Raw genomic sequence first — 57671 nt, 5'->3', positions numbered from 1 at the left:
CCCGAGGTTGGGAAGAAGCAGCATATGGCCATCCATTTTCTAAACGTATTATTGGCAATACGCTAATTGGCTATTGGCTTTGTCAGGGCTGGGGCAATGCGCCTGAAAAATTTACCGACCTTAATAACGACGTTGAACAATACTTTACTACTGATGGCTATCAGCGGCAAGACGAGTTGATTGATAAAATTTTAGTTTGGGACCAATGGCATTACAGTTTAGCAACCACGCCTAAAATTATCGTGCTAGATACCCGTACCCAGCGTTGGCGTTCAGAAAGTAATGCAGGTAAACCGTCAGGGCTGATGGATTGGGAAGCGTTGTCGGAGTTACAACAAGAGCTAATTAATCAGCCTGAAGTGATATTAGTTTCACCTGCGCCGATTTATGGCGTAAAAGTAATCGAAACTATTCAGCGAATATTTACTTTTTTTGGTTTTCCATTAGTTGTTGATGCAGAAAACTGGATGGCACATTCAGGTACTGCTAATGTCATGTTAAATATTTTCCGACATTATAAAACGCCACCACACTTTATTATTCTCTCGGGTGATGTTCATTACTCCTTTTTTTATGAAGTGACTCATCGATTTAGACGCAATAGTTCGCGTATTTTCCAAATAACCGCAAGTGGCATTAAAAACCAATTTCCTAGTGGACTGTTAAGACTGCTAGAGCGCCTAAATCGCTATTTATATGCCAGCTACTCGCCACTGAATTGGTTTACTAAGCGCCGCCGCATGAAAGTAAAAGTGCGTAAGCCAGACCCTGAACAGCGAAATACCTTAGTCAACCAAAGTGGCATTGGCTTAATTACGCTAACAGCTGATGAACAAGTGGTAAAAGCAGAATTACTGACGGCAAACAATGAGAAAGTGTTATTTCATCCACTGAAAATTAATGAGCAGGATAAGTAATAGTTATTTTCAAGTAAGGTAAAAAATAAAAAAGGAGAAAGCACTTAACGTGCGTTCTCCTTTATTTTTACTGTTTAATAATACTTTGAAATTATGATTGTTGTTGTTTTATCCAATCCATCGTTAACTCTTCAAGCAATGCCATCGGTAAGCTGCCGTTTTTCAGCATTTGGTCATGAAAGGCTCTAATGTCGAACTTGTTACCTAATGCTTTTTCAGCCTGAGCGCGTAATTGACGAATTTTAATTTCTCCAATTTTGTATGATAACGCTTGTGCTGGCCAGCTGATATAACGGTCGATTTGGCCGATAACATCTGCCATGCTTAAAGCGGTGTTTTCTGCTAAATAACCAATCGCTTGCTGTCGAGTCCAGCCTTTTGCATGAATACCTGTATCAACTACTAAGCGACAGGCACGCCATGCTTCATAGGTTAAACGACCAAAATCACTGTAAGGGTTTTGGTAAAAGCCAATTTCCTTACCTAAGCGTTCTGAATATAAACCCCAGCCTTCACCGTAAGCGGCGTGATATAAGGTTTTACGAAATTCAGCCATATCAACTTCTTGGGCAATTGCACTTTGAAAATGATGACCAGGTTCTGCCTCATGGAAAGTAAGCGCTTCAAGCGTATATAATGGCTGACTTGTTAAGTCCTTAGTATCTAAAAAGTAAGTGCCTGGTGTCGTACCGCTGCCGTCTGAAGCTACGTAGTAAGCGCCGCCATTAGGGCTTGATTTAATATCAAAGGTTTGGCGAGGTAATACTGAAAACCATTTAGGCAGTTGTGCTGCCATTTTACGCGTGATGTAGCTGGCTTTTTCAAGCATATCTAACGCACTATCGGTATAAAATTGTTCATCGGTACGCAAAAATTGAATAAAGTCCTTAAATTCACCTTTAAAACCAACTTCTTTGATTATTTGCTGCATTTCTTTACGAATACGGGCTACTTCATCTAAACCAGTTTGATGTATTTCGTCAGCTGACAAGTTGGTGGTGGTGTAATACTCAATTAGGTACTGGTAGTAGTCATCACCACCTTTAACACTGCTAATACCTGCGGTTGTGCGGCAGTTAGCCATATATTCTTTAGTAAAGAAGTCGTAGAAGGCTTGGTATTCAGGTAAAACGGTATCTTGAATGAGTGTTTTTACCTGTTGGCGATATTTTGATTGCTTGGCAACTGAAATGGCTTTTGGCATATTCAACAAAGGTGCATAGAAAACACTGTCTTCAACATTATCAACTAAGTGCTTACTAATTGACTTTTCGTAACCTTTAAAACTTTCGCAGTAGTGGGTGTGACCTAAAGCAATTGCTTGCTTCATATCAACAATATGTTCTTGGTTATATCGTGGGTAGTCAGCCAAGCTAACTAAATAATTACTGTAGTCTTTCTCCGTTAAAAACGACATATTCGCTGGTGCGCCAGCAAAATAACTGTGAAATCCTGAATAATAAGTTAGTGGGTATAAGTGGTCTTGAAACTGATAACTTTTAGCTTCTGCTTCACGTTCGTATTTAAATAATCGATACGTTACCTGATTAGCGGCAGATAATTTATTTACATCAATGTTGTCAATACGTGTTAATAATTCACTATTGTATTTTAACCGTCGTTCACGACCATTTGCCGACATTTCGGGCAACTTACCATTCATACGGAATGCATCAGGGTCTTTACGGAAGAATATTTGCTCTTTATTCGCTGTTTGCCAATGTTCGTTTAGCAGTTGCGTAAATTGCTCACCTGCTTGATTGGCAACAGCATTTGATGCGCAGAACAAGCCACTGAGCATTAACATGCCAGCACTTAATTGTTTTAGTTTCATATGAAAAGCCTTGCTTTAAGTTTGATATTTTTATAATTGGATACAATATGCGTGCTTACTAGTGTAAAGCTAAGTACAATTAAGCTCAATTATTTCGTATGATGATCATCAGTTTAAAAGCTTAGCGTTGTGTCATGATTAAATTATCAAAAACCGGTTGGAATAATGTCATTATCTTTGCGGTAATGGGCTTTATTCTGCTTATTAATGTTGTTAATAAAAAAGTTTATTCACCTGAAGGGGAAAGCTCTGATAGCAGTGCTAGCCAAGCACTTGCTATTATTGACCCACAGCAAGTGATATTGACGTTGACGATAGAAAATGTGGTTTTAGTCGAGCGAATAGGTCGTACTTGGCGTGCAAATCCAGCGAATATTTCGGGCCAAGCGTTAGAGCAAATGATGATGTCATGGCAGCAAAGCACTGGTGAAGTGATGGCACAAGCACCAGAAATTGATCGACAATTTTCCCTCGACGTTAAGCTTGATATTGCAGGTCTTGCAGAGCCATTACAATTAAATGTTTATGCAACCGAGCAACAATTACTGGTTTTTAACCCACAGCAACAACAATGGCTAGCGTTGCCAATAGAAATTTACGGGCAGTTATTTCCACAAGAAATTTTTGCTAATTAACTCACCCTTGTTTGTGTTCGTTCACAGCTACATCGCAGAGAAAATGAAATATTATGAGAAAATGTGCAATTTTATCAATGGACAGTTTGGTTGACTTTGAAGCGTATGATGACTTAATTGATCAGCCAATGTTGGCATTAGGTTGGCAAACGGAAGTAGTTTCATGGCGCAATAGTTCAGTGAACTGGTCAGATTATGAAGTGGTGGTTATTCGCAGTCCTTGGGATTATCAAGATGATATGGAAAGCTTCGTGAAAGTGCTGACCAACATTGAGCAATCAAGTGCTCGTTTAGAAAATAGTTTAAACGTAGTGCAGTGGAATATTAATAAAATTTACCTAACTCACTTAGAAGCTGACGATGTCACTATTGTACCAACACTATGGCCAGATGCTTTTAATGCTGATGATCTTGCTGGATATTTTACGCATTTTTCCACGGCGCAAATAGTTTTAAAGCCAAGAGTTAGTGCTAACGCTGATAATACTTTCTGGTTAACGCAAGATAACTACCAAAGTAAAATTGTCGAATTAAGCGCAGCGTTTGCTAGTCGAGAAATGATGGTACAACCTTTTATGGCTGATATTTGCCAAGAAGGTGAGTTCTCTTTGTTCTATTTCAACGGTGAATTTAGTCACGCGATATTAAAAACGCCAGCTAAAGGTGATTTTCGTGTACAAGAAGAGCATGGTGGCGGACTATTATCAGTAACTCCTGAGCCTGCACTTGAAGCTGCAGCCAATAAAACTATGCAAGCCATTAGCAAGTTGCACGGTGAGTTACTTTACGCCCGTATTGATTTTGTTCGTCATCAAGATACCTTTGCTTTGATGGAAGCTGAATTAATTGAGCCGTCACTATATTTCAATATGGATGCTGCTTCTCCACAACGTTTTGCTGATGCGCTAGTTGCCCGCATGGCGACTGCAGAAACTAAATAAAACTAGGACTGATTGTAGATGCCAGAGTTACCAGAAGTTGAAGTATGCCGTTTAGGCATTACCCCACACATTGCCGGCAAACAAGTTGAAGATGTTGTGGTGCGCAATGCCAAACTTCGTTGGCCTATTCCAGAAGAAGTGCATAGTGTTGTCGGTAAAACCTTAGAAAAAATAGAGCGTCGTTCTAAGTATTTATTACTGCGGTTCTCTAATGGTACTTTGTTACTGCATTTAGGTATGTCAGGCTCAGTGCGAATTTTAGAGCAAGACACACCAGCCGTTAAGCACGACCATTTTGAAATGCTGTTTGATAATGAAAAAATATTGCGCTTAAATGATCCGCGCCGTTTTGGCGCAGTATTGTGGTTTCCAGAACACTTAGATCAACAAGGGTTATTAACAAAGCTCGGACCTGAGCCGCTAACCGATGATTTTAGCTATGGGCATTTATTTGCCAAAGCGGGTAATCGTAAAGTGCCGATTAAAACCTTTTTGATGGATAACCATGTCGTGGTTGGCGTCGGTAACATTTATGCCAATGAAGCATTGTTTATTGCCAGTATTCACCCTGCGACGTTAGTGAATAGCGTTAGTGAAGAAAAGTTTAATGAGCTAACGGATATTATTAAACAAGTTTTAGCGGCCGCTATTGAACAAGGTGGCACTACTTTAAAAGATTTTACTCAAGCCGACGGTAAACCGGGTTATTTCGCGCAAAAGCTTTTTGTGTATGGCCGCGCGGGTGAAAAATGCGATGGTTGTCAAAGTGTGTTAGAAGAGATTCGTCAATCAAATCGCAGCTCTGTTTTTTGCCCACAATGCCAAGTTTTACCCAAACAAACCGTAAAACAAGCAACAAAATCTAAAGCTAAGCGGAAAGTGCCTAGTAAGAAAAAAGCAGCGAAGAAGCCAAAAAATTAAATCACTAAAGAGCTAAATTACTAAATAACAAAGCAAAGTGTTGGTTGCTATGGCTTAGAATAATTTTTTTGCGCCTGATCAACTACTTATTTACATCACTGGTATACAATTATTCGTATACTGCACATATATACTTGGCTTTGGGAATTACACACGCTATGAGATGGATTTATTTTATTGTACTGCAAGCAATCCTTGCTTTAGTGATAGCAGGGATTGTCTATAAACATAGCGACAAAGCCGTTATTATTAAAACACCACCAACAGCATTAGCGCAATGGTATAAGCCTGAGAACAAGCGTCAGGTTTGGTTGCATAATATGTTTAAACTGCGCCGTGAAATTCAGGCTGTAGAGTTTTACGCCCAAGAGAAAGACCAAAAACATCTTAATAAGTGGGCGGCAGCATTAAATGAGCATTACTTTAAAATTAGCGAAATGGTGCCTAGTTGGGATAAAAAACTTGCAACATCAACACTTGAAAACTTAAAAAACCACGTTGCTCAGCAAAATTATACCGGCGTATTAATTGCAGTGGATAATTTGCAAAAAAACTGTGACTCTTGTCATAGTGATTATCGAGAAATTACTGCCTTGACGTATCGAGCGCCTGACTTTTCAGCAGTTGAAGTTGAACCTTTACTGCCATTTAACACCCATATGCAAAGCTTAATTACGCAAGTTAATCAGATCAAGATAGCCTCAGAAGATGGTATGACGGAGCTTGCTTTATCCTCGCTAACTGATCTTAAAAAGGGCATGCATAAATTAGGTGAGGTATGTAGCGATTGCCATAAACAAGACAAACAAAGCTATCCAAGTGAAGAAATGAATAATACCTTGTTAAGTTTAGAGAATAGTTTGAAAACAGGAACGCTTAAAGATCAAGGGATGGATTTAGGTACGCTAGCCGTGCAAGCATGTGCCCGATGTCATGGTACTCACAGACTAATTTCTGGCGCTAAGAATTTATTATTAAAAGAGCAAAGCTTGGCTGAGCTATTGAAGCATTAGTTTCAGTGTTTTCAAACGTACTGAGCAAGATAAATTAAAAGCCGATTGATATTATAAAGCAGCTCTTGGAGCTGCTTTTTTATTGCTAAAAACTGGAGTGAGTTTTTTACTTTTTCTTATCTTGTAGTAAAGACTGCTCAAGTGCTTGCTTAACCACTGGATGAACAAATTGGCTAACATCACCATTATGTATGGCAACTTCCTTTACTAACGTAGAAGATATAAAAGAATTTTCTTCCGCAGGTGTTAAGAACACTGACTCTAAATCTGGCGACAAGCGACGGTTCATATTGGCTAGTTGGAATTCGTATTCAAAATCTGAAACTGCGCGTAAACCACGAATCAGTACATTAGCCTGATGATCTTTAGCAAAATCGACTAATAAGCCAGTAAAGCCGACAACACTGACATTGGGTAAATGACTTGTTACTGCTTCAAGTAAAGCAACACGCTGTGCTAAATCAAAGCGCGGCTTTTTACTCGGACTAGCGGCGATGCCAACAATTACTTCACTAAATAAACGACTGGCTCGTTCGATTAAATCGGCATGGCCGTTAGTCACAGGATCAAATGTTCCTGGATAAATTGCTTTTACTGGCATAGTTTTAAGGTTTTTAATGGTATAAAAACCTTATTGTAAATGGCAAACTGCCGAATTTCAAAGCTATCTTTATTACTGATTTTATTGCGCTGCTTGTTGCTGTAGTTTGGCTAGCATGGCCGTCATCTGGTCATTAATCATATTTAGTGCTTTGAATGGCCTGATCATCACTTTGAACTCAGTAATTTGTTGGTCATCATTCCAGGTGATCATATCAATGCCATTCACTTCTATGCCATTAAGCGTTAGTTGAAATTCAAGAACAGCGGTTTGACCGTTAATGAACTCTTTAACGTAGCGAAAATCATCAGTGAGAAAGGTATGAAAAGCCGCTTGTAGATACATCGAAACCATTTTTTTACCTTGAATCGGTGTATGAATAACAGGTGAATGTAATACTGCATTTTCACTTAGCATTGAGCCTAATTTTGAAATATCTCTTTGATTAATAGTTTCATGCCAATTACTTATCATTTTATTTCCTTATTGTTGATTAAAAAAACTACCATGCACTCAAATCTAACAGGTGTCAACATAGGGTTAGCTTAAAGTATTTACTCGAAATACTTTAATTTTGGCTAATTTTGATAGTATGATAGAAAAATCTATGTCACCAAATACAAGAAGTAGTATTCATGAAAACTCGGGATAAAATAATTCAAGCCAGCATTGTATTATTTAATGAACAAGGTGAACGTAACGTTACCACAAATCATATTGCTGCCGATCTTGGTATTAGCCCTGGTAATCTCTATTACCACTTCCGTAATAAAGAGGACATTATTCTCTCAATTTACGAAGAGTACGCGCGTAGCTTGTTGATAGAAACTATGCCTGAAGTTAGTCCTGACGTAGAGCCGCTAGATGCCATTATTTTGTATATGGATGTGGTGTTTCAAGCAATGATGAAATTTCGTTTTTTCTATAGTAATTTACCTGTACTGCTTGCTAAAAACCCACTACTTCATGATAAATATGTTGAGGTACAAAGTTTTATTTCACAACGAGTTAGTGAGTTATTGATTTCATTGCGTGATGCGAAAATGATGGAATTTTTAGATGAAGATTTACCTGATATTGTTAGTATTTTACGTTTAGTGAATACCTTTTGGTTAAGCTTTTATCAAACCCAAAATAATGACACTGAAATTAACGATGCGGTATTTTATCAAGGCGTTTTGAAAATTTTAGTTATCATTCAACCGTACATTAGTGAATCAGCACAAGACGAGTTTTTGAAAGCTCGTGCTATGTACCGCCAACGCTGCCAAGACAGTTTAGACGCTGCCTAAACTGCGATATTTAAGTTAAGACTGGTAACCTTTCATCAAGGCTTGCCAGTTCTCTTCTTGCCATTGAAAGTTAACCACTCGATGACATTCTTTTCTAAATGAGCGTAATAACCTAGCCATATTATCTTCAGGCCATTTTTCTAACGTTTTTCGCTGCTCGCCACGATCAAAATCTATCAGAAAAACCTGATTTTTATCATCAACTAAAATGTTGTGAGCATTTAAATCATGATGATAAATACCCTGTTGATGGAATGCTTTGATCACTTTGCCAATTGTAAACCACAGCGCATGATCAATTTTTTTATGACTCAATACGCCGACTAAATCGCTGGCATTTTCAATGCGTGATGACAGCAAGTCAGCGCGATAGAAAAGTCCGTGTTTTATAACGCGAAAAGCAACAGGTTTTGGTGCGGGTAAACCTTTTGAACGCATGGTTTTTAATAATGCAAACTCACGGGCAGCGCGTGTTTTTTCTAAACCGCCGTATAAATATTGATCGTTAATGATTTTTCCAATTAGCCCGCCACGATAATAATGGCGCAACACCCAATTTTGCATAATGTGTGCAGAGTTTTTAGTGGCAATAAACCAAGTCGTACCACGGCCTTGAGCACTACCAACAATAGAATTCTTTGCTTGCCAATATTCACTGTCGAGCATTTCGGGGGCAAAAGCTTCAATTTCAACATTGTCGTAACGGCAGTAAACATTGCCTTGTTGAAAAAATTTTTCCTGACAGGGTTTTACAATTGCGGGCTGGTTCAAGATAATAGGCCTATATTATATTTCTGCTCCTATTGTGGTGATTCCTTTATGCTGGGTCAATTATCTGTGCCAAAAAATTTATGTTTATTACGTTTATCAGCTATCGGTGACGTTTGTCATGCTGTTGCAATGGTGCAAAATATTCAGCGCCAGTGGCCAGAGTCCAAAATCACTTGGGTGATTGGTAAAATTGAAGCAAGTTTGCTGCAAGGTATGGAAGGTGTTGAATTTGTTATTTTCGACAAGCGAGCTGGCTTGCAAGGTTATCGTGATTTACGAGCAAAATTAAAAGGCAGGAAATTTGATGTTTTGCTGCATATGCAAGTGGCATTGCGCGCAAGCCTTGCTAGTTTATGTATTCCGGCGAAAGTTAAAATAGGCTTTGATAACCAACGGGCAAAAGAAGCACAGTGGCTATTTACTAACGAAAAAATCGCAGCACAAGCTGAACCGCATGTATTAGATGGTTTTATGGGCTTTGCAGAGGCGTTGGGTGTAGAAGCTAGCGCGCCGATATGGCGTATGCCGATTACAGATGAAGAGCAACTGTGGGCGAATGAAAAGCTCAATGATAATAATAAAGCAGATAAGCCTATTGCTATTATTTGCCCAGCAGCTAGCAAGGCTGAACGCAATTGGCACGCAGAAGGTTATTCTCAAGCCGCAAAGCACTTAAATGCTCGCGGTTTTAAGGTGGTTATTTGTGGTGGCCCAACAACCATGGAAAAACTGCTTGCTGAAGCGATTATTAGCCGCAGTGAATTTAGCACAGGTGAAAATGAGATCCTTAACTTAGTTGGCCAAACTAGTTTAAAGCAACTTCTCGCGGTATTAAAAGCGGCGCACTTGGTCATAGCACCTGATACTGGCCCTGCTCATATGGCAGTGACCGTTGGTACTCCTGTGGTCGGTTTATACGCACACAGTAATCCAAAGCGTACTGGGCCGTATTTATATCCACAATATGTGGTAAGTGCCTATGAAGCGGCAATACAATTACAGTATGGTAAAAGTGTTAAGCAACTGCCTTGGGGAGTTCGCGCTAAAGGCAAAGATCTAATGATGCAAATTAGCATCGCACAAGTGAATCAAACTATCGACCGATTGATAGCTGATAACTATGCAGAATTGCTTTAGATAAGTACAGGGAAGCAGATGAAAGTCATTTATAGCTTTACGGATAAATATATTGAACAAGTCTATTGGCTTCATAAACAAGCTTGGTGGAGCAGTGGCCGTACAGTTGAGGAAACTAAACGTTGCCTTGAAGGCTCGCAAGTTTGTATTGGTATATTGGATGAAGATGAAAATCTAATAGCATTTACTCGCGTGATCACCGATTTCATTTTTAAGGCCATTATATTTGATGTAATTGTTGATAAATCACATCAAGGAGCCGGGTTAGGTCAACGACTAATGAGTTTAGTTAAGCAGCATAAAGATTTACATAGCGTTAAACACTTTGAATTATATTGTTTGCCTGAAATGGTAGCGTTTTACGAAAGCTTTGGCTTCTCAACAGATATAGACGGTATAAGCTTGATGCGGTGTGTAAATAGCTAATGAAAGTTGTAGTGAAAAAATATGTTACCGGATTTTTGTTTTCCCAAGACTCAAGCCACGTGGTGCTAATTAAGAAAATAAACCCAGCATGGCAGCGAGGTTTGTTTAATGGTGTTGGTGGAAAAGTTGAAGTCAATGAATTATCCGTTGCTGCTATGGTAAGGGAGTTTTTTGAAGAAACGGGTGTAGTCACTCGAGATGAAGATTGGACCTACTTTGCAAATGTATTTCGCGCTAGTTGTTATGATGTTGATATGTACTTTGCTCAATCTGAGCTCGCCTTTAGTGCTAAAACCATTGAAGCGGAAGAAATTCATATTTTAAAGGTCGCTGAACTACCAAAAAATATTATCCCCAATTTACGATGGCTAATTCCATTAGCATTGGATACTCAAGCAGATTTTTCAACACCAGTGCGAATAAAAGAAGTTGCAGAAGAACGTGTTAACGCCTAGTTGTTCCGCGGTATAAAAACCTAAAGCTCCACGCTAAATTACATCAATAGAAGAAAATATAACGTGATAAAAAGTAGAAAACTGCATAAAATTATTGGCCTAATTTTGGTTTTACCCATGTTGGGCTGGACAATTACCGGCATCATATTTTTTATCAAGCCGGGGTATCAAGGTGCTTATGAGCAACTTTCAGTTAAAACCTATCCGCTTAATGAGTCTATAGCGCTTCAACCAAAGCGCGATTGGCAAGAAGTGAAATTAGTCAGCACTATTTTGGGTGATCATTTATTAGTAAAATCCAATAATCAAACCGAGCATTTAGACCCTGACTCGTTGTTGCTCAAACCGACACCTTCTGAAGCAGAATTTAAAGCCTTATTGCTTGATGCCTTTACTGGTAATAGTGAACGTTATGGCAAAGTGATTAAACTAGATGGCTTATCAGCTCAAACCAATACCGGCGTTGAGATAAAGCTAGATTGGAATAACTTACGCTTAATCCAAAAGGGGAAAGATACTCAGTTAATTAACTGGTTGTACAAGGTGCATTATTTACAGTGGACTTCACATAAAAGCTTAGATCAAGTGTTAGGAATTTTTGGTTTAATCTTATTGATTTTAATTACTATTTTAGGTGTAAGGCTTTACCTTAAAAAATAAACCTGTAGTGTAAAGCCAACTTTATGGCTCAATGAATGAGTCAATATCTAATGCTTATTATTTTCACTCATTTATAAGGATTTAATGTGAATAAACTTCTCATTGCAGGCATTTTATTAATGCTGCCGCTATTCGGTAATACCGCTGGACTTATTGCAGACGAAAGCGTTCTCGCAGAAAGGAACTGCTTTGGAGGTAACTTTGCTAGTTATGACACCTGGCGATTGTTTATTAGAAATAAGCTCGAGAAGAAAATAAAAAATGTTGATATGCGTGCTAAGAGGTTAGCAGCCTTTGATCGTAAATTCACAGCTGCTGACTTTAATCGTTTTAAAGAAGGACTTTCCTGTCGAAATTTTCAATATATGGTTGACGGTAATAAAGTTAAAGGTTTTATTATCCAGCCAAAAAATATTACTGAAAAATTACCGGTAGTAATTTATAACCGTGGTGGTAATGGTAATTATGGTGGTGTTGTATTTGCTTCAATGGTGCGTAATTTGTTTCCGATTGCTGAACAAGGCTTTGTCATTATTGGTAGCCAGTATCGCGGCACATTTAGCAAAGATAAAGGGGGCGATGATGAGTTTGGTGGTAAAGATGTTAATGACGTCACAGCCTTGTTTAAGCTGATCCCGAGTATTGCTAGCGCGAATAAAAACAGAATAGGTATGTTTGGTATCAGCCGTGGTGGCATGCAAACGTACTTAAGCCTAAAGCAAACCAATCAAGCTAAAGCAGTAGCGGTTATTTCTGGTGTTTCTGATCTAAGCATTGGTTTAGCGGAGCGGCCAGCAATGGAAAAGGTTTATAAAAAACGTATTCCTAATTATAACGATAACAAACAAACAGAGCTTGAAAAGCGCTCAGTGCTGAAATGGCTCGATCAAATACCTCAGGATGTTCCTATTTTATTATTGCATGGGACCGCGGATAAGCGCGTTGCTGTTGAACAATCGATAACTTTGGCCGCCGCTTTAAATAAAGCTAAGATGCCGAATAAATTAGTGCTTTACCCTGAAGACAATCATGGCCTTGTTCGCAATAAAGAACAAGCCACACAAGAAATAGTGGCCTGGTTTAAAAAGTACCTATAACCAGTCGTCGTAGGGTTAGTTAATGAGTTTTTGTAAGGCAGTTAGTGAGCGCTGAGTTGCTCCTTGGTTTTCCTGTACCACTTGATAAGCATTTTCTCCTAGCAATTGTGCTGCAGTGCTATCTGATAATAATCGTAGCACTTCAGTTGCTACCGTTTGTGGCATAGCGTCATTTTCGGAAATTTGTACTATAGCTTGAGCTGAGATGAGTTGGAGTAATATCTCCTTAAAGTTACTCATATTTGGGCCAACGATAACGGGTTTGTGAAACAATGCTGGTTCTAATGGGTTGTGACCACCAATTTCGTTAAAACTTCCACCCATAGTTACCACATCAGCTAATGCGCAAACCGCTAACAATTCACCTAAGGTATCAATAATCCACACATTGGTACTGAGTGTTACTGCTTGTTTTTTGCTACGTTTAAGCACTTGGTTATCAGCCTCTTCTGCTAATTTAGCCACTTGCTCAAATCGTTCAGGGTGGCGCGGCACAATAATCAACAATGCTGAGTTATCTTGTTGTTTTACTAGCTCAAAAGCTTTTAGCGCTAATGCTTCGTCACCGGGGTGAGTACTGGCAATCAACCAAATATTACGCTTTTCTGTTATTAGGTTTGCTAGCTCTGTTTGTTTGGCTGCAACATCAGCATTCAAAGAAATATCAAACTTTAAATTACCTGATAACTGACATCGCTCTGTGTTTGCTCCCATCGCTAAGTAATTACCTTGATTAACTTGGCTTTGGGTTAATATGCTGTCAAAACGCTGAATGGCTGGCGTGATCAACCAATTAAGCTTTTGATAACTGCGCATCGATTTATCTGATAAACGCCCGTTGACCAGCATCAGCTTGATGTTTTTAGCTTGGCATTGCGCGATCAAGTTAGGCCACAATTCTGTTTCCATAAAAACAATAGCTTGAGGCTTTAAGCGTTGTAAAAATAACTGCGTTGAAATTATATTATCGAGTGGCAAGTAATTGTGCTGTACTTGCTTACCAAAAAGTTTGATGACTTGTGCTGACCCCGTAGGAGTGAAGGTAGTCACTGTAATTGCAGTATTTGGATATTGGGTAATTAACTGAGTAATAAAAGGTTTAAGAGCTATTACTTCGCCAACACTCGCGGCATGAACAACAATACCACCAGTTTTTAGTTTTTTTGATAGTAAGCCTAAACGTTCGGTAAGTCGTTGGCGATATTCTGAGTGATTAATTGAGCGGATAAGCAATACGGTTAAAAGTATTGGTGTTAATAATAAAAACAATAAGCGGTAAAGGAATAAAGCTAAAAAATTTCGCACTCAAACGGACTCAAAACAACGGTCGATGCTCACTAGTATACCTAAAGATGATAGCAAACGGATTAATTCTTATATTTTAATAATTGAATTTATTTACTTGCTTAGCGCTAAGGTTTATCGTTCAAAGATAGTATCTAGAATAATGGAAGAGTTGGTTCTTTCTACTCCTTCAGTTGAACAGACCATATTGAGTACCTCACTAAGCTTTTCTAAAGTGCTGGCTTGTATGGTGACTAACAGGTCATATTCACCACTAATAGAGTATATATGACTAATTTGGTGTACTTTTCTTAAGGCCACACAGATAGTTTTTCTCAGGTTTGGATTCACCTTTAATGACACATTCGACGAAATCAATCCACTGGTATATTCGCTGCCTAATATTACACTGTAAGCTTCAATTACTTTGTTATTTTCAAGTTTATTAAGACGGTTTTGTATCGCGGTTCTGGAAACACCAGTTGCTCTGGCAATATCCGAAATACTTGCTCTGGCATTTACTCGCAATATTGCCAATAATTCTTCATCTTTTTCAGTTAGCACACTACACTCCATTAGTCGATAAATTCATAAAGTAGCGTTTAACTTACGCTTTGACATATATATGTGTCAATTTAACTATAAAAAAGGTCATATTACCAAGTAATGTCACTTTTTTATATCACTTTAAAGGCTGATAATAACGCCATTGAAAGACAAACATTACCTCAACATTATTTAAGGAATTAACGTGACTGATTCTGCATCAACGAAAGGCTTTTACTCGCACCTCACTGTGCAAATAGAGCAGGTTAAAGAAGATGGTTTATACAAAGCTGAGCGTGTTATTACTACCGCACAGCAGCCGCAAATCGCTGTGAATACTGGTGAAGATGTTGTTAACTTTTGTGCTAACAACTATTTAGGATTAGCCAATCACCCGTCGTTAATTGCTGCCGCTAAAGAAGGTTTAGACGAGCATGGCTTTGGTATGGCGTCAGTGCGCTTTATTTGTGGTACGCAAGACATTCATAAAACCCTAGAACAAAAATTAAGTAATTTCTTGGGCATGGAAGATACCATTTTATATTCTTCTTGTTTTGATGCTAATGCTGGTTTATTTGAAACATTGTTAGGCCCTGAAGACGCGATTATTTCTGATTCTTTAAACCATGCTTCAATCATTGATGGCGTGCGTTTATGTAAAGCAAAACGTTTCCGTTACGCAAACAATGACGCAGCAGAGCTGGAAGCACGCTTAATAGAAGCTGATGAAGCTGGCGCTCGTTTTAAGTTAATTGCTACTGATGGCGTATTTTCAATGGACGGTGTAATTGCCAACTTGAAAGCGGTTTGTGATTTAGCTGACAAGTACAATGCTATGGTAATGGTTGATGATTCACACGCGGTTGGTTTTGTTGGAGAACAAGGCCGTGGCAGCCATGAGTACTGTGAAGTAATGGGTCGTGTAGACATTATTACCGGTACGTTAGGTAAAGCAATGGGTGGCGCGTCAGGTGGTTACACTGCCGCTAAAAAAGAAGTGGTTGAATGGTTACGTCAACGTTCACGTCCTTATTTATTTTCTAACTCTTTAGCACCAGCTATCGTTAATGCGTCAATTAAAGTGATTGATTTATTAGCCGATGGCGGTGAGTTACGTAAAACCTTGAAAGACAATGCTTCATACTTTAGAACACAAATGGAAGCGGCTGGCTTTACTTGTGCCGGTGCTGACCACGCCATTGTGCCAGTGATGTTAGGCGATGCGAAAGTGGCAAGTGCTATGGCCGATCGTTTATTAGCAGAAGGCATTTATGTTATTGGTTTCTCATTTCCAGTAGTACCAAAAGGTCAGGCACGTATTCGTACACAAATCTCTGCAGCGCATACTAAAGCTGAATTAGATAAAGCAATTGAAGCCTTTATCCGCATCGGCAAAGAAATGAAAGTGATTGAGGGTTAATAATGAAAGCTTTAGCAAAATTAAAGGCAGAACCTGGCATTTGGATGACCGACTCACCTAAGCCTGAGTTGGGTCATAATGATCTGTTAATTAAAATTAAAAAAACAGCCATCTGTGGCACTGATATTCATATCTATAATTGGGATGAATGGTCACAAAAAACCATTCCAGTCCCTATGGTTGTAGGTCATGAATATGCCGGCGAAGTAGTGGGCATTGGCCAAGAAGTCCGTGGCTTTTCTTTAGGCGATCGCGTTTCAGGCGAAGGGCACATTACTTGTGGCCATTGTCGTAACTGTCGTGGTGGTCGTACGCATTTATGTCGTAATACTGTTGGTGTTGGTGTTAACCGCGAAGGTTCATTTGCTGAATACTTAGTTATTCCTGCATTTAACGCCTTTAAATTACCCGATGAAATTTCTGATGACTTAGCCGCTATTTTTGACCCATTTGGTAACGCTGTGCATACGGCATTATCATTTGATTTAGTCGGTGAAGACGTATTAATTACCGGTGCTGGCCCTATTGGTATTATGGCGGCAGCTGTAGCCAAGCATGTTGGTGCTCGTCATGTGGTTATTACTGATGTTAATGAATACCGTTTAGACCTTGCTCGCCAAATGGGCGCAACGCGCGCAGTTGATGTTAGCAAAGAAAAGTTAACAGATGTGATGGCTGAATTAGGCATGACTGAAGGTTTTGATGTTGGTATGGAAATGTCGGGTGTACCATCGGCATTTACTGATATGTTAGCCAACATGAATAATGGCGGAAAAATTGCCATGCTAGGTATTCCTGGACAAGATATGGCGATAGATTGGAGCCAAGTGATCTTTAAAGGTTTAACTATTAAAGGCATTTACGGGCGAGAAATGTTTGAAACTTGGTATAAAATGGCAAGTTTGATCCAATCTGGCCTAGATTTAACGCCAATTATCACTCATCACTTTAATATTGATGATTTTCAGCAAGGTTTTGATATCATGCGTTCAGGACAATCAGGTAAAGTTATCTTAAACTGGGAATAATGAATAATGGCAAGTAGCGAAGAAAATTTTAAACATATGCAAATCAGTGAACTGCATAAAGTGTTAGCTGATGAATCACATGTGGTAGTTGATATTCGCGATCCAGCGTCATACCAAGCTGGCCATATTCCTAACGCTTTGCATTTAAGTAATGAAAGTTTAGCTGACTTTTTACGTGATGCTGATTTTGATGCCCCTGTGGTGGTTTGTTGTTATCACGGTATTTCAAGTCAGCAAGCGGCACAGTTTCTGATCAGTCAAGATTTCACCGAAGTGTATTCACTTGATGGTGGCTTTACTGATTGGCAATTACAGCACCCGGATACTGTTGCACGTTAATGATGACTGAAGATCTGCGCCCACTGGTTAGTGTTCAACATCACAATATAGTGTTATTGTTTTGTGATTATATTCGTACACTTGAAATAAAGGCGCAGATAATTACCGAAGGTGATGATTTTGTTATTTATTGTTCGCAGGATAAATATGATTTAGCCCGCACTGAATTCAAACAATTTATTGAACAACCTCATCATGCTAAATATCAACAAGCTGCTTGGAAAAATGGCAACGTTACTGATGTTAATTCAGGTTCACCAGCGCTATTCAGTAGTTTTAAAGAACAATTCTTTGCCCACGCAGGTTTGATTACGTTAATCATATTTGGCTTATGTTGGTTGGTGTTTATTGCCAGTGAATTAGGTTGGGCTAGAGCTATATTTAATCAATTACAATTTTATCCGCAGCTTACGCTTGAGCAAATAATGCGAGCGCCGCATCGTTTATTAGGCCCTGCACTGTTTCATTTCTCATGGCTACATATTGTTTTTAATACCATGTGGTGGTGGCAGCTGGGTGGCTCAATTGAAAAAATCTTTGGTAAAGCGAGCTTATTAAAGCTATTTCTAGCGACAGCACTGGCTTCTAATGTTGGTCAGTTTATGGTTGACGGACCTAGCTTTGGCGGTTTATCTGGTGTTGTTTACGGTTTAGTTGGTTATGTTTGGTGGCTTGGCTGGCTAATGCCTGAAAAAGGTTTATCGTTATCAAAACCTATCATTGGTTTTATGCTGTTTTGGTTGCTGTTAGGTTATACCAGCATACTACCATTCAATATTGCCAATACTGCTCACCTATTGGGCTTAGTTAGTGGTTGTTGTTTGGCTTATATCAAAGTACTAAAAGAAAAAAAGCACGCTAGCTAATGCCAACTTGAGTAAACTATTGCTCCCTGTACTTGTTACAATAGTCCATGTCAGCGTTGCACCCAATCTTAATAGCTAGCTGCTACTCAATCGAGTATATTGCCGTGAAATATTTTTCTTATGCACAGTAATATCACAAATTTAAGCAAACAGGTATAAGGCTAAAATGTGCTTTTATAGATTCAGTTTAGTCACTAAGCTTTCATCTCATCCTCTTAAATTAATTATCTAACCATTGAGTAAATAACAATTTTTTGATTAATGGCTTACCTGTTTCTTTAGTCAGCAACTGTTTTACTTTTTCTTCACATAAGCGTTGAATTTCATGGCGACCATTAATTGATTTAACTTTTGATTGCACTTGCTGACCAATAATCGTAATAATTGCATCGCGCAGTAACGGCGAATGGTGCTCTACAACATCATAATCAGAAGCATCTTCGATCATCAACTCTACCGTTAAACGGACATAACCAAGCTTCTTTTTTACGGCGACATAATTAGTCACAATAGAAGGTTCAAAACCAAAGTATGCATAGTCAGCGGCTTTAACTGATGTTGCACTTAGCAATGCGAACAATAAAATAAAAGGTATTTTCATGAAACAAAAGCTCAAATTTGAATTAGTTAATAACTTAAGCTAATGGCTTAAGAGAAATTGATAATATTGTAATTTCTTTCAATAATAACGTGAATCTTATTCTAGTGCTGCACTATTTACTGATTTTTTTAGTGTGTAGTGCTTAAAGCTAAAATGTAACGGCAAAGTAAGCTCATTGTTGAAGGAGGCCGTCAATAAGCTATATTTTTTCCAGCCTAAGCGCTATTATACGTCGTTTTTTGCAATTTTAGTTATAGGCGTATTTTCTTAGTATGGCAACACAGCATTCTTTATTTCCCGTTCAACTACCGACAATTTGGCAAACACCAAATAATGTAGTTATTAGTAATACCTTAAGGGATTGGTTGCTTGATCCGGCATCTTTAACGGCAAGATTAAAACATCATAGTAAAAAATTTCGTATCGAAGTGCTAGGGCAAGCTATTGAGCCTTGTAGTGATCTCGAAGCTAACACTGATATTTTAGCGGGTGAAAAAGTATTAGTGCGGGAAGTACTGTTATATTGTGACGGCATTGCACAGGTTTTTGCTCGCAGTTTACTACCGCTTAAATCGCTAACAGGTGAGCAGCAACAGCTTGCAGATTTGGGTACACAATCTTTAGGGCAAGTGCTTTTTAATCATCCCGAGTTAGTGCGTAAAAAGATAGAAGTTGCCGCTTTCGATCAGCAATCAACGGTAGCGAAAATTGCTGAGCACTTATCATTAAAAGTGTTACAGCCAATGTGGGGCCGTCGTTCAGTATTTGTACTCGACGCTAAACCATTAATGGTGGCGGAAGTTTTTCTGCCGGGTGCTTTTGCATATCAAGAATAGAAAGGTATAACATTGAGTGAGTTAACGGAAAAATTAACCGCAATTAAGCAAATTACCCGCATGGACAAACCTATTGGTACCTATCTGTTATTGTGGCCAACGTATTGGGCATTATGGATTGCCTCTGATGGCTGGCCAACCTTGCATATGCTGTTGGTATTTACTTTAGGTGTATTTTTGATGCGCAGTGCAGGTTGTGTGATTAACGACTTTGCCGATCGTAAAATAGACGGTGCAGTAAAGCGTACGCAAAACCGGCCTTTAGTTACTGGAGCATTGTCCAGTAGTGAAGCCTTACAATTATTCGCAACTTTTGTTTTATTTTCGTTTGGCTTAGTACTGACCTTGAGCAATTACACCATTATACTATCGTTCGTGGCGGTTCTTTTAGCAGCAAGTTATCCATTTATGAAACGCGTAACGCACTTTCCGCAAGTGGTGCTTGGTGCTGCCTTTAGTTGGGGAATGATTATGGTTTTTGCCCAAGAACAAGGACAGATACCTGATGTTGCTTGGCTATTATTTACCGCGAATGTTTTATGGACGGTTGCTTACGATACTATGTATGCCATGGTTGACCGTGATGATGACTTGCGAATAGGTGTTAAGTCGACGGCAATAATATTTGGTAACAACGATAAGCGTATTATCTTATTTTTGCAGTTAATGACTTTAGCCTTATTGTTTACTGTTGGCGATATATTAGCGTTTGGTTGGCCTTATCAATTGTCTTTAGTTGTTGCGGCAGGCTTCTTCTCTTATCAGCAAATATTAATCGCAGGGCGTGAACGCGAGCGTTGCTTTCAAGCGTTTTTAAACAATCACTATGTTGGTTTAGTGGTTTTTATTGGCGTTACTGTTGAATACTTATAGTGCTTAAGTAACCATTCAGATAAATTAATAAGCATTTACTCGCATTGGTTAGCATAAGTAAATGCTTAGTGTAATTTCTTCGTTATCGCATAATACTTTGTAAAACTTCTATATCGACTAAGTTACTCACCGAACCTTTCAACAAGCCTAGCGTACTGCTGTCAATTAATTTATCGTCTTCATCAGTAACAATATAACCTTTTTCTTTCATCGCTAGAATCAAGGTTGATTGCGCTTTTTTGTCGATAAATTCAGGCGCGTTGATGTTATTAAGTACAGACAAACGCTGAGCGATAGCGACAACCTTGTCGTCTAACTCTGACTTGGCTACCGGCGATAAACGACCTAGCAGTGTTGTGATAATGGCGAACCTTTGCATGGTTTCACTAACACATTCCGCGATTAAGCGAACTTTAGCATGAGTTTCGCTATCGTTACTTAACGACCAGAAGCCTGCTTTGGTTTGTTTGGCAATCTCTTGGCTTGTTAAGAATTGGCAAATATCTTCAACCTGAGAACTAACATCATCCGGGCTTTGCCATAAAAACAAATCAGTTTTCAATAGTTCGACAAAACGTTGTATTTGCGTCACTAAATCATCTTGGCTAATTTTGGCATTGCGCTCTAATAATCGACAAACCAACGACGGCACGATAAAAGTGTGCAATATATTATTGCGATAATATCGTAGCTCTAGAATAGCACTGTCAGTTAACGAAACAATTTCGCCAAAACTATCCTGATTAATGGTGACTTTGTTCAAGGTGATAACATGGGCAAGTAATTCTGCGCCGGTTTCTTGGGGTATGGTTAACTCTGCATGATAAGGTGCAGCGCGTTGCAAGGCTAAGAAAAAATCTAATTGTGTGATCAGCTCAGATTTAGTAAGGGCTTTGTTGTCGGTGGCATGCAAAATTAATGAGATTAATGCCACGCCGTTTAATGCCGCACACTGATTGATTGATGTCATCACTTGATGTGCTAGCGTGTTAACACTTGGCGTTAACCACTTAGGCTTTTGCGGATCAATTGGATCTATTGCTTGCTTCCAATCAGGCACTTCTTTATTTAAAAACTGGTTAATATTAATTGGCTCACCAAAGTTCACATAACCTTTGCCGTAGTTTCTTAAATTACGAATGGCTTTGAAAACACCAAAGATTGATTCACCTTTCTTTTGACTACCGCTTAATTCTTTATGGTAGGTACCAACTTCCATAACATGTTCGTACCCTAAATAAACAGGTACTAAGGTTAATGGTCTATCGATGCCACGCAATAGACTTTGAATGGTCATGGCGAGCATGCCTGTTTTTGGTGATAGTAAACGACCGGTGCGGCTACGACCACCTTCAGAATAATATTTTACCGAGTAACCACGCTCAAAAAGTAGCCCTAAATATTCACGGAATATAGTTGAGTATAAGCGATTACCTTTAAAGCTGCGGCGAATGAAAAAAGCCCCTGCTTTTCTAAAAATAGGTCCAGCAGGCCAGAAATTTAAATTAATACCAGCAGCGATTCGAGGTGTTACTAGGCCTTGTTGGAAAATTACATAGGTAAGCAGTAAATAATCCATGTGGCTACGATGACAAGGTACATAAATAATTTCGTGACCTTCTTGTGCTAAGTTACGTAAACGCTCAGCTTTACTGACTTCAATACCATTGTATAAACGATTCCATAACCAGCCAAGAATTCGTTCGCCAAAACGTACGGTAACATCGCGATAGTCACCGGCAATTTCATCCATTATTGCTAAGGCTTGTTTCTTAATTTCTGCTTCGCTAACTGATTTGTTTTTTGCTTCGTCAGTGATCAATCGTTTAATCGACGGATTGACCAATAGGGTTTCAAACATTTGTTGACGATGCATTAATCTTGGGCCAGTTGCTGCAATGATTTGTCGATGAAAATGAAAACGAGCAATACGCATTAATTTACGCGCACTTGACTCATCACTACCGTGTTTATCAGCCATATGGCGAAATGAAATAGCTTCACTAAAGCGCACCATAGTATGACGACCTAGAAATAACACGATAAAAAACTTACGTAGCCAGGTTGGTGATTCTTGATCTGCCAATAAGTTACCAACATTAGTGGTGTTTTTCTCTTTTGTTGGTGTTCGACCCCAAATAACATTGGCTGGTATTAATTGTGCGTCAAGGTTTTCGTCTTTCGCATGAGCGTTTAATAGCTCAAAACCTTGTGCAATAGCTGTAGTTTTATTCGGTTTACGCCAATGAAATAGCGCCGTTGGTTTTTCTAAAAATAAGAGGCGCGATAATGCTTGACCGTTTACCTGCACTTTTTCTAGTGGGTCAGGCAAATTAGCTTTTTTACATGCTGTGCGTAATGATAAAACATCACTAGCAGACTGGTGACGTAAGATATAAAAAACGGGTTGCTCAGGAGATAGTTGACCGGAATTGATAATATTATCGGCAACAACTTTGCAATTCACCAATAACCTCATTGGTAAACGCAGCAACAAATAGAATAATTTATGGATGGCTAACATCTTGTTTTTCTCAACTTTATTTAAGCCTTGATTGTAACACTTAGCAGCAATATTGTCTCTTTTTCGCTAAGTACCGCACAGCCTTTAGTTGTAGGCAGGATTTATTAGCTGAATATTTAGCTATTAAAGTATTTAAATCAAAGTGCTATAGTTGGGAATAAAGTAATATCTATAGAATATCATCTACAAATTCAACCCATTTTGGACACTTTATGCCAGACCACTTACCCGCTAAGAAAATTGCTGTTTTTGTTGATGTACAAAATATTTATTACACCACTCGTGATACTTTTGAGCGACAATTTAATTACCGTGAATTCTGGCATCAAATTAGTCAAGAAGGCGATATCATTCTAGCCAATGCGTATGCTATACAGCGTAGTGATGATCAACAGCATAAATTTCAAAAAGCGCTAAAGCATATTGGCTTTAACGTTAAGTTAAAACCATTTATTCAACGTCGTGATGGCTCAGCAAAAGGTGACTGGGATGTCGGCATTACCATTGATGTGATGGAAGCCGCCGTTGATGCTGATATTATTGTACTACTTTCTGGTGATGGTGATTTTGATCTATTATTAAATAAAATTATTACATCTCAAAACGTTCAAGCTCGCGTATACGGCGTAGCGGCACTTACTGCTCAATCATTAATTAATGCTGCAAGTGACTTTTTCCCAATAGATGGGCGCTTGCTGTTATAGATATAGGTGTATTTACACACTGAGTACTTTGCGGTTTAGATTGACGAACTATATATAAAAAATAGAAGTACAACAGGCTTGGCTATTATTTAACATGGAGTAATATGAACAATGTTGCTAAATTAAAAAATAGCTGTGCGATGAAACATTTTATTAACTGTTAAGGTCTTTGGTCTCATGCTATTTAATTTTATGGATAAAAAATTGCTCTCATCTTATTTGAAAATAATCATCATCTGCTGTTTTTCTTTTAGTGCTATAGCGGATAAATTCAGCTTGAGTCTTTTTGATGCTGATAACCGTCCTATGCAAGATATGGTTGCATATCTTGAGCCTATTGATGATATTAAATTAGAAAAAGTAACAAAAATAATTGAGGTTGGACAACTCGGTCGTGCATTCACTCCTTATATTAGTGTTATGCAAAGAGGTAATAGCGTAGACTTTCGTAATAGGGATGATATTACTCACCATATATATTCCCCTGTTGGAGAAAATAAGTTTTCATTTAAAATAAAAGCGGGTCAATCGCAGTCCAAAGATGACTTCGAAGAATTAGGTGAAGTTGCAATGGGTTGCAATATTCATGATTGGATGAGTGGTTATCTACTTGTAGTAGATACACCACTGTTTGCAAAGTCAGATCCTCTAGGTCAAATTAGTCTTGATGTACAACAAACTGGAAAATATAAATTAATTATTTGGCATCCTCAACTTGATGCAGAGAATAATCGCGTAAGTCGAGAAATAAGTTTTCCGAAGGATAATAAAGTAACAATGACTATTACTAATAAAATACTTATGATATCTGAACAGAAGAACGAAGAAGATTTCGATTTTCTATCCGACTATTAAAGGATAACTCTCTTTCATGAAGAGCTTACAAACTAAAATATTTATATTTTTTGTTTTACTATTACTGCTTGTACAAGCTATTGCATTTTTGACTATTGCAATGGTTAATAAAAGCCAGGAAAAGCAAGAAATTGATAATCGTCTAAATACTGCAAAAACCATTTTTACGACGCAATTCAATAGTCGCCGAGATTATCTGGCTGCATTTGCTGAAACAGCGGCAAAAGATTATGGCATTAAGCAAGTATTTGAAGATGATCTTCGTAGTTTGTTGGTAGCAATGAATAATCATCGTAAACGTATTGATGCTGATATAGCGATGGCTATTTCAGCTACAGGTAATATTACGGCACAATTGATTCTTGATCAGAATAAAAAAGTGCGACAAGGTTCTGAGAGAAATCAAAATTTTCGTTTTTTACAATGGCTTGAAAATCAAGAAAAAGCGCATATTTATGTGCTTGATGGAGTGGTTTATCAAGTTAGTTTATCTCCTATGAATGTCGGAGCTAAAACAATAGGTTGGCTTGTATTTGGCTTTGAGATTAATCAACAGCTTGCGCAGCATTTTTTAGACATCACACAGCTACATACGGACTTCGTGTTGAAATCTGGCGATGAATGGATGCTACTTGCATCTTCTAATGAGGATGCAAATCTAAGCTTTAGCCGACAAATTATTTCTGGTCAGACACCTGTCAAATATATTGCTGTGGGTGATGTGGTTGATGAAAGTGAACAGGTCAGTTTAGGTTTTGCTATGTATGGCTTACGAGCTGATATTGTCAAAGTGTTGCAAGAGCAGTGGCTTCAATTCTTCATCTTAGCGTTTATCACCTTTATAGCATCATTAAGTGCGGCTTATATTATTGCAGCTTCAATAACCAGTCCAATCAAACGCTTAGTTAAGCAAGCCAAAATAGTTGCAAGCGGTGATTATCATCAAACTGTTGAAATAACCGAAAGTAATGAATTAGGTCAGTTGGCTCATGAATTTAATGAAATGCAATCAGCAGTACTTTCACGTGAAAAGGAAATTACTCATCGTGCAAACCATGATCCATTAACTAATTTACCTAATCGTAATTATTTAAAAGCAACACTACAAACATTAGCTAATAACAAGCAAGCTTTTACTATTTTTTTATTAAATTTAAGTCGGTTAAAAGATGTTAATGAAACTCTCGGACATGATGTTGGCGACTGGTTAATTAAGTCGGCAGGTACACGACTAGCAAGTCTAAAAGAGTTTCAACTTCTTTGCCATATGGGGGCTGACGAATTTGTATTAATGGCTGAAGTTAACCCGCTCGAAACTAAAAAAAGCCTTATTGATAAAATCCATCTCGCTTTAGAAGAGAACTGCGAATACAAAGGCATTAACCTACAGTTGCAAATGCGAATTGGCATTGCTGCGTTTCCCGAACATTGCTCTGATGGTAAATCAGTTTTACAAATGGCCGACACTGCTCTACACCATAGTAAGAAAAATAGTCATCAAGTTCAAATTTATCATCCTGAACTCGATGTTAATAGTGTTGAACGTCTTAACCTCATCAACGACCTTAAACATGCAATTGCTGATAACCAACTTGAATTACATTATCAGCCTAAGCTTGATTTAGCTTCAGGAATTGTCACGCATGTGGAGGCTTTAGTGCGTTGGAAACACCCAAGTTTAGGTATGATACCGCCTGATAACTTTATACACATTGCCGAACAAACAGGACAAATTAATGCACTCACACAATGGGTGTTTATAACAACATTAAAACAATATCAATTATGGCGAGACAAGGGATTAAACATTAGTGTTGCTATAAATATTTCAGCAGAAAACCTTAAAGATAGTCATTTTTATCAGTTTATTTGCCAGGCTGTCGAGGAGTTTGACGTGCCGACAGAAAAAATTACTTTAGAAGTTACAGAAAGTGCCGTTGTTGATGATCCAGAGTCAGCCATTGCATTGTTACAACAATTTAAAACCAGAGGCATGCGAATATCAATTGACGATTACGGTACTGGTTATTCATCATTAGCGCAATTAAAGCAGCTTCCCGTGCATGAATTGAAAATTGATAGATCTTTTGTGCAGCGATTATGTGACGATGAAGATGATAGAATAATTGTTCGCTCTACTATTGAACTTGCCCATAGTATGGGACTAAGCGTTGTTGCTGAAGGTATTGAAGATGAGTTTGCCTTAAATTGGTTGGCGAAAAATAATTGCGAGCTAGGGCAGGGGTATTTTATTAGTCGCCCTAAGCATGCTAATGAGTTAACGCCATGGTTATTAGAGCAAGAAGTTGTTGCTTTTGAATAGGATTTTATTTTGTTAAAAACACTAGTGTTGCTTCTTTTATTACTCAATATTGCGATTACACAGTCTGCAGAATATAAGTTGCATGGTGTTTTAGATATTCGAGCAACTAGTGCAAACACCCTTGATAGTTATATTGATAGCGGTTATGGAAAATTTACTAGCCATGATGGTAATAATATCTCTTTAGCCCAAGCAGGCATAGATTTTACTGTTGATTGGGACACTGGAATAAGTGCTCATGTAGTGGCAAATGGATATAGCGATGAAAATGAAACAATCGTTGGTGTTACTGAAGCCTTTCTAAAATATCGTAGCCTACCGAATAGCAATGGCTACCGTTGGCAAACCAAAACTGGGATTTTTTATCCTGAAATTTCCATAGAAAATAATGCTTATGGGTGGGCTAGCCGGAATACTTTGAATTCATCGGCTATTAATACTTGGATTGGTGAAGAGATTCGAGTGTTAGGTAGCGAGCTAGCGTTAACTCGATTAGGTAAATTTAACGATAATAACTTTGACCTGACCTTTGCTGTTACAGGTTTTATAAATAACGATCCTGCTGGCTCTTTGTTGTCTTGGCATGGCTGGAATATTGGTAACCGACAAACGTTATGGACGGAATCAAGAGCTATCCCTAATTTACCTGCTCGTCTACCAGGTTATGACCTCAATGCCCAAGCAGAAAAATCTGATCCCTTTATAGAGCTTGATGATAATTGGGGTTTTCATTTAAGAGGTAAAATTAAGTTTCATCGTAAAGGTCAAATCGCTTTAGGTTACTATGATAATAAAGCTACCCCTTATTTGGTAGAAAATGGTCAATATGGTTGGCGCACCCGCTTTGGTCATGCCAGTTTTATCTGGCGTTTCCCCAATGCTTTTGAATTTACTGCTCAATATCTAACGGGGGATACTCTAATGCAAAGCCCTGTAAAAATGGATGTGGTTAATAACGACTACACGAGTGGCTACGTGGCATTGTCTAAGAGAATAAATAAACATAGAGTAACTCTAAGGTTAGAGGAGTTTTCTATTACTGATAATGACAATACCTTTGGTGATAATAATAATGAATATGGTAAGTCTGCAACGCTAAATTATACTTATCGGTATAGTAAACCTTGGCTATTATCTTTGGAATATAACTGGATTAATAGTGTTCGTGCTGCCCGCATGTATATCAATCAACCATACAATTTAGTAGAGCGACAATGGCAACTTGCTGGCAGATACTTCTTTTAGCGCTTAAAAATAGGGTATAAAAAACAATAGTTGTCTTAAATACTATAAGTTAACTAGGTACTTGGCTATAATTGCTCTCATCGATCATGTAGTCACTTAACTACGTGCCTTTAACTTTAAACTCGGTTTGTTAACACCACATTAATTCATAGTAAGCTGTGTTGAAGGTTCTAATGTATCAAAGCTGATACAAAAGGCAGACAATTCGCTACCAATATCTATTTTTTAAACGTTATGATGTAAATTCAATGTTGTACGATTAGGTGTGAAAAATGATTAAATCAAAATTATTTATCGGTTTCTGTTTTTTTATCGGAGCATTAAATATTGCTCAAGCAAATGGGTATTCGAAAGTTGCTATTGATAAACAGTTTTGGCAAACATCACATGCGATGGAATTAGCGCAGAATTTTTCTTCACAAATTAATAGCAAAGCAACATCAGGTTTATATTTTGATGTGAATATTACCTTGCTCGAACAACAGCTTTTGAATAACGATACGATACAGCTTGATCTACCATTGCCTGATGGAAGCTATGTTAAATTTGAATTAACTGCATCACAAGTCATGCACCCTGAACTTGCCGAAAAATACCCGAGCATTAGAACTTTTTCTGGTCGACAAGTAGGAAATGCTAACAATATCGGCCAATTTGATATCACGCCACAGGGTTTTCATGGTGTATTTGGCCAAGGTATTGAACTAGTTTTTATTGACCCAAGTTCCAGAAGTAGTAATAGCAAATATCATAATTACTATCGTAAAGATGCTGAGCCTATTGTAGCAACTGAACTTTCAAAACGCTTACCACCACGTAAGCAAGCTACGAAAAACTATCAGTCGAAACAAGTTTCAACAAGTAGTGCAAAAACGACCACCTTGACAACTTATAAGCTTGCCATTGCGACGACCGGTGAATACGCCGCTTTTCATGGTGGCACCAAAGAAAGCACATTGGCGGCTCTGGTAACGCTAGTTAATCGATTGAATGATGTTTACCAGCGTGATTTATCAATTAAATTTGAATTAGTCGCAAGTAACGACAGCATTATTTTTACTGATAGTAATACTGACCCTTTTGATAATACCGATGACGATATTGATGTAAACTCGGATGTTATAAATGCTGCTATAGGTGCCGAGAATTATGATATTGGGCACCTTGTCGGCACTGGTGGCGGTGGTTTAGCAGGATTTGAAGTGATATGTACCAGTATCAAGGCTGAAGGTGTAACTGGTAGTGCTCGTCCGACATCTGACTCCTTTTATATCGACTATGTGGCCCATGAAATAGGCCATCAATTTGGTGCAGATCATACTTTTAATGGTGGGCAGGGAGCTTGTGATGGAAACCGTGTTTCAACAAGTGCTTATGAGCCTGGCAGTGCTTCTACCATTATGGGCTATGCGGGTATTTGTGAGGGTCAAAATATACAAGGAAATTCAGAACCCTACTTCCATATTCATTCAATTGATCAAATTAGAAATTTCGCGTCACGTTTATCAAGTTGTGGCACAACGTCGAACTTGGCTAATGATGCACCAACCGTGGATGCTGGCATTAATCGTACAATACCGGCAAATACACCATTTACCTTGATTGGAACTGCGATTGATCCTGATGGTGATAGTTTGAATTATAGTTGGGAGCAGCATGATTTAGGTGCGCAAAGTAATAACGCAACCGAAGATGCAATCGATGATGGAAAACGGCCATTGTTTAGAACCTTTAGCCCAAAAAATAGTGCTGAACGTACCTTACCTAAATTAGCTGACATTCTTGCTAACAAGACCAGTTATGGTGAAGCATTGCCCAGTGTGACCCGAGAGTTAAACTTTCGCCTTGTTGTACGTGATAATCAAAATAATCTTGTTGATGATGCAATGACGATCAATGTTATCGGTAATGAACAGGGATTTAGCATTAGTGATATTGCGAATTGGAATGGTTCTACCCAAACCGTTTCATGGCATACCGCTGATTCTGAAAAGGTGCCGGTATCTTGTGCTGCCGTTGATATCTTGTTGTCGACTGATTCAGGCATTAGCTTTAATCAAACATTAGCAAACGATGTAAATAATGATGGAAGCCATACTATTAGCTTACCTAATTTAATAACGACTACAGCACGAGTAAAGATAGCTTGTAGTGACAATATATTCTTTACTATTAACAACGCTGATTTTGAAATAAGCTCAACAGATGTAGCACCTACAAAGCCTATATTTACAGGTCAGGACAGTATTAGCATAAACGAAGACGCTAGCATTCTATTAAGTACAGCCTCGTTAAACTTCGAAAATAACCCGACTATTGATAGCTTGGCAATTACAGCTGGTGAGAACTATAGCTTTGATGGCTTAACAGTAACGCCTATGTTGAACTTTAATGGCAATATTAAAGTTAATATGACAGCAACGGCTAGTAACCTATTGAGCGACCCTTTTCAGGTGAGTATTGATATTAATGCTGTCAACGACCTGCCGACTGCGGTTGCCGATAGTGCAACAGTCGCTCAAGACTCAAGTAATAATGAGATAGATGTTTTAGTTAACGATAGTGATATAGATGGGCAAACTATTACCATAAAAGTTGTTAGCGCTTCTGGTAATGGTATAGCTACTATTGTAAATGATAAGGTTAATTATACTCCTGCAAGTGGTTTTAGTGGTACTGAAACTATTCGTTATACTATTGAAGACTCAGAAGGTGGCAGTGCTAATGCAGAAGTGTCAATAACTGTCACTGCAACACCGGTAACACCAACACCTGTTGCACCTCCAACGACTGAACCAACAAAAAGCTCTTCTGGCGGTGGTAGTGTGTATTATTTATTGATGCTTTTAGTGGTTGCATTGCGCCAAACCATAACAAAAGGATCACGTAATGTTTAAAAATTATTATTTATCAACGATGCTAGCTGCGGGTTTGTTGCAAATTAGTGGCTGTACCTATCAGCCAAAAAATGAAAAAACAGGTATGGAAAGTGCAATAAAAGCGCTAAAAAGTGACGTTTCTTTTGCTGTTGAACAAGCAGCAAAAAAAAACGATTTTCGCTTATTACATAGCAAAGGCCGCCGTATTGTCGTGCCAGGATTGGAACAGCTTGATATCTCTTTGCTGAAATCGCAATGTGGTTTAAAGCCTATGCTTAATAGCAGTGATGTTGTGAAAACGACAGAACAACGCCAAAAGCAAAAGGCAGCATATGCCTATGCTAAACAATATAATCAAGCTGTTTACCAGCGATGCTTAACTGGTTTGGAAAAATAACGTGAAACTTCAAAATACACTAGAGGTTTATTCCCATTGACGATAGAAAAAATTCTGCTGATTGATGATGATGTGGAATTAACATCTTTAATTAGCCAGTTTTTAACAATGAATGGTTTTGATGTTGAAGATATGAGCTAGCAGTTGGATATACTTGTAAGCAATTAGTTCTAATTAGCTTCACGTACTCACAGAATATGCACAGGAGCGGTTTATAGCGCAATACTTTTATTTGAAATGTTTAGTGATAAAAATTCGTATAAAATAAAGGGAAAAGTAGCTAAATACCGTATGGTTATTGAACTGATGGACAGCTTAATAATTTTTCGAGAAAGTATAAAAGATGGGGTGGCTAAAGGGACTTGAACCCTCGACAACCGGAATCACAATCCGGGGCTCTACCAACTGAGCTATAGCCACCACTGAACTTACTTAGAACGCCTTGTGGTAAGGCGCGGAGAGTATATTGCATTTCTGCGACGATTGACAAGAAAAAAATCGTTTTTTTGGAATATTTTCTTATTTTCTCTGTGTTAGTTAGGCTAACATAATCTATGTTGGTGGTAAAACCACCGTGCCTTAGTGTTAACGGCACAATCGTCGGGACCTTCTGTGAAATTAAGTGAGTAATCTCTTTAGTTTATATTGGAGTTACCCATCTTAAATTTTAAATGTTTTTACTTGATCTGATAGGTCGACAGCCAGTGTAGCTAACTCGTCACTGGCAGCAGATATCTCTTTTGCACCATCACCTGTTTCAACCGATATATCACTTATTTGTACTGCTTGTTGATTAATCTCTCTTGCAACTTCACTTTGCTGTTGAGTAGCAGTAGAAATTTGGATATTCATATCAGAAATTAATGATACAGAAGCCTCAACTTCAACAAGTGAACGGGTTACATCATGAGTTTTTTCGACGATGCTCTTCGCTTGTTCACTACCCATATTCATGGAGTCTGTAGCACTACTTACTTTACTCTCTAACGATTGGATCATGTGTTCAATTTCAACCGTTGAGTTTTGTGTGTTTTGCGCCAAAGTTCTCACTTCATCAGCAACTACAGCAAAACCACGTCCTTGCTCGCCAGCTCGCGCCGCTTCAATTGCAGCGTTCAGTGCCAATAAATTGGTTTGATCTGCTATGCCTTTTATAACGACAAGGATATTGACAATGTTAGTGGTGCCTTTTTGTACTTCATCTATTAGGCTTTTGGAGGTTAAAATACCATCGGAGAGTTGTTTAATCTGCTCTATAGTTTGATTTACTGCAGCTGAGCTAGTGTTAACTAGCTGCTTGGAGTTGTCAGCTGCATTTGATGCTTCGGCTGTTCTATTGGTCACCTCATCGATTGATGTACTCATTTCATTGATAGCAGTAGCAACTTGGTCAGTGGCTTGATGCTGTCTGTTGACATTATTGTGGGTATGCTCAGTGATGCTTGAAAGCTCTTGGGAGGCCGCTGCTTGTTGCTCTGCTGACGCGGATATATGTTCAATCATCTCCTTTAATTTGAGCGTCATATCATGCATGGCTTGTTGTAGAAGCCCAAGTTCATCAGTTTGATTAATTACGATAGTTTGTGTTAAATCTCCAGATGATACTGCTTGTGCTGCATTAACAGCTTGTACTATTGGTATGCTAATATTTCTGGCAATTAATAGGCCTACAAAAGTGATAATAATGGAAGCAATTATTACTATAATAGTTGAAATGCGGATCAACGAGTTTGCCGTTGCAAAAGCTTCTGCTTCATCAATTTCTGCGATTAGTGCCCACTTGAAATCTCCTAAATTGATGGTGCTAAAAGAGGATAGAACAGAGTTTCCATTATAATCAATAATGATTTTACTTGCAGTGGAGCCCTTGAATGCGTCAGTAACAGCTTCGGTATCAACTCCGTTTGAGGTTATTGTGCCAGAAAAAGAAGCCAAAACAGAATGCCCTTTAGGGTCTAGAAATGAATCGGAACGCATGCGTTTATCTTGCCCTACTAAATAAGTTTCTCCTGTCTTACCCATACCTTCACGTTGCTGCATTATTTCGTTAATCTTATTGATTGGAAATTGTAGTGCAATATAACCAATAGTAACTCCTTCTTTATCTGCTATTTTGGTTATCATAAATGCAGCAGGTTCATTATTAGATGGTGGGTAAGGTTTAAAGTCACTAACGGATATGTCACCGATATTCGTACCTTGGGCCTTGTTAAATGCTTTTCCCATACTGCCTTGAGCGAGAACAGAGCTTTTAATGTTCATGCCCAAGTCAGATTCTTTGGCAGCACTAAATACAATGGTGCCGGTCATATCAATCAGGAATAGGTCATACCAAGCATTGGTATTATTAATGTGCTTAAAGCGCGCGGCATATTTTTGTTCGAGGGCTTTCCAGGGGCTTCCTGAAACGCCACCATTTATTGTTGCTTCGGTAAACCCTTTTAAGGCAATCACTACTGACGGATCGTTATTTAAGACTAACAAATTTGATTTTAAAGACGAAATGTAATGTTCGAGTTGTGATTTTTTGGTTGCCCTCATCGATTCTAATTGACTAAACGCTTGTGCTTGAATTGAATTTTTTGCCATATCGATACTAATATATGCAAAAATAATGAGAGGAAGGAGAGAGAGAGATAAAAAAGAAAGAATAAGTTTGTGATTAATTTTCTTAAACTTGAGCATATAATTAGCTGCCTTATATTCGAATATTTTAGTGTTTATGGCGAGTGATAACCATAGTTCTACACTTTCTCCTGAATTTGAGTTACATCCCTTATTATCAGCGTAACATAAAATTACAAAATATCGACTTGCCGACAGATATTGTTGATTATGATCAAGATTACTTATTTAATCGTGAAGTTTTAGTTTTTAAGCTAACTTGTTAACATTAGATAAAGTACACATTTAAGCTGAAGCTATGTCTCTAGAGAAAATTTCTGGCCAAATAAATCATTCTGACAATTCGGATGTTAATAAACTACCACCCGTTGAGTTATGGGATCCGCCTTTTTGCGGTAATATCGATTTGCAAATCAAAGCAGATGGTCGCTGGTTTTACAATGGCACGGTGTTTAAACGTTTGTCATTGGTGAAATTATTTGCCTCGGTATTAAAAAAAGAAGATGACAGCTATTTTTTAGTAACGCCTGTAGAAAAAATTGGTATTGTTGTTGAAGATGCGCCATTTTTGATAACGCAGTGGCAATGGTTAGATGCGGAACAGCTTCGTATGCAAGTAACAACGAATTTAGGCGATGATTTTATCTTGGATGCTAATCATCCTTTAAGCCTAAGCGATGCAGGTAACTTATATGTTACGGTTAGGGGTAATCTAACAGCAAAAGTACATCGTAACGTTTATTATCAATGGGCTGATTTGGCCGTGGAAGAAAGGGGTAAAAACGGCACTGAATGGTGCTTTTACAGTGCCGAAAAAAAATTTATTTTAGGTGTGCTAGAAAACTAGTTTATATTACGCGTGAGAAACGTTGCTTGTTCACATGCTGCTTCATATAGGCATCGAAGCTCATACATATATTGCGAATAAGCAAACGAGCTTTTTGTTCTACTTTAATAGCTTCGCTGGTATTAGATACAAGTCCATCATTAATAAAGGTGTCTAATAAAGGTAGGTCATCAGCAAAGTACTCATCGAAATCAATGTTAAACTTGGCATTAATTTTATTTTTGTCTAAGTATAAATTGCACATTAATTCGCGGATAACTTCGCCACGAACAATATCATTAGTCGAGAGACTAACTCCTTTTATTTGAGCGTGGGCTTGAGTATCTATAGCCTTGTAGTAATCTTGTAATTCTTTAGTATTTTGACTAAAACTGTTGCCAATGGCACTAATTGATGAAACCCCTAAACCGAGCAAATCGCAGCCTCCCTTAGTGGTATAACCTTGGAAGTTTCTATGTAAACTGCCATCTTTTTGTGCGATTGATAGTTCATCTTCAGGTTTAGCAAAGTGGTCCATACCAATAAAATCGTAACCAAAATTGCAAAGTGTTTCGATGGCTAATTTCATTAAAGCAAACTTCTCATCAACACTGGGTAGCCATTCATCTCGCAGCTTACGTTGTGCAGCAAAGCGTGCTGGTATGTGCGCGTAGCTAAACAATGAAATACGGTCAACGTCCATTTCATGAGCTTTATTCAAGGTGCGAGTAAAGGTATCAATGGTTTGATGGGGTAAGCCGTAAATTAAATCGATATTGATTGACTTAAAACCAACGTCTTTTGCATGCGCAATAAAGTTTTCAATAAATTCGGTTGATTGCACCCGGTTAATGGTTTGCTGAACTTTTTCATCAATGTCTTGTACGCCAATACTTAAACGATTAAAGCCTAAATCATATAAATGCTCAGCTAGATCCATTTCTATTTCACGAGGATCTATCTCAATACTCATTTCTACTTGCTTTGCAAAAGTGAACTTTGCTTTTAATAGTTCAACAAGTTTCGTAATTTGTTCATGTCGTAAAAAGCTCGGCGTACCGCCACCCCAGTGTAGTTGTTTTACCGTGTAATCTTTGAATAACGGTGCTCTTGAAGCAATTTCTTCAGCAAGAAACTCAAGGTAAGTATCAGCTTTGTCACGATGACGTGTGATAACTTTATTACAACCACAGTAATAGCAAAGACTATGACAAAACGGGATATGCACATATAAAGACAACTCACGATTAGGTGATGCTTCTATGGCTTGCACTAAATGGTCATGTTTGAATTGATCATGAAATTCTAGTGCCGTTGGGTATGAGGTATATCTTGGGCCACTAGTGTTATATTTTTTTAAAAGTGCGTTATCGAAAAATTGAGTTGCTTGCATGAGTCTTCCCGTTTATCAATCTGCCGTCATTATAGATTAACTAGCTGGGTAAACATTGATCAAGCGCAATGCTGATGATGTTATTGTGACTTATATCATTTTAGTTTTGTTTTTGTCAATAATTACATGGGGTTAGGTTGGTTCTGGTGAGGGGCTTTGTTTTGTGAGCCTTGATGACGAAATGGAGCCGCTTACACGGCTTCATTACTTAATACAGTTGCTTGTTCATTTGCGTATTGATGCAATAATTCAATGTCACGTTGAATATCTTCGGCCAAAGAGGCTTCAAGCTTCATACGATCGTAGTCTAATTTCATACGCGACTTTTTATCTAACTCCTTTCGTGCTGCTAAAATAGGCATATGCTTAATTGCCTCATAGAGTTGAAATACCGCAGGAAATTGTAGCTGTAAATCTTGGCTGAGCTTTAAAGAATCAAGCAATACACTTAAACGCCAACAACCTTCTGCAAGGTCACATTGTTCTTCCTTCATTGCACGTACTATGATAATAACACTCGATATTATCTTTTTGTCATGCTGCTTATGCGCTTGTTTTTGCGCTGCTTGAGCCTGTGCTTGCGCCAGTTTTTGCTGATTCAATTGTCGTAACAATTTTGTCGCTACTGCTGCGAGCACGCCAATAATAACAATGCCTAATAACGCCAGGTAAACCCAGGGGGTCGAAAGCATGATTTATCCTTACTCAAATCGTGATAAATCACTATTATCGATTTTGTCCCAAAGGTCATCTTCTGAGTCTGCTCTGGTACTAGTAATGATGACTTCATCTTCTTCGTCTTCGCCTATTTCTTCACTAATCTTTTCATGCTTTTCCATTAGCTCATTATAGTAGTCGACTTCTTCCGAAGTTAATGTTTCTTCAGCGTCTTGTTTTTCTAGTATTGCCAGCAATCTTTCATCTTGCTCAATACTATTTAGTTGCTCAGCTAATGTCTCTGCAACTTCTACTACGCGAATAGCGGCAATAGGAGAGCTTTCTTGTGCTTTTTTAGGCTGTTTTGTTTTAACTGGCTTTGAATTGATTGGCGCTGTAGCTGCTTTGCCTAGATCTATTGGTGTTTTATTACCAATACGTGGATCTTTTTTTGCTGCGGAGTTTTGTGCATTCGTGATACTGGCTGTTGCTTCTTTTTGACGGTTACCCGCTTCTTTACCATTTTTTTTCTTTGTTCTACGTGGAACGGGTTCTAGAACTGCTTTTTTTCGATCATCCTTAACGGCGCCAATTGATCCTGTACCTGGTTTACGTGATTTTTTAGAACGAGACATAGTATTAACTTTAAATAATAATGAACAATTAGGACTATTTTACGACATTACACGCTAAACAGCGATAGAAAGAAAAAAAGCGACGTTAATAACGTCGCTTTTGTAGAAGAATGTGGCATTATCCACCAATGTAATTCAGATTCTTAAGTGGTTATCCTAACCTTTTGTCACAGTCCCTGCGAATTTGACAGTTTCCAATCTTATTATTATATCTTCCATGTTCAATTTTATTTTTCTCGGTCATCCTGACACTTTCTTTGGCTATCCATAATGTCCATTTGGACAAAATATTCAATACTCTTCCCGAGTTTTAGTGAATAATCCATATTATTTTAATTAATTTCGGCGCTATCGCGCTTGCTTTCCGTGCAATTTATATCCATTTTGTTGTTATGCTGCCTTAGCAGCTGACCTATACTTTACTGAAGTTTTTTAAAGCAGCAAGTAGTATTTTTAGTGTATTTATTAGACTAAAGTATAATGGTTGCTAACCATTTGTTTTCAAATGTAATATTTTTGTAAATAAGTGTGAATTAAATTTAATTTTCTCTTATTAGTGGGTAATGTCTTACAAGGATAGTGGCAAAGAGCTATGTTTTTAGAAGAGACCCAAATTATGAAACTCTTCGTTAATAAGGGCTGTAGCAAATATTTTATTTTTATTGGTTGAATGTTGAGTGGATGAGATGGAATATTGAACGGGCTAATTCTACGAATAGTGATTTAATAGTGGCAGGTTATTAGTATTAAGTAACCTGCCGTATAAAAGCGTTCTGTAGTCGAAGTTTTAGCGTTAATCTTCTTGTTGGTGTAACCACGCTGCGTGAGTGGGGGCTTTTTTCGTTTTTGCCCATTCTTCAACCATCAAAGGCGCCACACGTTTCAGTTCTGCGTACTGTTCTGTTGTACCTGTATTAGTTGCCAATTCTAAGCGATGCCCATTAGGATCAAAGAAGTATATTGATTTAAATACGCCATGATTAACGGGTCCTAATACTTCAATATTTTGCGCTTGTAGATCTTTTTTTGCTGCGACTAAAGCGTCAACATCTTCAACCTCTAACGCGATATGTTGTACCCATTGTGGCGTGTTCTCATCGCGCCCCATATTAGGAGAGTTTGGTATTTCAAAGAAAGCTAATACGTTACCCATGCCAGCATCAAGAAATATATGCATGTAAGGATCTGGCGCCTTGGTTGATGGTACTTCATTTTCTGCTATGGCAACGGTAAGTTCCATGTTTAAATGTTTTTGGTACCAATCGACGGTTTCTTTCGCGTCTTTACAGCGATAAGCGACATGATGGAAGCGTTTTAAATTAATCATAGTATTATTATTTATACGAGCTTTGAATGAGCTATTTTTTACCATAACTCAATAAGCTACCCTAATTTTATGTGCAGTTTAGTCTATTTATGTTGTCAGCATATGCGTACGCTTTAGTTTACATAGGGCTTTATAACTTATGTTTGATTCTGCCAATTCTTAACTTTCGCATTGTCAAAAATAGTCAGTTGGCTAAGCTCATTAATAGGTAAAATAGTTTCTATTGTCGAACTGAGCAATTCTCCATTTCTTATATAAGCGATATCATAGTTTTTACTTAATGCTAAGTTGCAGATTACATCTGAAAAATTAGCTTTATTGACAACGATATTATCAATGGCAATTATATTATCTTGAACACTAATTCCTGCTTGCTCTGCAGGTGAATTTTCTAATATTTGAGTCGCTTCAACACCTAATTTTGCTTCTTTGAATATAATACCAATAAATGGGTTATGACAATCAGTTGAAACTTCTAATAATGATGCTGTTTTTGAAGGGACTTGTTCAAGCTTTACGCCAAATTCAGCTAATAAACTAGTAAGAGGAGCAGGCGATTTACCATTTAATAAATTATTAAATTCTTGAGTTAAATCTGTTTCAGTTAATTCATTAACAATACTAATAATAGTGTCTAGTTGAGTACCTTTATAATCATTACCATTATTTAAAAAATCCCCCCACAATACGCGCATAACATCGTCTAAAGATTTAGTAGTATTTGTTAACTTTCGAATAGTTAAATCAAGCCATAGAGCTACTAACGAGCCTTTAGTGTAGTAACTAACAATGTTATTGGCTGCATCAGCGCCCTGTTGATAAAACTTAGTCCAGGTATAATAACTGGATTCAATTAAATTTTGCTTTAATTGACCGTTCCCGCGATTTACACGACTAATAGTTTTACTTTTCAGCTTTAAATACTCTTCAAACGAAATGATACCTGTTCTGAATAAGCTAAAATCATCATAATAAGAAGTAATACCCTCGTATGCCCAAAGCTGCTTGGTGTAACTTTCATTATTTAAAGTATAAGGAATAAATTCTTCTGGCTTAATTCTACAAACATTCCAACTGTGAAAGTACTCATGGGAAATTAAGCTTAATAAAGTTTTATAACCGTCAGATAACTCTTCGGGCTTATTGATATTTGGAAAATCGAACGTTGAACATAATAATGCCGTAGAATTTTTGTGTTCTAATCCACCAAAACCACTCGGTAAGATATTCGTTAAAAACCAATATTCGTCAAACGGCGGTTTACCAGCAGTATTTTTGCCAAATAAATCTATATGGTGCTGACATAGCTTAATTGTATCTTGAACTAACCTTTCAGTATCAGCATAATGTTTCCCGTTCAAAATTATGTAATGCGGTGTTCCCGCAACCATAAACTCTAGATGCGTAAAATTACCGATTTCCACGGGGCAATCAATTAACTCAGCGTAATTATCACTTTCATAAATACCGAAGCTAAAAAGTGATGTTTTGTTCGTTCTTTGTAAACCAGTAGCTACTTTCCATACTTCTGTAAAACTCGGTTTAACTAAATTTACTTCATGCTTTTCATTTTTAAACTCATTAACAGATAAGAATAAGCTAGTACCGTTAAAAAATGCGCGGTTTTGATCTAAATATGCCGTTCTAACTGAACTATCAAAAGCATAGACCTGATATTCAACGATACATTCTTCACCATTAGAGGCTATTGACCAGTTTTGTTTATCAATTGGCTCAATGTTTAACGGCTCATTTCCCTTTTTAGCTTTAAGATTAATAATGTTTTTGGAAAAGTCCCTGATCATATAAGAACCGGGTATCCATGCTGGTAATGATAAATTTAAAATGGCTTGTGGATGCTTTGGAATTTCGATTTTCACATTAAATAAGTGCTTATTAACATCATCAAAGTTAACCGTGTATTTTAAAGTCATGTTTAATTTCTTAAGTGTTTGGCGTTATTTATATGCGTTAATCATACCTTGTTCTGTAATAAAAGATCACGGCATGAATACCAGACAGCTGATTTATATTTGTAAATATAGTGGCCCTACAAATAATCTGTTTTCTGAAGTAAAAGAGTATGATGAGAAAGTAAGTTTTCTTATTATTGCCCGCGCATTTAATTGGTAGAAGGTGTGATGTTGTCTATATTTTCTCTGTGTGAATGCAGAAGAGCTTAATGTAATGAAATACTCAATAAGGGCCGTTCATTTTCAGTGAAACTGCGTTTTATTGATCAATTAAGCTGGTTGCGAAGTAAAGCTATTCTAAAGTCAGGAAAATAGTCCTTGAGTAAAATAATTTGATTAGTATAATAGCGCCTCACTTCTAGAGTCACTCTTAATTCCCAAGCAACTAAGAATCACTCGTTAAGTGTAAGTACAATTTGAAGGGGTATAGTTCCAATTGGTAGAACAGCGGTCTCCAAAACCGACGGTTGGGAGTTCGAATCTCTCTACCCCTGCCATTTTTTGAGTAAAGTGCTAATGTTTAGTTTATTAGCGCTTTAGAATTTAACCCCGACTTTGTTGGGGTTGTTTTGTCTTAGATTAGACGTGTAATTACAGGTAGTAAATATGAACGCAAGTACTGAACATGAACCTAGTGGTTCGCTCGATTTTTTAAAGTGGAGCGTTATTGTTCTTCTTTTAGCTGGTGCAGTTGTGGGCAACTACTTTTTTGCTGAGCAATCAATTCTTGTTCGTGCTTTAGCTGTAGTAGCAGTTATTATTATTGCGGGACTTGTTGCTATGCAAACAGTTAAAGGTCGTTCTGCAGTAGCATTTGCAAAAGAGTCACGCACAGAAGCACGTAAAGTTGTTTGGCCAACACGTCAAGAAGCTGTTCAAACAACTGGTATCGTATTGGTGGCAACATTGATTATGTCTTTACTACTTTGGGGCTTAGATTCAGTTCTATTTTGGGTAGTTGGATTAATTACTGGTTTAAAAGTAGGTTAAAGGTAATATCATGACTGAAGAAAACATCTCTCCAGAAGAAAACGAAGAAAGCAATGAACCTGTTGTTAATACAAATCCTAAATTACGCTGGTATGTAGTACAAGCGTTTTCTGGTTATGAAGGCCGCGTACAGAAAACATTAGTAGAACATATTGGTATTCACGGCTTAGAAGAAAAGTTTGGTGAAATCTTAGTGCCTACCGAAGAAGTTATTGAAATGCGTGCCGGACAAAAACGTAAAAGCTCACGTAAATTTTTCCCCGGTTATGTGTTAGTTCACATGGAACTAGATGATGAGTCTTGGCATTTAGTTAAAAGTGTACCTCGCGTACTTGGTTTTATCGGTGGTACAAAAGAACGTCCTGCACCGATTAGCCAAAAAGAAGCCGATCGTATTCTTCAACGTCTTGAAGATACTGATAAGCCTAAGCCTAAAACATTATTTGAACCAGGCGAAGTGGTACGTGTTATTGACGGTCCATTTGCTGACTTTAACGGTGTTGTTGAAGAGCTAGATTACGAGAAAAACCGCATTAAAGTATCGGTGCTTATATTTGGTCGTTCAACGCCTGTTGATTTGGAATTTGGTCAAGTCGAAAAAGGCTAGCGCTAAACGTAGCAATATAAGATATAAAAAAACCAGAGTCAGTACTCTGGTTTTTTTATATCTGAAGTTTAGTCAGCAGACTAATTGGTATAAATACAGATTACAGAATGTATACTCTTGCTTTGGGTCAACTCTCAGGCGATGAAAACGCCTAATATTTTTGTGAAGCTAAATGCAATTATAATTTCATTTCCGAAATGTTTTTCGTTGAAATACTTTTACGTTGTTTTTTTAAACAAAATAGTCGTATTTTCTTGTGATCTTACCTTTGAATGATATATAATCCGCTGCCGATTTTATCTTGTTAAGGTAAAATCGCTTTTTTGTTAACGGGGAGCTGATTTAATTATTAGCGTTTGAACCCATACTAAAGGTATTAAAACCATGGCTAAGAAAGTCACAGCTTTAATCAAGCTACAAGTTGCTGCTGGTGCAGCAAATCCGTCACCACCAGTTGGTCCTGCACTAGGTCAACATGGTGTAAACATCATGGAATTCTGTAAAGCGTTTAACGCAAAAACAGATTCTATCGAAAAAGGCGCTCCAGTTCCTGTAGTAATTACAGTATATGCGGATCGTTCTTTTACGTTTGAAACAAAAACACCACCTGCTTCTTACTTACTTAAGAAAGCTGCTGGTATCAAGAGCGGTTCTGGCCGTCCTAACACTGAAAAAGTTGGTACTGTTACGACAGCACAACTTGAAGAAATTGTTAAGACAAAAGAATCAGATCTTACTGCTGGCTCTATGGAAGCTGCAGTGCGTACCATTGCGGGCTCAGCTCGTTCAATGGGTTTAGTGGTAGAGGACTAATCAATGGCTAAATTATCAAAACGCGCTCGTCTTATCCGTGAAAAAGTAGACGTATTAAAAGAATATGACATCAATGAAGCGCTTTCTTTACTTAAAGAACTTGCTACTGCTAACTTTCGTGAAAGTGTAGATGTTGCTGTAAACCTTGGCATTGATGCTCGTAAATCAGATCAAAACGTACGTGGCGCGACTGTATTACCTCACGGTACTGGTCGTGATGTTCGTGTTGCTGTATTTACACAAGGTGCAAACGCAGAAAAAGCAAAAGCAGCTGGTGCTGACGTTGTAGGTATGGAAGATTTAGCAGAGCAAGTTAAAGCTGGTAACATGGACTTTGACGTTGTAATTGCTACTCCAGATGCAATGCGTGTTGTTGGTCAACTAGGTCAAATCTTAGGCCCTCGTGGTTTAATGCCTAACCCTAAAGTTGGCACAGTAACTCCAGATGTTACTACAGCTGTTAACAATGCAAAAGCGGGTCAAATTCGCTACCGCAATGACAAAAACGGTATCATCCATACTACTATTGGTAAGGCTGATTTCGAAGAAGCTAATTTGCAACAAAACCTTGAAGCATTATTGGAAGCGCTTAAGAAAGCAAAACCAGCTAACGCGAAAGGTCAGTTTATTAAGAAAATTTCTGTTTCAACTACTATGGGTGCCGGTGTTACCGTTAACCAAGCTAGTTTAACAGCTTAATTTTCTGTAAAGTGTCGTTCATCGATACTTTACAAGGGCGTAATTGTAGACTATAATTTCGCCCCTTAAATTTTGGTAGGTGTTGTCTATTTATTAGCATTTATTTGCTTAAGACAACCCCGTCAAAGACCGTAGGAGCCGATATGATTCTTCATAGAAAGCTTAATTTTTCCTACGTAGATGGTGATTACCCAGTATTTCCTAATTCTGGTCCTCGCCGTAACGGCCTAAGTTGATGTTAATTGACTTAGGGATAGTAAATACCGGTTTTTTATTGCCGGTGAACCAGGAGTAAAGCCAATGGCTATCAATCTTGATGACAAAAAAGCAATTGTTGCTGAAGTTCAAGAAGCTGCTAGTGGCGCTCAATCAGCTGTAGTCGCGGATTCACGCGGTGTTTCAGTTGAAGCAATTACTGTATTACGTAAGCAAGCACGTGAAAACGGTGTATGGATGAAAGTTATCCGTAACACGTTAGCACGTCGTGCATTACAAGGTACTGACTTTGAATGTGTTACTGACACATTAGTTGGTCCATCTTTAATTGCATTTTCAAACGAGCATCCGGGTGCCGCAGCGCGTTTATTCACAGATTTCGCTAAAACTAACGAAAACTTTGAATTAAAAGCAGCAGCATTTGAAGGTAATGCAGTAGACGTAAATATGTTAGCTAAGCTACCAACTTACGACGAAGCAATTGCACGTTTAATGAGCGCTATGAAAGAAGCATCTGCAGGCAAACTTTGCCGCACGATTGCTGCAGTACGCGATCAGAAAGAGCAAGAAGCTGCTTAATAATTGTTTACCTCTTAAAAATAAGAGCACAATTCGCACTTTTTGTATTTATAGTTATTTATAACAGTCAAAAGACTGTTACTTAAAACAGGAAATTTAAAATGTCTATTTCTAAAGACGATATCCTAAACGCTATTGCTGACATGTCAGTAATGGATGTAGTTGAACTAATCGAAGCAATGGAAGAGAAGTTTGGCGTATCTGCTGCTGCTGCTGTTGCTGTTGCTGGCGGTGACGCTGGTGGTGCTGCTGAAGAGCAAACTGAATTTGACGTAATCATGACTGGTTTCGGCGAGAAGAAAGTTGCTGTAATTAAAGCAGTTCGTGGCGCAACAGGTCTTGGCTTAAAAGAAGCTAAAGATTTAGTTGAATCAGCTCCGAAAGCGATTAAAGAAGGCGTTGAAAAAGCTGAAGCTGAAGAGCTTAAGAAAGTTCTTGAAGAAGCTGGTGCTTCTGTTGAGATCAAATAATCTGTTTTTAAATAGATTATTTGCCTGAAAAGGCAATGGCTGGTGATTTAAACGTCACCGGCCTTTTTGCGCTAAAGAAAGTGGTTTTTTTTTAAACCAAAACAGTGCATTATTTGATACTTAGTGTTTTTAAAAGTATCACTGCAATATCCTGTCTGATACCAATTGGATTAGATAATTGCCAATTACGTGTAGTAATTTGAGCCATTATTTAAGTCCAATTGGTATTTTAAGGCAGATTCGGCCATAACCAGCAAGCTGAGGAACCCCATGGTTTACTCTTACTCTGAAAAGAAACGTATTCGTAAGGACTTTGGTAAAAGTGTGCAAGTAATGGATTATCCGTTCTTGTTATCAATCCAACTCGAATCTTTCCGTAAGTTTATTGATATTGATCCAACAGGTGAAACAGGCCTAGAGGCTGCGTTTCATTCTATTTTTCCAATTAAAGCTTATTCTGGTAGCTCAGAATTACAATATGTTAGCTACCGTTTGGGCGAGCCGTTATTTGATGTTAAAGAATGTCAAATTCGCGGTGTCACCTATTCTGCGCCGTTACGCGTTAAATTGCGTTTAGTTGTTTATGATAAAGAAGCAGCTGCAGGCACAGTTAAAGATATCAAAGAACAAGAAGTATACATGGGTGAAATACCATTAATGACTGACAATGGTACATTTGTCATCAATGGTACAGAGCGTGTTATTGTTTCTCAATTACATCGTTCTCCTGGTGTGTTTTTCGATCACGATAAAGGTAAAACACATTCATCAGGTAAAGTGTTATATAACGCACGTGTTATTCCTTACCGTGGTTCTTGGTTGGATTTTGAATTTGATCCAAAAGATAATTTATTCGTCCGTATAGATAGACGTCGTAAATTACCTGCATCGATCATTTTACGTGCCTTGGAATACTCTACTGAAGAAATTCTAGATATTTTCTACGATACGACTAATTTCGAAATTAAAGGCGATAAGTTAGTAATGGATTTAATTCCAGAACGCTTACGTGGTGAAACAGCAACGTTTGATTTAAAACTACCTAATGGTGATGTTTTAGTTGAACAAGGTCGTCGTATTACTGCTCGTCATATTCGTTCTCTTTCAAAAGCGAAAATGGCTACATTAGATGTTCCTGCAGAATACATTGTCGGTAAAGTGCTTTCTAAAGCCTATATTGATGAGTCTACAGGCGAAGTCATTGCTGAAGCGAATGCTGAAATTACACTAGAAATGCTAGCTGAATTAAGTCAAGCCGGTCATAAAGTACTTTCTACTTTATATATGAACGAATTTGATGTTGGTTCGTACATGTCTGACACTTTACGTGTAGATAACTCAACTAACCGCTTAGAAGCGTTAGTTGAAATTTACCGTATGATGCGTCCAGGTGAGCCACCAACAAAAGATGCAGCAGATACGTTATTCAATAACCTATTCTTCTCTCTTGAACGTTATGACTTATCTACAGTAGGTCGTATGAAGTTCAATCGTCGTGTCGGCAATGCTGACTCGGTAGGTAATGGCATTTTATCTAACGATGATATCATCTCTGTAATGAAAACTCTTATCGCCATTCGTGACGGTAAAGGTGAAGTTGATGATATTGATCACTTAGGTAACCGTCGTATTCGTAGTGTTGGCGAAATGGCTGAAAACCAATTCCGTGTTGGTTTAGTTCGTGTTGAACGTGCTGTACGTGAACGTTTAAGTCTTGGTGATTTAGACGCGATTATGCCGCAAGATTTGATTAACGCTAAGCCGATTTCTGCTGCTGTTAAAGAATTCTTTGGTTCATCACAATTGTCACAATTTATGGACCAAAACAACCCGTTATCAGAAGTAACGCATAAACGTCGTATTTCTGCCTTAGGCCCGGGTGGTTTAACACGTGAACGTGCTGGTTTCGAAGTACGTGATGTACATCCAACGCATTACGGTCGTGTTTGTCCAATTGAAACGCCAGAGGGTCCAAACATTGGTTTGATCAACTCGCTTTCATGTTATGCACGTACTAACGATTACGGTTTCTTAGAAACTCCTTATCGTAAAATCGTTGATGGTTATATTACTGACGATATCGATTACCTTTCTGCAATTGAAGAAGGTAATTTCGTTATCGCACAGACAACTGCTGAAGTTGACGCTGACCGTAAATTAGTCGATGGCTTGGTTGCTTGTCGTCATAAGAACGAATTTACACTAATGTCTGCTGAACAAGTTCAGTATATGGATGTTTCGCCACAACAAATCGTTTCAGTAGCGGCTTCATTGATTCCGTTCCTAGAACACGATGATGCTAACCGTGCCTTGATGGGCTCGAACATGCAACGTCAAGCTGTACCAACACTAATCGTGGATAAGCCACTGGTTGGTACTGGTATGGAAAAAATTGTTGCGGTTGACTCTGGTGTAACAGTTGTTGCTAAACGTGGCGGTGTTATTGACTACGTAGATGCTTCTCGTATTGTTGTAAAAGTTAACGAAAATGAAATGCATGCTGGTGAAGCAGGTATTGATATTTACAACTTAACGAAATACACACGTTCTAACCAAAACACTTGTATCAACCAACGTCCATTGTGTCGTATGGCTGAACCAGTAGTTCGTGGTGATGTGTTGGCAGATGGTCCTTCTACAGATATGGGTGAATTGGCACTTGGCCAAAACATGCGTATTGCGTTCATGCCTTGGAATGGTTACAACTTTGAGGATTCAATGTTGTTATCTGAGCGTGTGGCTACTGAAGATCGTTTCACTACTATCCATATTCAAGAATTAACCTGTATCGCTCGTGATACTAAGCTTGGCAGTGAAGAAATTACTGCTGATATTCCAAATGTTGGCGAATCTGCATTATCTAAACTAGATGAAGCGGGTGTTGTTTACATTGGTGCTGAAGTTAACGGCGGCGATATCTTAGTAGGTAAAGTGACACCAAAAGGTGAAACACAACTTACGCCAGAAGAAAAACTTTTACGAGCTATCTTCGGTGAAAAAGCAGCTGACGTTAAAGACAGCTCTTTACGTGTTCCTAACTCTGTTTCAGGTACTATCATCGATGTTCAAATCTTCACCCGTGACGGTGTAGAAAAAGATGCTCGTGCTGTTGAAATCGAAGAAATGCAACTTAAACAAGTTAAGAAAGACTTGGGTGATGAGTTCAGCATTTTAGAAGATGGTATTTATGCTCGTGCTAAGAAATTATTGTTAACGTCTGGCTTAAATGAGTCTGATCTTAACAGTATGTCTCGCGACAAGTGGTTAGTTCAAAACTTGGCTGATGAAGGTCAACAATCTGAGCTTGAGCAAATCGCAGAGCAATACGAAGCAATCAGAGCTGATTTTGATAAGAAATACGAAGTTAAACGTCGCAAGATCACCCAAGGTGATGACTTAGCGCCGGGCGTATTGAAAATCATTAAAGTTTATCTAGCTGTTAAACGCCGTATTCAACCAGGTGATAAAATGGCTGGTCGTCACGGTAACAAAGGTGTTATTTCAAACGTAGTACCTGTTGAAGATATGCCATACGATGAGCACGGTGTGCCAGTTGATGTAGTACTTAACCCATTGGGTGTACCATCACGTATGAATATCGGTCAGATTCTAGAAACGCATTTAGGTATGGCTGCTCGTGGTATCGGTGAGAAAATTAACCGCATGTTGGAAGCTCAACAAGAAATTCATAAATTACGTGGATTCTTGAAAGAAGTTTACAGCTTAGGTGAATCTCGTCAGAACGTAGATATTGATTCATTCTCTGATGATGAAATTATGCGTCTAGCTGGCAACTTACGTGCAGGTCTTCCAATTGCTACTCCAGTATTTGATGGTGCTAGTGAAAAAGAAATTAAAGACTTGTTCAAACTTGCTGATATGCCTGAAAGTGGTCAGTTCACTCTTACTGATGGCCGTACTGGTCGTGAATTTGAGCGTCCGGTAACTGTTGGTTACATGTATATGTTAAAACTGAACCATTTAGTTGATGACAAAATGCATGCGCGTTCTACAGGTTCTTACAGCCTTGTAACGCAACAGCCATTAGGTGGTAAAGCACAGTTTGGTGGTCAGCGTTTCGGTGAGATGGAAGTATGGGCACTAGAAGCATACGGTGCCGCTTATACCTTGCAAGAAATGCTAACGGTTAAATCTGATGATGTTAACGGTCGTACTAAGATGTATAAAAACTTAGTTGACGGTGATCACAGAATGGAGCCGGGCATTCCTGAATCATTCAACGTATTGTTGAAAGAAATTCGCTCGTTAGGTATCAACATCGAGTTAGATCAGGACTAAGCTACTTAAAGCTACATTGCTAACTTTTCGTTTATTCCAAAAGTTAGTACAGGGAGAGAGCAGTTAACTGCTCTCTCCGGTATTTAACTCCGACAGGAGATAGAGTGTGAAAGATTTACTTAAGTTTCTTAAGCAACAAAATCAAACAGAAGAGTTCGATGGTATTCGTATCGGACTAGCTTCACCTGACATGATTCGTTCATGGTCATTTGGTGAGGTAAAGAAACCTGAGACGATTAACTATCGTACTTTTAAGCCAGAACGCGATGGTTTGTTCTGTGCGCGTATTTTTGGTCCAGTTAAAGACTATGAATGTCTTTGTGGCAAATACAAACGCCTTAAGCACCGTGGTGTAATTTGTGAAAAATGTGGCGTTGAAGTTACATTAACGAAAGTTCGTCGTGACCGTATGGGTCATATCGAATTAGCAAGCCCAGTTGCACATATTTGGTTCTTAAAGTCATTGCCATCTCGTATCGGTCTATTATTAGACATGACACTACGTGACATTGAGCGTGTACTTTATTTTGAATCATACGTGGTCACTGAACCAGGTATGACAACGCTAGAAAAAAGTGCCATTTTAACCGAAGAAGAATATCTTGACGCGTTAGAAGAGCACGGTGATGAATTCGATGCACTTATGGGTGCTGAAGCCGTTTTAGCTTTACTACAACAAATCGATTTAGACGGTGAAGTAGCGCAAATGCGTGAAGAGCTTCCTGAAATCGGTAGTGAAACTAAACGCAAAAAAATCACTAAGCGTTTAAAATTAATGGAAGCATTCGCAGCATCAGGTAATAAGCCTGAGTGGATGATCATGAACGTACTACCAATTTTACCACCGGATTTACGTCCGTTAGTACCATTGGATGGTGGCCGTTTTGCTACCTCTGATTTGAACGATTTATATCGTCGTGTAATTAACCGTAACAATCGCCTTAAACGTCTTCTAGATTTAGTAGCACCAGATATCATCGTACGTAACGAAAAACGTATGTTGCAAGAATCTGTTGATGCATTACTAGATAATGGTCGTCGCGGTCGTGCAATTACCGGTTCTAACAAACGTCCTCTTAAATCACTTGCCGATATGATCAAAGGTAAGCAAGGTCGTTTCCGTCAGAACTTATTGGGTAAACGTGTTGATTACTCTGGTCGTTCTGTAATCACTGTTGGTCCAACATTGCGCCTACATCAGTGTGGTTTACCTAAAAAGATGGCACTTGAGTTATTCAAGCCATTTATTTACGGTAAATTAGAAGCACGTGGTTTAGCGACAACAATTAAAGCGGCTAAGAAATTAGTTGAACGTGAAGGCGCTGAAGTTTGGGATGTACTTGATGAAGTAATCCGCGAACATCCAGTAATGCTTAACCGTGCACCAACGCTTCATAGATTGGGTATCCAAGCATTTGAACCTGTACTAATTGAAGGTAAAGCAATTCACCTTCACCCATTAGTATGTGCGGCATATAATGCCGATTTCGATGGTGACCAAATGGCGGTACACGTACCGTTGACAATCGAAGCACAAATGGAAGCACGTACGTTGATGATGTCAACGAACAACGTTCTTTCTCCAGCAAACGGTGATCCAATCATCGTACCATCACAGGATGTTGTATTAGGTTTATATTACCTGACGCGTGATCGTGTAAATGGTTTAGGTGAAGGTATGGTATTTACCGACACCAAAGAAGCTGAAAAAGCTTATCGCACAGGTGTTGCTGAACTTCATGCACGCGTCAAAATTCGTATTACTGAACATGTTCGTAATGCTGAAGGTGTATTTGAACCAGTAACGACCTTGCGTGACACGACTGTAGGCCGTGCAATTTTATGGCAAGTATGTCCAGATGGCATGCCTTATGATCTAATCGATCAGCCGTTAGGTAAAAAGCCTATTTCTAAACTGATTAACCATGCTTATCGTAACTTAGGTCTTAAAGACACTGTAGTCTTTGCGGATCATATTATGTATACAGGTTTTCACTATGCGATGATCGCAGGTGCGTCAGTTGGTATCGACGATATGGTTATTCCAGATGCGAAATACACCATCATTGAAGATTCGGAAGAAGAAGTTAAAGAAATTCAAACTCAGTTCGAGCAAGGTCTTGTAACTCAGGGTGAAAAATACAATAAGGTTATAGATATTTGGTCATCTGCCAACGAGAAAATCTCGAAAGCAATGATGGACAACTTATCAAAAGAAACCGTAATTAACCGTGACGGTGAGCCAGAAGAGCAAGACTCTTTCAACTCTATCTACATGATGGCCGATTCAGGCGCTCGTGGTAGTGCTGCTCAGATCCGTCAGCTAGCGGGTATGCGTGGTTTGATGGCTAAACCAGATGGTTCAATCATCGAAACGCCAATCACCGCTAACTTCCGTGAAGGTTTGAACGTATTACAGTACTTCATCTCTACTCATGGTGCGCGTAAAGGTTTGGCCGATACGGCATTGAAAACAGCTAACTCGGGTTACTTAACTCGTCGTTTAGTTGATGTTGCACAAGATTTGGTTGTTACTGAACATGATTGTGGAACATACGACGGTTTACAAATGACACCATTGATTGAAGGTGGTGATGTTGTTGAGCCATTACGCGAACGTGTTCTAGGTCGTGTAGTTGCTGAAGATGTAGTGAAGCCTGGTACAACAGAAGTGTTGTTACCTCGTAACACATTAATTGACGAAGCTTTATGTGATTTCATTGAAGAAAATTCAATTGATCAAATGAAAGTACGTTCAATTATTACTTGTAAAACCGACTTTGGTATTTGTGCTCATTGTTACGGTCGTGATTTGGCTCGTGGCCATATGATCAACCAAGGTGAAGCGATTGGTGTTGTGGCAGCACAATCTATCGGTGAACCTGGTACACAGCTTACCATGCGTACGTTCCATATCGGTGGTGCGGCATCTCGTGCATCAGCAGAAAACAGTGTACAAGTTAAGAATACAGGTACCTTGAAATTACAAAATGCTAAGTTTGTAACTAACTCAGAAGATCACTTAGTGATTACTTCACGTTCATCAGAGCTGACAGTAATCGATGAGCTTGGTCGTGAGAAAGAACGTTACAAAGTACCTTACGGTACTATTCTTTCTAAGAAAGATGGTGAAGCAATTAGTTCTGGCGATATTATCGCTAACTGGGACCCACATACGCATCCAATCATCACTGAGGTTGCTGGTAAGGTTCAATTCGTTGAACTTATCGATGGCGTAACTATGGTTCGTCAAACTGATGAGTTAACTGGTTTATCAAGCATCGTAGTAACTGAAGCTGGTCAACGTAACACTGCGGGTAAAGAAATGCGCCCAATGGTTAAACTGATTGACGCTAAAGGTAATGACGTAATGATTGCGGGTACTGAAATTCCTGCACAATACTTCTTACCAGGTAATGCGATTGTAAACCTAGAAGATGGTGCAGAAGTAAGCATCGGTGATGCGTTAGCACGTATTCCTCAAGAGTCTTCGAAAACGCGTGATATTACCGGTGGTCTTCCACGTGTTGCTGATTTATTTGAAGCGCGTAAGCCTAAACTTCCAGCTATCTTAGCTGAGAAGACAGGTATTATCGGTTTTGGTAAAGAAACGAAAGGTAAAGTGCGTTTACTAATCACTCAGCCGAGTGGTGAAGTATACGAAGAGATGATTCCTAAAATGCGTCAATTGAACGTGTTTGAAGGTGAATCTGTACTTAAAGGTGAAGTTATTGCCGATGGTCCAGAGTCTCCACATGATATCTTACGTCTACGTGGTGTTGCTCCAGTTGCTAACTACATTGTGAACGAAGTACAAGAAGTATACCGTTTACAAGGTGTTAAAATTAACGATAAGCACATTGAAGTTATTGTTCGTCAAATGATCCGCAAGTGTGAGATCTTAGACGCTGGTGATAGTAACTTCCTTAAAGGCGAAATCGTTGAAGTTGCGCGCGTAAATATTTCTAACCGTGAGTTAGAAGCTGCAGGCAAGCAACCAGCTGAATACGAAATGCAAATGATGGGTATTACAAAAGCATCATTAGCAACTGAGTCATTCATCTCGGCGGCATCTTTCCAAGAAACGACGCGTGTACTTACTGAAGCAGCAGTAGCTGGTAAGAAAGACAAACTTCGTGGCTTGAAAGAGAACGTTATTGTTGGTCGCTTAATCCCAGCAGGTACTGGTTATTCTTATCATCAAGAACGTGCGCGTGCTAAAAACGCTGTTCCTGAAGAAGAAGTAACAGTATCAGCTGACGACGCAGCGCAAGCATTAACTGATGCCTTGAATGCAGATTTATCTTCTACAGGTGAATAGTAGATAGAAAATCGCTGAAAAGCTGATGTTTAACCTGTCTAATGCGAGTAAAGCTTGACAGGTTAAAGCTTGACCTATAGAATTCCGCGACCCTATATTCCGTACCACTTGTGTATAGAATCTAGAGTCGCGGATTTTCACGTTTATAAGGGTGTAAATTTCCCCATTGATTGGAATTTACACAAATTTAACTAATCGGGAGCTATTTAATGGCAACTATTAACCAATTAGTACGTAAACCACGTGTAAGACAAGTAACTAAAAGTAACGTTCCAGCGTTACAAGCTTGTCCACAACGTCGTGGCGTATGTACTCGTGTGTATACAACTACACCAAAAAAACCTAACTCAGCATTACGTAAAGTTGCTCGTGTTCGTTTAACTAACGGCTTCGAAGTAACTTCATACATCGGTGGTGAAGGTCACAACTTACAAGAGCATAGCGTTATTTTGATTCGCGGTGGTCGTGTTAAAGATTTACCAGGTGTGCGTTACCACACCGTTCGTGGTGCACTGGATTGTTCAGGTGTAAGCGACAGAAGACAAGGCCGTTCTAAATACGGTGCTAAACGACCTAAATCTTAAGTTTCCCTTTCTTAGCTTATGAGTAAGCTAAAGAATAGAAACGTTAAGTAAGGCCAAATAACATATTACATTTTGGGTTTATCCTGAATATAACGGAGAATTAAGATGCCAAGAAGACGCGTCGTAGGGCAACGAAAAATATTGCCAGATCCTAAGTTCCATAACGAACTTTTAGCAAAATTCATCAACATCCTTATGGTTGATGGTAAAAAATCTACTGCAGAAAAAATTGTATACGGTGCATTAGACATTTTGACTGAAAAGAACTCTGAAAAAACTCACCTTGAGTTATTCGAAACAGCGTTAGATAACATCCGCCCACAAGTGGAAGTTAAATCTCGTCGTGTTGGTGGTTCTACTTACCAAGTTCCAGTTGAAGTTCGTCCTGTGCGTCGTAATGCACTAGCCATGCGTTGGTTAGTTGAAGCAGCTCGTAAACGTGGTGAAAAATCAATGGCTCAGCGCCTAGCTAACGAAATGTTAGATGCGTCTGACAGCAAAGGTTCAGCGGTTAAGAAACGTGAAGACGTTCACCGTATGGCTGAAGCTAACAAAGCATTCGCTCACTACCGTTGGTAGGCACTATAAATTAGCAAATATTGCTAGTTTTATAGTCAAAAGTGTAATGCCGTGGTTATCGCTGAATGTCAATATTGATGTAAAGTGATAACCACAACTGTTTTATAATCTGAGATAAAGTCTCAGAAAGAGGATGAAATTGTGGCACGTATAACCCCTATTGAGCGTTACCGAAATATCGGTATTTGTGCTCATGTCGATGCCGGTAAAACGACAACAACAGAAAGGGTACTTTTCTACACTGGTCTTTCACATAAGATCGGCGAAGTTCATGATGGCGCAGCCACTATGGATTGGATGGAGCAAGAGCAAGAGCGTGGTATTACTATCACCTCTGCAGCTACTACTTGTTTTTGGAAAGGGATGGAAGCACAATTTGAAGACCATCGTATTAATATCATCGACACCCCTGGTCACGTAGATTTTACTATTGAAGTAGAACGTTCATTACGTGTATTAGATGGCGCGGTATTAGTGCTATGTGCATCTTCAGGAGTTCAACCACAAACGGAAACTGTTTGGCGCCAAATGGAGAAATACTCTGTTCCGCGATTAGTTTTTGTTAATAAGATGGACCGTACTGGTGCTGATTTCTTATCTGTTGTTGAGCAACTCAATTCTCGTTTAGAAGCTAACGCTGTACCAATTCACTTAGCAATTGGTGCTGAAGATGACTTTGCAGGTGTTATCGACTTAATTAAAATGAAAGCTATTAACTGGAACGAAAGTGACCAGGGCATGACTTTTACTTATGAAGATATTCCAGCAGATATGCAAGATGAAGCCGATGAATGGCATGAAAATCTTGTTTCTGAAGCAGCTGAAGCCTCTGAAGAATTAATGGACAAATACCTTGAAGAAGGTGATTTATCCGAAGCAGAAATAAAATCTGCGCTACGTATCCGTACACTAAACAATGAAATTGTCCTTTGTTCTTGTGGATCTGCTTTCAAAAACAAAGGGGTACAAGCAGTACTTGATGCTGTCATTGAATTCTTACCTTCGCCAACAGAAGTTGAAGCGATTAAAGGTATTAACAATGACAAAGACGAAACTGAGGGAAGTCGCGAAGCCGATGATAAAGCACCATTTGCTGCTTTAGCATTTAAAATAGCGACAGACCCATTTGTCGGTACATTGACGTTTTTTCGAGTATACTCAGGTGTAGTAAAAACTGGCGACAGTATATACAATCCTGTGAAAGGCAAAAAAGAACGACTCGGTCGTATTGTGCAAATGCATGCGAATGACCGTCAGGAAATTAAAGAAGTACGTGCTGGTGATATCGCTGCGGCCATTGGCCTAAAAGATGTTACTACAGGTGATACGTTATGTGATGCAAATCATGTGATTACACTTGAACGTATGGAGTTTCCTGAACCAGTTATTTCGGTTGCAGTTGAGCCAAGAACCGTTGCTGCCCAAGAAAAAATGGGTATTGCACTAGGTAAGTTGGCTGCAGAAGATCCATCATTTAGAGTATTCTCTGATGAAGAAACGGGTCAAACCATCATTTCAGGTATGGGGGAATTACACCTCGATATTCTAGTTGAGCGCATGAAACGCGAGTTTAGTGTTGAATGTAACGTTGGTAACCCACAAGTGGCTTATCGCGAAACCATTCGCTCAACGATAGAAGTGGAAGGTAAATTTGTTCGTCAATCAGGTGGCAAAGGTCAGTATGGCCATGTTTGGTTGAAATTAGAGCCTTTACCAGAAGGTGAAGGTTTTGAGTTTGTCGATGAAATTGTTGGTGGTGCAGTTCCAAAGGAATATATCCCAGCAGTTGAAAAGGGCTGTAGAGAGCAGATGGAAAGTGGTGTTTTAGCGGGTTACCCGTTATTAGACATCAAGGCCACTCTGTACGACGGTTCTTTTCATGACGTTGACTCAAATGAAATGGCGTTTAAAGTCGCTGCATCGATGGGGTTCAGACAAGGTGTGCTAGCAGCATCTCCTGTTATTCTTGAACCTATGATGAAAGTAGAGGTTATTACGCCAGAAGCAAACATGGGTGATGTCGTTGGCGATTTAAATCGTCGTCGCGGTATGATCGATGGCATGGACGAAGGTCCAGCTGGTTCTAAGGTAGTGAATGCAACTGTACCACTATCGGAAATGTTTGGTTACGCTACGGCGTTACGTAGTGCAACTCAAGGTCGCGCATCATACTCAATGGAGTTTCAGCAATATAGCGAAGCTCCAAAAGCTGTTGCCGACAAAATAATTGAATCTTAGTAAGGCTTTTTGAAAGTCTGGCTCGGTCTTTTGGCCGGGCTTTTAATAAACTTTAAGGTAATTGAAAAATGGCTAAAGAAAAATTTGAACGTTCGAAACCACATGTAAACGTTGGTACTATCGGACACGTAGATCACGGTAAAACTACATTAACAGCTGCAATCTCTGCGGTACTTACAAAAGTACACGGTGGTGAAGTAAAAGATTTCGCACAAATCGATAATGCTCCAGAAGAGCGTGAGCGTGGTATTACTATTAATACTTCTCACATCGAATACGATACAGAAACTCGTCACTACGCACACGTAGATTGTCCTGGCCATGCTGATTACATCAAAAACATGATCACTGGTGCTGCACAAATGGATGGCGCTATCTTAGTAGTTGCTGCTACAGATGGTCCTATGCCACAAACACGTG

At 38.6% G+C, this 57671-nt stretch carries 49 protein-coding genes, 2 tRNA genes and 1 pseudogene (1 of these 52 running past the window's edge); 37 read left to right on the top strand and 15 right to left on the bottom strand.

The features are described from left to right. A protein-coding gene (locus B7C41_RS18790) for a metallophosphoesterase family protein (RefSeq protein WP_235839787.1) crosses the window boundary here: on the top strand, positions 1 to 917 show its 3' portion. The gene continues 895 nt to the left of window position 1, outside the view; the window shows 917 of its 1812 coding nt (coding positions 896-1812); the start codon falls outside the window, past its left edge; the stop codon is at positions 915 to 917. 91 nt (positions 918 to 1008) lie between these two features. On the opposite strand, the gene B7C41_RS18785 is transcribed toward B7C41_RS18790, so the two are convergent. Continuing rightward, positions 1009 to 2751, bottom strand: coding sequence for a DUF885 domain-containing protein (locus B7C41_RS18785; RefSeq protein WP_085300512.1), 1743 nt, complete (start codon positions 2749 to 2751; stop codon positions 1009 to 1011). Between the two features lie 134 nt (positions 2752 to 2885). Between B7C41_RS18785 and B7C41_RS18780 the strand changes: the two genes are divergently transcribed. The 4 genes and pseudogenes from B7C41_RS18780 to B7C41_RS18765 all read left to right on the top strand — a co-directional run bounded on the left by B7C41_RS18780 (position 2886) and on the right by B7C41_RS18765 (position 6261). After that, on the top strand, positions 2886 to 3386 hold the full coding sequence (locus B7C41_RS18780) for a hypothetical protein (RefSeq protein WP_085300511.1): 501 nt from the start codon (positions 2886 to 2888) through the stop codon (positions 3384 to 3386). Between the two features lie 53 nt (positions 3387 to 3439). Beyond that, complete coding sequence (locus B7C41_RS18775) at positions 3440 to 4327, top strand: ATP-grasp domain-containing protein (RefSeq protein ID WP_085300510.1); 888 nt, start codon at positions 3440 to 3442, stop codon at positions 4325 to 4327. Positions 4328 to 4345: 18 nt separating this feature from the next. Next, positions 4346 to 5152: pseudogene (mutM, locus tag B7C41_RS18770) on the top strand (bifunctional DNA-formamidopyrimidine glycosylase/DNA-(apurinic or apyrimidinic site) lyase); the annotation flags it as partial. Positions 5153 to 5406: 254 nt separating this feature from the next. Next, positions 5407 to 6261 carry a multiheme c-type cytochrome gene (locus B7C41_RS18765; RefSeq protein ID WP_085300508.1) on the top strand — a complete coding sequence of 285 codons (855 nt, stop codon included), beginning with the start codon at positions 5407 to 5409 and terminating at the stop codon, positions 6259 to 6261. 106 nt (positions 6262 to 6367) lie between these two features. Here B7C41_RS18765 and coaD read toward each other — a convergent pair whose 3' ends face one another. Then, positions 6368 to 6862, bottom strand: a complete 495-nt coding sequence (gene coaD / locus B7C41_RS18760) for a pantetheine-phosphate adenylyltransferase (RefSeq protein ID WP_085300507.1) — start codon at positions 6860 to 6862, stop codon at positions 6368 to 6370. Between the two features lie 81 nt (positions 6863 to 6943). Then, the gene (locus B7C41_RS18755; RefSeq protein ID WP_085300506.1) at positions 6944 to 7336 is read right to left on the bottom strand and encodes a nuclear transport factor 2 family protein; all 393 of its coding nucleotides are present in this window, start codon (positions 7334 to 7336) and stop codon (positions 6944 to 6946) included. 161 nt (positions 7337 to 7497) lie between these two features. On the opposite strand from B7C41_RS18755, the gene B7C41_RS18750 reads away from it, so the two are divergent. Then, positions 7498 to 8154 carry a TetR/AcrR family transcriptional regulator gene (locus tag B7C41_RS18750; protein WP_085300505.1) on the top strand — a complete coding sequence of 219 codons (657 nt, stop codon included), beginning with the start codon at positions 7498 to 7500 and terminating at the stop codon, positions 8152 to 8154. Positions 8155 to 8169: 15 nt separating this feature from the next. Here B7C41_RS18750 and B7C41_RS18745 read toward each other — a convergent pair whose 3' ends face one another. After that, the gene (locus tag B7C41_RS18745) at positions 8170 to 8925 is read right to left on the bottom strand and encodes a 3-deoxy-D-manno-octulosonic acid kinase (RefSeq protein WP_235839784.1); all 756 of its coding nucleotides are present in this window, start codon (positions 8923 to 8925) and stop codon (positions 8170 to 8172) included. 48 nt (positions 8926 to 8973) lie between these two features. Between B7C41_RS18745 and B7C41_RS18740 the strand changes: the two genes are divergently transcribed. The 5 genes from B7C41_RS18740 (at position 8974) to B7C41_RS18720 (ending at position 12700) form a co-directional block, all read left to right on the top strand. Continuing rightward, positions 8974 to 10062 (top strand): glycosyltransferase family 9 protein, encoded by a 1089-nt coding sequence (locus tag B7C41_RS18740; protein WP_085300504.1) that lies wholly within the window; start codon positions 8974 to 8976, stop codon positions 10060 to 10062. 18 nt (positions 10063 to 10080) lie between these two features. Then, a complete protein-coding gene (locus tag B7C41_RS18735; protein WP_085300503.1) occupies positions 10081 to 10488 on the top strand; it encodes a GNAT family N-acetyltransferase in 408 nt (135 codons plus the stop codon). After that, on the top strand, positions 10488 to 10943 hold the full coding sequence (locus B7C41_RS18730; RefSeq protein WP_085300502.1) for an NUDIX domain-containing protein: 456 nt from the start codon (positions 10488 to 10490) through the stop codon (positions 10941 to 10943). The genes B7C41_RS18735 and B7C41_RS18730 overlap by 1 nt, the downstream gene beginning before the upstream one ends. A 63-nt stretch (positions 10944 to 11006) precedes the next feature. Continuing rightward, positions 11007 to 11603 carry a PepSY domain-containing protein gene (locus B7C41_RS18725; protein ID WP_085300501.1) on the top strand — a complete coding sequence of 199 codons (597 nt, stop codon included), beginning with the start codon at positions 11007 to 11009 and terminating at the stop codon, positions 11601 to 11603. 86 nt (positions 11604 to 11689) lie between these two features. Then, positions 11690 to 12700 (top strand): alpha/beta hydrolase family protein, encoded by a 1011-nt coding sequence (locus B7C41_RS18720; protein WP_085300500.1) that lies wholly within the window; start codon positions 11690 to 11692, stop codon positions 12698 to 12700. Positions 12701 to 12715: 15 nt separating this feature from the next. Here B7C41_RS18720 and waaA read toward each other — a convergent pair whose 3' ends face one another. Then, positions 12716 to 14005 (bottom strand): lipid IV(A) 3-deoxy-D-manno-octulosonic acid transferase, encoded by a 1290-nt coding sequence (waaA, locus tag B7C41_RS18715; RefSeq protein ID WP_085300499.1) that lies wholly within the window; start codon positions 14003 to 14005, stop codon positions 12716 to 12718. A gap of 114 nt (positions 14006 to 14119) precedes the next feature. Beyond that, positions 14120 to 14548: an Lrp/AsnC family transcriptional regulator gene (locus B7C41_RS18710; protein ID WP_085300498.1), complete on the bottom strand. Its 429-nt coding sequence runs from the start codon at positions 14546 to 14548 to the stop codon at positions 14120 to 14122. Between the two features lie 187 nt (positions 14549 to 14735). On the opposite strand from B7C41_RS18710, the gene B7C41_RS18705 reads away from it, so the two are divergent. From B7C41_RS18705 to glpG, 4 genes are read left to right on the top strand one after another with little or no spacing between them, the layout of a single operon-like run. Next, the gene (locus tag B7C41_RS18705) at positions 14736 to 15950 is read left to right on the top strand and encodes a glycine C-acetyltransferase (RefSeq protein WP_085300497.1); all 1215 of its coding nucleotides are present in this window, start codon (positions 14736 to 14738) and stop codon (positions 15948 to 15950) included. 2 nt (positions 15951 to 15952) lie between these two features. After that, a complete protein-coding gene (gene tdh, locus B7C41_RS18700) occupies positions 15953 to 16978 on the top strand; it encodes an L-threonine 3-dehydrogenase (protein WP_085300496.1) in 1026 nt (341 codons plus the stop codon). A 6-nt stretch (positions 16979 to 16984) separates the two neighbouring features. Next, positions 16985 to 17317, top strand: a complete 333-nt coding sequence (glpE, locus tag B7C41_RS18695) for a thiosulfate sulfurtransferase GlpE (protein ID WP_085300495.1) — start codon at positions 16985 to 16987, stop codon at positions 17315 to 17317. Next, positions 17317 to 18183: a rhomboid family intramembrane serine protease GlpG gene (glpG, locus tag B7C41_RS18690; protein ID WP_235839782.1), complete on the top strand. Its 867-nt coding sequence runs from the start codon at positions 17317 to 17319 to the stop codon at positions 18181 to 18183. The genes glpE and glpG overlap by 1 nt, the downstream gene beginning before the upstream one ends. A gap of 220 nt (positions 18184 to 18403) precedes the next feature. Here glpG and B7C41_RS18685 read toward each other — a convergent pair whose 3' ends face one another. After that, complete coding sequence (locus B7C41_RS18685; RefSeq protein WP_085300493.1) at positions 18404 to 18784, bottom strand: flagellar basal body-associated protein FliL; 381 nt, start codon at positions 18782 to 18784, stop codon at positions 18404 to 18406. 272 nt (positions 18785 to 19056) lie between these two features. Between B7C41_RS18685 and B7C41_RS18680 the strand changes: the two genes are divergently transcribed. Then, the gene (locus B7C41_RS18680; RefSeq protein WP_085300492.1) at positions 19057 to 19620 is read left to right on the top strand and encodes a chorismate--pyruvate lyase family protein; all 564 of its coding nucleotides are present in this window, start codon (positions 19057 to 19059) and stop codon (positions 19618 to 19620) included. 12 nt (positions 19621 to 19632) lie between these two features. Continuing rightward, a complete protein-coding gene (gene ubiA / locus B7C41_RS18675; protein ID WP_085300491.1) occupies positions 19633 to 20493 on the top strand; it encodes a 4-hydroxybenzoate octaprenyltransferase in 861 nt (286 codons plus the stop codon). Between the two features lie 82 nt (positions 20494 to 20575). Here the strand turns inward: ubiA and plsB are convergent, their stop codons facing one another. After that, positions 20576 to 23017 (bottom strand): glycerol-3-phosphate 1-O-acyltransferase PlsB, encoded by a 2442-nt coding sequence (gene plsB / locus B7C41_RS18670; protein ID WP_085300490.1) that lies wholly within the window; start codon positions 23015 to 23017, stop codon positions 20576 to 20578. A gap of 212 nt (positions 23018 to 23229) precedes the next feature. Here plsB and B7C41_RS18665 point away from each other — a divergent pair, with 212 nt between their 5' ends. The 6 genes from B7C41_RS18665 (at position 23230) to B7C41_RS18640 (ending at position 31420) form a co-directional block, all read left to right on the top strand. Then, complete coding sequence (locus B7C41_RS18665; RefSeq protein ID WP_085300489.1) at positions 23230 to 23721, top strand: LabA-like NYN domain-containing protein; 492 nt, start codon at positions 23230 to 23232, stop codon at positions 23719 to 23721. A 177-nt stretch (positions 23722 to 23898) separates the two neighbouring features. Continuing rightward, a complete protein-coding gene (locus tag B7C41_RS18660) occupies positions 23899 to 24576 on the top strand; it encodes a cupredoxin domain-containing protein (RefSeq protein WP_085300488.1) in 678 nt (225 codons plus the stop codon). Between the two features lie 16 nt (positions 24577 to 24592). Continuing rightward, entirely contained in the window at positions 24593 to 26899 is a 2307-nt protein-coding gene (locus B7C41_RS18655) for a putative bifunctional diguanylate cyclase/phosphodiesterase (protein WP_085300487.1), read from the top strand. Positions 26900 to 26908: 9 nt separating this feature from the next. Beyond that, positions 26909 to 28144 carry a hypothetical protein gene (locus B7C41_RS18650; protein WP_085300486.1) on the top strand — a complete coding sequence of 412 codons (1236 nt, stop codon included), beginning with the start codon at positions 26909 to 26911 and terminating at the stop codon, positions 28142 to 28144. Positions 28145 to 28416: 272 nt separating this feature from the next. Then, on the top strand, positions 28417 to 31041 hold the full coding sequence (locus tag B7C41_RS18645) for a reprolysin-like metallopeptidase (protein WP_085300485.1): 2625 nt from the start codon (positions 28417 to 28419) through the stop codon (positions 31039 to 31041). Then, complete coding sequence (locus B7C41_RS18640; protein ID WP_085300484.1) at positions 31034 to 31420, top strand: hypothetical protein; 387 nt, start codon at positions 31034 to 31036, stop codon at positions 31418 to 31420. Before B7C41_RS18645 ends, B7C41_RS18640 begins: the two co-directional genes overlap by 8 nt. 344 nt (positions 31421 to 31764) lie before the next feature. Here B7C41_RS18640 and B7C41_RS18635 read toward each other — a convergent pair. After that, positions 31765 to 31840: transfer RNA gene (locus B7C41_RS18635), tRNA-His, on the bottom strand. 240 nt (positions 31841 to 32080) lie between these two features. Next, positions 32081 to 34009: a methyl-accepting chemotaxis protein gene (locus tag B7C41_RS18630; protein ID WP_235839779.1), complete on the bottom strand. Its 1929-nt coding sequence runs from the start codon at positions 34007 to 34009 to the stop codon at positions 32081 to 32083. Between the two features lie 334 nt (positions 34010 to 34343). Between B7C41_RS18630 and B7C41_RS18625 the strand changes: the two genes are divergently transcribed. Then, positions 34344 to 34892, top strand: a complete 549-nt coding sequence (locus B7C41_RS18625) for a DUF1285 domain-containing protein (protein WP_085300482.1) — start codon at positions 34344 to 34346, stop codon at positions 34890 to 34892. A 1-nt stretch (position 34893) separates the two neighbouring features. On the opposite strand, the gene hemN is transcribed toward B7C41_RS18625, so the two are convergent. The 5 genes from hemN to B7C41_RS18600 all read right to left on the bottom strand — a co-directional run bounded on the left by hemN (position 34894) and on the right by B7C41_RS18600 (position 40817). Beyond that, positions 34894 to 36264 (bottom strand): oxygen-independent coproporphyrinogen III oxidase, encoded by a 1371-nt coding sequence (gene hemN, locus B7C41_RS18620; RefSeq protein WP_085300481.1) that lies wholly within the window; start codon positions 36262 to 36264, stop codon positions 34894 to 34896. 191 nt (positions 36265 to 36455) lie between these two features. After that, a complete protein-coding gene (locus B7C41_RS18615) occupies positions 36456 to 36956 on the bottom strand; it encodes a DUF2489 domain-containing protein (protein WP_085300480.1) in 501 nt (166 codons plus the stop codon). A gap of 9 nt (positions 36957 to 36965) precedes the next feature. Next, positions 36966 to 37556 (bottom strand): Der GTPase-activating protein YihI, encoded by a 591-nt coding sequence (gene yihI / locus B7C41_RS18610; RefSeq protein WP_085300479.1) that lies wholly within the window; start codon positions 37554 to 37556, stop codon positions 36966 to 36968. Between the two features lie 793 nt (positions 37557 to 38349). Next, positions 38350 to 38883, bottom strand: a complete 534-nt coding sequence (locus B7C41_RS18605) for a VOC family protein (RefSeq protein WP_085300603.1) — start codon at positions 38881 to 38883, stop codon at positions 38350 to 38352. A gap of 137 nt (positions 38884 to 39020) precedes the next feature. After that, positions 39021 to 40817 (bottom strand): M61 family metallopeptidase, encoded by a 1797-nt coding sequence (locus B7C41_RS18600; RefSeq protein ID WP_085300478.1) that lies wholly within the window; start codon positions 40815 to 40817, stop codon positions 39021 to 39023. Between the two features lie 459 nt (positions 40818 to 41276). On the opposite strand from B7C41_RS18600, the gene B7C41_RS18590 reads away from it, so the two are divergent. The 13 genes from B7C41_RS18590 to B7C41_RS18530 all read left to right on the top strand — a co-directional run. Further along, positions 41277 to 41353 (top strand) — tRNA-Trp (locus tag B7C41_RS18590). 109 nt (positions 41354 to 41462) lie between these two features. Continuing rightward, positions 41463 to 41846 (top strand): preprotein translocase subunit SecE, encoded by a 384-nt coding sequence (gene secE / locus B7C41_RS18585; protein ID WP_085300476.1) that lies wholly within the window; start codon positions 41463 to 41465, stop codon positions 41844 to 41846. 10 nt (positions 41847 to 41856) lie between these two features. Next, positions 41857 to 42453, top strand: a complete 597-nt coding sequence (gene nusG, locus B7C41_RS18580; protein ID WP_235839778.1) for a transcription termination/antitermination protein NusG — start codon at positions 41857 to 41859, stop codon at positions 42451 to 42453. Positions 42454 to 42837: 384 nt separating this feature from the next. Then, positions 42838 to 43266, top strand: a complete 429-nt coding sequence (rplK, locus tag B7C41_RS18575; protein ID WP_085300475.1) for a 50S ribosomal protein L11 — start codon at positions 42838 to 42840, stop codon at positions 43264 to 43266. Positions 43267 to 43269: 3 nt separating this feature from the next. After that, entirely contained in the window at positions 43270 to 43965 is a 696-nt protein-coding gene (gene rplA, locus B7C41_RS18570) for a 50S ribosomal protein L1 (RefSeq protein WP_085300474.1), read from the top strand. A 300-nt stretch (positions 43966 to 44265) separates the two neighbouring features. Beyond that, the gene (rplJ, locus tag B7C41_RS18565) at positions 44266 to 44760 is read left to right on the top strand and encodes a 50S ribosomal protein L10 (RefSeq protein WP_085300473.1); all 495 of its coding nucleotides are present in this window, start codon (positions 44266 to 44268) and stop codon (positions 44758 to 44760) included. Positions 44761 to 44861: 101 nt separating this feature from the next. Next, the gene (rplL, locus tag B7C41_RS18560; RefSeq protein ID WP_085300472.1) at positions 44862 to 45230 is read left to right on the top strand and encodes a 50S ribosomal protein L7/L12; all 369 of its coding nucleotides are present in this window, start codon (positions 44862 to 44864) and stop codon (positions 45228 to 45230) included. A gap of 270 nt (positions 45231 to 45500) precedes the next feature. After that, positions 45501 to 49529 (top strand): DNA-directed RNA polymerase subunit beta, encoded by a 4029-nt coding sequence (gene rpoB, locus B7C41_RS18555; RefSeq protein WP_085300471.1) that lies wholly within the window; start codon positions 45501 to 45503, stop codon positions 49527 to 49529. Between the two features lie 106 nt (positions 49530 to 49635). Next, positions 49636 to 53850 carry a DNA-directed RNA polymerase subunit beta' gene (gene rpoC, locus B7C41_RS18550; RefSeq protein WP_085300470.1) on the top strand — a complete coding sequence of 1405 codons (4215 nt, stop codon included), beginning with the start codon at positions 49636 to 49638 and terminating at the stop codon, positions 53848 to 53850. 209 nt (positions 53851 to 54059) lie between these two features. Continuing rightward, the gene (gene rpsL / locus B7C41_RS18545; RefSeq protein WP_011045492.1) at positions 54060 to 54434 is read left to right on the top strand and encodes a 30S ribosomal protein S12; all 375 of its coding nucleotides are present in this window, start codon (positions 54060 to 54062) and stop codon (positions 54432 to 54434) included. Positions 54435 to 54539: 105 nt separating this feature from the next. Continuing rightward, the gene (rpsG, locus tag B7C41_RS18540) at positions 54540 to 55013 is read left to right on the top strand and encodes a 30S ribosomal protein S7 (protein ID WP_077288472.1); all 474 of its coding nucleotides are present in this window, start codon (positions 54540 to 54542) and stop codon (positions 55011 to 55013) included. Positions 55014 to 55154: 141 nt separating this feature from the next. Further along, on the top strand, positions 55155 to 57251 hold the full coding sequence (gene fusA / locus B7C41_RS18535; protein WP_085300469.1) for an elongation factor G: 2097 nt from the start codon (positions 55155 to 55157) through the stop codon (positions 57249 to 57251). Positions 57252 to 57319: 68 nt separating this feature from the next. After that, the coding region (locus B7C41_RS18530; protein WP_211279545.1) for a GTP-binding protein at positions 57320 to 57671 on the top strand (352 nt) is incomplete at its 3' end.

Source organism: Cognaticolwellia mytili (genome assembly GCF_002104475.1).
GTDB classification, from domain to species: Bacteria; Pseudomonadota; Gammaproteobacteria; order Enterobacterales; family Alteromonadaceae; genus Cognaticolwellia; species Cognaticolwellia mytili.
This window is presented reverse-complemented; position numbering and strand designations above follow the sequence as displayed.

Excerpts from the sequence above, each read along its gene's own strand:
- rplJ (WP_085300473.1), top strand. The coding sequence starts at position 44,266 with ATGGCTATCAATCTTGATGACAAAAAAGCAATTGTTGCTGAAGTTCAA.
- hemN (WP_085300481.1), bottom strand. The coding sequence starts at position 36,264 with ATGCAAGCAACTCAATTTTTCGATAACGCACTTTTAAAAAAATATAAC.
- B7C41_RS18750 (WP_085300505.1), top strand. The coding sequence starts at position 7,498 with ATGAAAACTCGGGATAAAATAATTCAAGCCAGCATTGTATTATTTAAT.
- B7C41_RS18625 (WP_085300482.1), top strand. The coding sequence starts at position 34,344 with ATGTCTCTAGAGAAAATTTCTGGCCAAATAAATCATTCTGACAATTCG.
- B7C41_RS18605 (WP_085300603.1), bottom strand. The coding sequence starts at position 38,883 with ATGATTAATTTAAAACGCTTCCATCATGTCGCTTATCGCTGTAAAGAC.
- yihI (WP_085300479.1), bottom strand. The coding sequence starts at position 37,556 with ATGTCTCGTTCTAAAAAATCACGTAAACCAGGTACAGGATCAATTGGC.
- glpE (WP_085300495.1), top strand. The coding sequence starts at position 16,985 with ATGGCAAGTAGCGAAGAAAATTTTAAACATATGCAAATCAGTGAACTG.
- B7C41_RS18665 (WP_085300489.1), top strand. The coding sequence starts at position 23,230 with ATGCCAGACCACTTACCCGCTAAGAAAATTGCTGTTTTTGTTGATGTA.
- rplK (WP_085300475.1), top strand. The coding sequence starts at position 42,838 with ATGGCTAAGAAAGTCACAGCTTTAATCAAGCTACAAGTTGCTGCTGGT.
- B7C41_RS18685 (WP_085300493.1), bottom strand. The coding sequence starts at position 18,784 with ATGAAAATACCTTTTATTTTATTGTTCGCATTGCTAAGTGCAACATCA.
- B7C41_RS18615 (WP_085300480.1), bottom strand. The coding sequence starts at position 36,956 with ATGCTTTCGACCCCCTGGGTTTACCTGGCGTTATTAGGCATTGTTATT.
- B7C41_RS18765 (WP_085300508.1), top strand. The coding sequence starts at position 5,407 with ATGAGATGGATTTATTTTATTGTACTGCAAGCAATCCTTGCTTTAGTG.
- B7C41_RS18755 (WP_085300506.1), bottom strand. The coding sequence starts at position 7,336 with ATGATAAGTAATTGGCATGAAACTATTAATCAAAGAGATATTTCAAAA.
- B7C41_RS18730 (WP_085300502.1), top strand. The coding sequence starts at position 10,488 with ATGAAAGTTGTAGTGAAAAAATATGTTACCGGATTTTTGTTTTCCCAA.
- rplL (WP_085300472.1), top strand. The coding sequence starts at position 44,862 with ATGTCTATTTCTAAAGACGATATCCTAAACGCTATTGCTGACATGTCA.
- B7C41_RS18680 (WP_085300492.1), top strand. The coding sequence starts at position 19,057 with ATGGCAACACAGCATTCTTTATTTCCCGTTCAACTACCGACAATTTGG.
- secE (WP_085300476.1), top strand. The coding sequence starts at position 41,463 with ATGAACGCAAGTACTGAACATGAACCTAGTGGTTCGCTCGATTTTTTA.
- B7C41_RS18640 (WP_085300484.1), top strand. The coding sequence starts at position 31,034 with ATGTTTAAAAATTATTATTTATCAACGATGCTAGCTGCGGGTTTGTTG.
- B7C41_RS18780 (WP_085300511.1), top strand. The coding sequence starts at position 2,886 with ATGATTAAATTATCAAAAACCGGTTGGAATAATGTCATTATCTTTGCG.
- tdh (WP_085300496.1), top strand. The coding sequence starts at position 15,953 with ATGAAAGCTTTAGCAAAATTAAAGGCAGAACCTGGCATTTGGATGACC.
- B7C41_RS18600 (WP_085300478.1), bottom strand. The coding sequence starts at position 40,817 with ATGACTTTAAAATACACGGTTAACTTTGATGATGTTAATAAGCACTTA.
- B7C41_RS18775 (WP_085300510.1), top strand. The coding sequence starts at position 3,440 with ATGAGAAAATGTGCAATTTTATCAATGGACAGTTTGGTTGACTTTGAA.
- rpoB (WP_085300471.1), top strand. The coding sequence starts at position 45,501 with ATGGTTTACTCTTACTCTGAAAAGAAACGTATTCGTAAGGACTTTGGT.
- rpsL (WP_011045492.1), top strand. The coding sequence starts at position 54,060 with ATGGCAACTATTAACCAATTAGTACGTAAACCACGTGTAAGACAAGTA.
- nusG (WP_235839778.1), top strand. The coding sequence starts at position 41,857 with ATGACTGAAGAAAACATCTCTCCAGAAGAAAACGAAGAAAGCAATGAA.
- rpsG (WP_077288472.1), top strand. The coding sequence starts at position 54,540 with ATGCCAAGAAGACGCGTCGTAGGGCAACGAAAAATATTGCCAGATCCT.
- coaD (WP_085300507.1), bottom strand. The coding sequence starts at position 6,862 with ATGCCAGTAAAAGCAATTTATCCAGGAACATTTGATCCTGTGACTAAC.
- rplA (WP_085300474.1), top strand. The coding sequence starts at position 43,270 with ATGGCTAAATTATCAAAACGCGCTCGTCTTATCCGTGAAAAAGTAGAC.
- B7C41_RS18740 (WP_085300504.1), top strand. The coding sequence starts at position 8,974 with ATGCTGGGTCAATTATCTGTGCCAAAAAATTTATGTTTATTACGTTTA.
- B7C41_RS18630 (WP_235839779.1), bottom strand. The coding sequence starts at position 34,009 with ATGGCAAAAAATTCAATTCAAGCACAAGCGTTTAGTCAATTAGAATCG.
- B7C41_RS18785 (WP_085300512.1), bottom strand. The coding sequence starts at position 2,751 with ATGAAACTAAAACAATTAAGTGCTGGCATGTTAATGCTCAGTGGCTTG.
- B7C41_RS18660 (WP_085300488.1), top strand. The coding sequence starts at position 23,899 with ATGCTATTTAATTTTATGGATAAAAAATTGCTCTCATCTTATTTGAAA.
- glpG (WP_235839782.1), top strand. The coding sequence starts at position 17,317 with ATGATGACTGAAGATCTGCGCCCACTGGTTAGTGTTCAACATCACAAT.
- B7C41_RS18735 (WP_085300503.1), top strand. The coding sequence starts at position 10,081 with ATGAAAGTCATTTATAGCTTTACGGATAAATATATTGAACAAGTCTAT.
- plsB (WP_085300490.1), bottom strand. The coding sequence starts at position 23,017 with ATGTTAGCCATCCATAAATTATTCTATTTGTTGCTGCGTTTACCAATG.
- B7C41_RS18655 (WP_085300487.1), top strand. The coding sequence starts at position 24,593 with ATGAAGAGCTTACAAACTAAAATATTTATATTTTTTGTTTTACTATTA.
- B7C41_RS18645 (WP_085300485.1), top strand. The coding sequence starts at position 28,417 with ATGATTAAATCAAAATTATTTATCGGTTTCTGTTTTTTTATCGGAGCA.